At 65.6% G+C, this 45,997-nt stretch carries 47 protein-coding genes, 2 tRNA genes and 1 pseudogene; 22 read left to right on the top strand and 28 right to left on the bottom strand.

Translation table 11 applies throughout. From position 1 onward, the window contains the following. The coding region (locus ACLQ62_RS05875) for a DUF3027 domain-containing protein (RefSeq protein ID WP_411720724.1) at window positions 1–839 on the bottom strand (839 nt) is incomplete at its 3' end. A 47-nt stretch (window positions 840–886) separates the two neighbouring features. After that, window positions 887–1,270, bottom strand: a complete 384-nt coding sequence (locus tag ACLQ62_RS05870; protein ID WP_121672606.1) for a cold-shock protein — start codon at window positions 1,268–1,270, stop codon at window positions 887–889. A gap of 180 nt (window positions 1,271–1,450) precedes the next feature. Between ACLQ62_RS05870 and ACLQ62_RS05865 the strand changes: the two genes are divergently transcribed. Then, a complete protein-coding gene (locus tag ACLQ62_RS05865) occupies window positions 1,451–1,729 on the top strand; it encodes a multidrug ABC transporter ATPase (protein ID WP_411720723.1) in 279 nt (92 codons plus the stop codon). A 19-nt stretch (window positions 1,730–1,748) separates the two neighbouring features. Further along, window positions 1,749–3,629, top strand: coding sequence for a helicase-associated domain-containing protein (locus tag ACLQ62_RS05860; protein ID WP_411720722.1), 1,881 nt, complete (start codon window positions 1,749–1,751; stop codon window positions 3,627–3,629). A 24-nt stretch (window positions 3,630–3,653) separates the two neighbouring features. Here the strand turns inward: ACLQ62_RS05860 and ACLQ62_RS05855 are convergent, their stop codons facing one another. Further along, a complete protein-coding gene (locus ACLQ62_RS05855; RefSeq protein WP_411720721.1) occupies window positions 3,654–4,421 on the bottom strand; it encodes a pyrimidine reductase family protein in 768 nt (255 codons plus the stop codon). Further along, window positions 4,414–5,337, bottom strand: a complete 924-nt coding sequence (gene folP, locus ACLQ62_RS05850) for a dihydropteroate synthase (RefSeq protein ID WP_411720720.1) — start codon at window positions 5,335–5,337, stop codon at window positions 4,414–4,416. The genes ACLQ62_RS05855 and folP overlap by 8 nt, the downstream gene beginning before the upstream one ends. 81 nt (window positions 5,338–5,418) lie before the next feature. Here folP and ACLQ62_RS05845 point away from each other — a divergent pair, with 81 nt between their 5' ends. From ACLQ62_RS05845 to ACLQ62_RS05835, 3 genes are all read left to right on the top strand, one after another. Next, window positions 5,419–6,108, top strand: coding sequence for a response regulator transcription factor (locus ACLQ62_RS05845; RefSeq protein WP_108391630.1), 690 nt, complete (start codon window positions 5,419–5,421; stop codon window positions 6,106–6,108). A 15-nt stretch (window positions 6,109–6,123) separates the two neighbouring features. Further along, window positions 6,124–7,842 carry a sensor histidine kinase gene (locus ACLQ62_RS05840; protein ID WP_411720719.1) on the top strand — a complete coding sequence of 573 codons (1,719 nt, stop codon included), beginning with the start codon at window positions 6,124–6,126 and terminating at the stop codon, window positions 7,840–7,842. 160 nt (window positions 7,843–8,002) lie between these two features. Further along, window positions 8,003–8,293, top strand: a complete 291-nt coding sequence (locus ACLQ62_RS05835) for a WXG100 family type VII secretion target (RefSeq protein WP_411720718.1) — start codon at window positions 8,003–8,005, stop codon at window positions 8,291–8,293. 84 nt (window positions 8,294–8,377) lie between these two features. On the opposite strand, the gene groL is transcribed toward ACLQ62_RS05835, so the two are convergent. The 4 genes from groL to ACLQ62_RS05815 all read right to left on the bottom strand — a co-directional run bounded on the left by groL (window position 8,378) and on the right by ACLQ62_RS05815 (window position 11,577). Beyond that, on the bottom strand, window positions 8,378–9,997 hold the full coding sequence (gene groL / locus ACLQ62_RS05830) for a chaperonin GroEL (RefSeq protein WP_411720717.1): 1,620 nt from the start codon (window positions 9,995–9,997) through the stop codon (window positions 8,378–8,380). 193 nt (window positions 9,998–10,190) lie between these two features. Further along, entirely contained in the window at window positions 10,191–10,391 is a 201-nt protein-coding gene (locus tag ACLQ62_RS05825) for a cold-shock protein (protein WP_411720716.1), read from the bottom strand. A gap of 248 nt (window positions 10,392–10,639) precedes the next feature. Next, a complete protein-coding gene (locus ACLQ62_RS05820) occupies window positions 10,640–11,209 on the bottom strand; it encodes a LytR C-terminal domain-containing protein (protein WP_411720715.1) in 570 nt (189 codons plus the stop codon). A gap of 80 nt (window positions 11,210–11,289) precedes the next feature. Further along, on the bottom strand, window positions 11,290–11,577 hold the full coding sequence (locus ACLQ62_RS05815; protein WP_411720714.1) for a DUF3263 domain-containing protein: 288 nt from the start codon (window positions 11,575–11,577) through the stop codon (window positions 11,290–11,292). A 208-nt stretch (window positions 11,578–11,785) separates the two neighbouring features. Between ACLQ62_RS05815 and msrB the strand changes: the two genes are divergently transcribed. After that, window positions 11,786–12,187: a peptide-methionine (R)-S-oxide reductase MsrB gene (msrB, locus tag ACLQ62_RS05810; RefSeq protein ID WP_411720713.1), complete on the top strand. Its 402-nt coding sequence runs from the start codon at window positions 11,786–11,788 to the stop codon at window positions 12,185–12,187. A gap of 1 nt (window position 12,188) precedes the next feature. Further along, a complete protein-coding gene (locus tag ACLQ62_RS05805) occupies window positions 12,189–12,722 on the top strand; it encodes a nitroreductase family protein (protein ID WP_411720712.1) in 534 nt (177 codons plus the stop codon). On the opposite strand, the gene ACLQ62_RS05800 is transcribed toward ACLQ62_RS05805, so the two are convergent. Then, on the bottom strand, window positions 12,706–13,716 hold the full coding sequence (locus ACLQ62_RS05800; protein ID WP_411720711.1) for a DMT family transporter: 1,011 nt from the start codon (window positions 13,714–13,716) through the stop codon (window positions 12,706–12,708). The two genes, ACLQ62_RS05805 and ACLQ62_RS05800, sit on opposite strands and share 17 nt — an antisense overlap. Before the next feature lie 312 nt (window positions 13,717–14,028). Then, window positions 14,029–14,102: transfer RNA gene (locus tag ACLQ62_RS05795), tRNA-Thr, on the bottom strand. Window positions 14,103–14,185: 83 nt separating this feature from the next. On the opposite strand from ACLQ62_RS05795, the gene ACLQ62_RS05790 reads away from it, so the two are divergent. Beyond that, window positions 14,186–15,526: a threonine/serine exporter ThrE family protein gene (locus ACLQ62_RS05790; protein WP_411720710.1), complete on the top strand. Its 1,341-nt coding sequence runs from the start codon at window positions 14,186–14,188 to the stop codon at window positions 15,524–15,526. Between the two features lie 7 nt (window positions 15,527–15,533). Here the strand turns inward: ACLQ62_RS05790 and ACLQ62_RS05785 are convergent, their stop codons facing one another. Beyond that, entirely contained in the window at window positions 15,534–16,496 is a 963-nt protein-coding gene (locus ACLQ62_RS05785) for a DsbA family protein (protein WP_411720709.1), read from the bottom strand. 278 nt (window positions 16,497–16,774) lie between these two features. Here ACLQ62_RS05785 and ACLQ62_RS05780 point away from each other — a divergent pair, with 278 nt between their 5' ends. Then, window positions 16,775–17,878: an ABC transporter ATP-binding protein gene (locus ACLQ62_RS05780; RefSeq protein ID WP_411720708.1), complete on the top strand. Its 1,104-nt coding sequence runs from the start codon at window positions 16,775–16,777 to the stop codon at window positions 17,876–17,878. A gap of 61 nt (window positions 17,879–17,939) precedes the next feature. After that, entirely contained in the window at window positions 17,940–19,226 is a 1,287-nt protein-coding gene (locus ACLQ62_RS05775) for a DUF4032 domain-containing protein (RefSeq protein ID WP_411720707.1), read from the top strand. Between the two features lie 63 nt (window positions 19,227–19,289). Here ACLQ62_RS05775 and rlmB read toward each other — a convergent pair whose 3' ends face one another. The 4 genes from rlmB to ACLQ62_RS05755 form a co-directional block, all read right to left on the bottom strand. After that, window positions 19,290–20,303: a 23S rRNA (guanosine(2251)-2'-O)-methyltransferase RlmB gene (rlmB, locus tag ACLQ62_RS05770; protein WP_411720706.1), complete on the bottom strand. Its 1,014-nt coding sequence runs from the start codon at window positions 20,301–20,303 to the stop codon at window positions 19,290–19,292. Next, a complete protein-coding gene (gene cysS, locus ACLQ62_RS05765; RefSeq protein ID WP_411720726.1) occupies window positions 20,293–21,705 on the bottom strand; it encodes a cysteine--tRNA ligase in 1,413 nt (470 codons plus the stop codon). The genes rlmB and cysS overlap by 11 nt, the downstream gene beginning before the upstream one ends. Window positions 21,706–21,714: 9 nt before the next feature. Beyond that, window positions 21,715–22,896 (bottom strand): 2-C-methyl-D-erythritol 4-phosphate cytidylyltransferase, encoded by a 1,182-nt coding sequence (ispD, locus tag ACLQ62_RS05760; protein WP_411720705.1) that lies wholly within the window; start codon window positions 22,894–22,896, stop codon window positions 21,715–21,717. Window positions 22,897–22,971: 75 nt separating this feature from the next. Next, a complete protein-coding gene (locus ACLQ62_RS05755; protein WP_090713134.1) occupies window positions 22,972–23,454 on the bottom strand; it encodes a CarD family transcriptional regulator in 483 nt (160 codons plus the stop codon). 154 nt (window positions 23,455–23,608) lie between these two features. On the opposite strand from ACLQ62_RS05755, the gene ACLQ62_RS05750 reads away from it, so the two are divergent. Then, complete coding sequence (locus tag ACLQ62_RS05750; protein WP_411720704.1) at window positions 23,609–24,088, top strand: DNA modification methylase; 480 nt, start codon at window positions 23,609–23,611, stop codon at window positions 24,086–24,088. A gap of 51 nt (window positions 24,089–24,139) precedes the next feature. Here the strand turns inward: ACLQ62_RS05750 and ACLQ62_RS05745 are convergent, their stop codons facing one another. Continuing rightward, entirely contained in the window at window positions 24,140–24,820 is a 681-nt protein-coding gene (locus ACLQ62_RS05745; protein ID WP_411720703.1) for a response regulator, read from the bottom strand. Between the two features lie 10 nt (window positions 24,821–24,830). Further along, the gene (locus ACLQ62_RS05740; protein ID WP_411720702.1) at window positions 24,831–26,024 is read right to left on the bottom strand and encodes a sensor histidine kinase; all 1,194 of its coding nucleotides are present in this window, start codon (window positions 26,022–26,024) and stop codon (window positions 24,831–24,833) included. Between the two features lie 182 nt (window positions 26,025–26,206). Here ACLQ62_RS05740 and phoU point away from each other — a divergent pair, with 182 nt between their 5' ends. Continuing rightward, the gene (phoU, locus tag ACLQ62_RS05735) at window positions 26,207–26,863 is read left to right on the top strand and encodes a phosphate signaling complex protein PhoU (protein WP_411720701.1); all 657 of its coding nucleotides are present in this window, start codon (window positions 26,207–26,209) and stop codon (window positions 26,861–26,863) included. A 96-nt stretch (window positions 26,864–26,959) separates the two neighbouring features. Here the strand turns inward: phoU and ACLQ62_RS05730 are convergent, their stop codons facing one another. From ACLQ62_RS05730 to ACLQ62_RS05715, 4 genes are all read right to left on the bottom strand, one after another. Then, window positions 26,960–27,709 carry a phosphoglyceromutase gene (locus tag ACLQ62_RS05730; RefSeq protein ID WP_411720700.1) on the bottom strand — a complete coding sequence of 250 codons (750 nt, stop codon included), beginning with the start codon at window positions 27,707–27,709 and terminating at the stop codon, window positions 26,960–26,962. 121 nt (window positions 27,710–27,830) lie between these two features. After that, a complete protein-coding gene (locus tag ACLQ62_RS05725; protein WP_411720699.1) occupies window positions 27,831–28,958 on the bottom strand; it encodes a YgfZ/GcvT domain-containing protein in 1,128 nt (375 codons plus the stop codon). Continuing rightward, window positions 28,958–29,554, bottom strand: a complete 597-nt coding sequence (locus tag ACLQ62_RS05720) for an FABP family protein (RefSeq protein WP_411720698.1) — start codon at window positions 29,552–29,554, stop codon at window positions 28,958–28,960. The genes ACLQ62_RS05725 and ACLQ62_RS05720 overlap by 1 nt, the downstream gene beginning before the upstream one ends. Before the next feature lie 137 nt (window positions 29,555–29,691). Further along, window positions 29,692–29,982: a hypothetical protein gene (locus tag ACLQ62_RS05715; RefSeq protein WP_411720697.1), complete on the bottom strand. Its 291-nt coding sequence runs from the start codon at window positions 29,980–29,982 to the stop codon at window positions 29,692–29,694. 110 nt (window positions 29,983–30,092) lie between these two features. Here ACLQ62_RS05715 and ACLQ62_RS05710 point away from each other — a divergent pair, with 110 nt between their 5' ends. From ACLQ62_RS05710 to pstB, 8 genes are all read left to right on the top strand, one after another. Further along, window positions 30,093–30,782, top strand: a complete 690-nt coding sequence (locus tag ACLQ62_RS05710) for a DNA-binding response regulator (protein ID WP_411720696.1) — start codon at window positions 30,093–30,095, stop codon at window positions 30,780–30,782. After that, window positions 30,748–31,635 carry a mycothiol synthase gene (gene mshD, locus ACLQ62_RS05705; protein ID WP_411720695.1) on the top strand — a complete coding sequence of 296 codons (888 nt, stop codon included), beginning with the start codon at window positions 30,748–30,750 and terminating at the stop codon, window positions 31,633–31,635. Before ACLQ62_RS05710 ends, mshD begins: the two co-directional genes overlap by 35 nt. A 94-nt stretch (window positions 31,636–31,729) precedes the next feature. After that, window positions 31,730–33,904: an RNA degradosome polyphosphate kinase gene (locus tag ACLQ62_RS05700; RefSeq protein WP_411720694.1), complete on the top strand. Its 2,175-nt coding sequence runs from the start codon at window positions 31,730–31,732 to the stop codon at window positions 33,902–33,904. Continuing rightward, window positions 33,901–34,836 carry an NUDIX hydrolase gene (locus ACLQ62_RS05695; protein ID WP_411720693.1) on the top strand — a complete coding sequence of 312 codons (936 nt, stop codon included), beginning with the start codon at window positions 33,901–33,903 and terminating at the stop codon, window positions 34,834–34,836. Before ACLQ62_RS05700 ends, ACLQ62_RS05695 begins: the two co-directional genes overlap by 4 nt. Before the next feature lie 139 nt (window positions 34,837–34,975). Next, a complete protein-coding gene (locus ACLQ62_RS05690; RefSeq protein ID WP_411720692.1) occupies window positions 34,976–36,079 on the top strand; it encodes a phosphate ABC transporter substrate-binding protein PstS in 1,104 nt (367 codons plus the stop codon). Window positions 36,080–36,198: 119 nt separating this feature from the next. Then, a complete protein-coding gene (pstC, locus tag ACLQ62_RS05685) occupies window positions 36,199–37,164 on the top strand; it encodes a phosphate ABC transporter permease subunit PstC (protein WP_411720691.1) in 966 nt (321 codons plus the stop codon). A 92-nt stretch (window positions 37,165–37,256) separates the two neighbouring features. After that, complete coding sequence (gene pstA / locus ACLQ62_RS05680; RefSeq protein ID WP_411720725.1) at window positions 37,257–38,309, top strand: phosphate ABC transporter permease PstA; 1,053 nt, start codon at window positions 37,257–37,259, stop codon at window positions 38,307–38,309. Between the two features lie 14 nt (window positions 38,310–38,323). Next, window positions 38,324–39,103: a phosphate ABC transporter ATP-binding protein PstB gene (gene pstB, locus ACLQ62_RS05675; protein ID WP_411720690.1), complete on the top strand. Its 780-nt coding sequence runs from the start codon at window positions 38,324–38,326 to the stop codon at window positions 39,101–39,103. An 81-nt stretch (window positions 39,104–39,184) separates the two neighbouring features. Here pstB and ACLQ62_RS05670 read toward each other — a convergent pair whose 3' ends face one another. The 6 genes from ACLQ62_RS05670 to ACLQ62_RS05645 all read right to left on the bottom strand — a co-directional run bounded on the left by ACLQ62_RS05670 (window position 39,185) and on the right by ACLQ62_RS05645 (window position 44,472). After that, a complete protein-coding gene (locus ACLQ62_RS05670; protein WP_411720689.1) occupies window positions 39,185–40,078 on the bottom strand; it encodes an anti-sigma factor domain-containing protein in 894 nt (297 codons plus the stop codon). Next, window positions 40,075–40,674, bottom strand: coding sequence for an ECF RNA polymerase sigma factor SigK (gene sigK / locus ACLQ62_RS05665; RefSeq protein WP_411720688.1), 600 nt, complete (start codon window positions 40,672–40,674; stop codon window positions 40,075–40,077). The genes ACLQ62_RS05670 and sigK overlap by 4 nt, the downstream gene beginning before the upstream one ends. Before the next feature lie 82 nt (window positions 40,675–40,756). Continuing rightward, window positions 40,757–41,440 (bottom strand): hypothetical protein, encoded by a 684-nt coding sequence (locus tag ACLQ62_RS05660; RefSeq protein WP_411720687.1) that lies wholly within the window; start codon window positions 41,438–41,440, stop codon window positions 40,757–40,759. Window positions 41,441–41,514: 74 nt separating this feature from the next. Continuing rightward, the gene (locus ACLQ62_RS05655) at window positions 41,515–41,958 is read right to left on the bottom strand and encodes a plastocyanin/azurin family copper-binding protein (RefSeq protein WP_411720686.1); all 444 of its coding nucleotides are present in this window, start codon (window positions 41,956–41,958) and stop codon (window positions 41,515–41,517) included. Window positions 41,959–42,222: 264 nt separating this feature from the next. Further along, the gene (locus tag ACLQ62_RS05650; RefSeq protein WP_411720685.1) at window positions 42,223–43,803 is read right to left on the bottom strand and encodes a bifunctional phosphatase PAP2/diacylglycerol kinase family protein; all 1,581 of its coding nucleotides are present in this window, start codon (window positions 43,801–43,803) and stop codon (window positions 42,223–42,225) included. 39 nt (window positions 43,804–43,842) lie between these two features. Further along, entirely contained in the window at window positions 43,843–44,472 is a 630-nt protein-coding gene (locus ACLQ62_RS05645) for a DNA-directed RNA polymerase subunit beta (protein ID WP_411720684.1), read from the bottom strand. Between the two features lie 102 nt (window positions 44,473–44,574). Here ACLQ62_RS05645 and ACLQ62_RS05640 point away from each other — a divergent pair. Beyond that, window positions 44,575–44,647: transfer RNA gene (locus tag ACLQ62_RS05640), tRNA-Lys, on the top strand. Between the two features lie 46 nt (window positions 44,648–44,693). Then, window positions 44,694–45,443, top strand: coding sequence for a DUF429 domain-containing protein (locus tag ACLQ62_RS05635; protein ID WP_411720683.1), 750 nt, complete (start codon window positions 44,694–44,696; stop codon window positions 45,441–45,443). Between the two features lie 79 nt (window positions 45,444–45,522). Here the strand turns inward: ACLQ62_RS05635 and ACLQ62_RS05630 are convergent. Further along, a pseudogene (locus ACLQ62_RS05630) lies at window positions 45,523–45,997 on the bottom strand (transcriptional regulator); the annotation flags it as partial.

The following is a 45,997-nucleotide window of genomic DNA, read 5'->3' as shown; positions in this document are numbered from 1 at the left end:
TTGTCGGAGTCGTCGTCGTCGTCTTCTTCGTCGTCATCGTCCTCGTCATCGTCCTCTTCCTCTTCGTCTTCGGCGTCGTCGTCGTCGTCATCGGAATCGTCGGCGATCTCATCGACATCCACGCCGTCGACATCACCGGCATGGAGGATACTGAACACGTCTTCGTCGTCGTCATCGTCGTCGCTGTCGTCGAGAACCGCGGCTGCCTCAGCGAGGGCACGCGCCTCGTTCTCCGCGACCTCCTGGCCAGCCTGATAATCGGCGAGGCGTTCGGACCACGGCACCCATTCCGGGGCGAGCAGGGCGTTGTCGCCCGGCATCAGTTCCGTCTCGAGCACCGTCACGGTTTCTTCATCGCCGACGCGAGAGAGGGTGACGGTCCAGTGCCACCCCGGGTAGCCGCGGAGCTTGCTGTCAAAGAAGAGCGAGAGAACGTGATCGTCCTCAGCGACATGGCCGACGGGGTCGCCGATGGTCTCGGCCGGGGTGACCTCGAGCAGCGCGGCGCGCGCCAGATCGGCCGACGCGAGCAGGACTTCGTCGGCGACCGGCGCCGGGCGGGGAACAGCGGGTTCCTCGACAAGGCTCGATACGTCGCCGGCGTCCTCTGTCGCACCGACCGATACAGGCCCATCCGTCACAGAAACGGCCGGAATGGCCGGTGCGTCGACAACGTCTGTCTCTGCAGCTTCCTGGGCCACAGGGCCGCCCTCGAAACCGCGGTTCCGCGATTCGCTCCCGGCATCCGTTTCGGGCGCCGCAGCAGCCTCCGACGGGTTCTCGCCGGAGTCGCGTGGCTCGTGCGTCGGATCGATGGTGGAGTTCTCAGTGGTTGTCATCGGAGTGCTCCTCTGGAAAAGACGGCGGGCCCAGCCTGGCGCGGCGATCACGCGTCCAGTTCGTCGGCCACGCGTCGCAGCAACAATGCGACCTTGCGACTGTGGGCGTTGTCGGGGTAACGGCCCCTGCGGAGGTCCCCTCCGAGGCCGTCGAGCAGTTTTACGAGGTCCTCGACGATGATTGCCATGTCGTCAGCTGGCTTGCGCTTCATCTTCACAAGACTCGGCGGTGCGTCGAGCACCCGAACCGAGAGAGCCTGTACTCCGCGCTTGCCGTCGGCGATACCGAACTCGAGGCGGGTACCCGCTTTGACTGAGGTCACGCCTGCGGGCAGAGCCGAGGCATGCAGGAACACTTCCTGGCCGTCGTCGCTCGAGATGAAGCCGAAGCCCTTCTCGTCGTCGTAGAACTTAACCTTGCCGGTGGGCATGGACGAACCTCGCTGTGAACTGGACACGCCGGTGTGAAGCCGACGTGCGGTGCTGTCGCCTCGGCAGGAGCCGCAAACGAACGGGACATTCCCCGCCCTCCCAGCTTAGAGCGTCAGCGGAATCCCCGGCACCTTCCCCGCCGTTGGGGATGGGAGCCCTATGCCGATACCCTGAGAACTGTGACCGATCCTCAAAAGCACAACATCAGCCGCTTCGAACGGGTCCTGGCATTCATGCTGCTCGCGCTCGTGCTGCTCTCCGTTGGCACGTTCGTCGCAATCATGATCGGCACGATGCAGGGAATGGGATCCGACGACTTCGCGAGCGGGCTCTGGCCTGTCGTCGTGATGGTTCCGTACATCGGTCTTCCGCTCGCCATCGTCCTCCTGATCGTCCTCATGATCTCCAGCGCCGTTCGGCGCGCGCGGGACTCCCGCCGAGACCAGCCGGAGCGCTGACCGTGGAACCGGCTACCTGATGACTGACATCCTGACCCTCGCCGACAACCTCCGTGCGCTCCCGGACGCCGCGCTCGAGACGCTCCTCACCGAACGCCGGGTGGCACCTTCTGCGCGCGCGCAGGATTTCTTCGACCTGGCCGAACTGCTCCTCGACCCCTCGAGTATCCGCGGCGCGCTCCAAAGACTCGACCGCCGGACCCTCAGCGTGCTTGCCGCAGCCACGACGACACCGCTCCCGGCCGCAGAGATCGCCGACCGGCTCAGCGCGTTCGGCGCCGCCGACGTGAATGGTGGTGACGTGGAGGAACGCGCAGCATTCGCCGCGGACCGCGCCCTGCTCTCCCGCGCCGAGGGCGGCTACGCCGCGATCGACGCGGTCGAGGCAGTGCTGGCAACCTGGCCGACGCCCGGGATTCCGATCGCGGTGCACCTGGTTTCAGCACCCGCTCCCGCCCTCCCCGCCGCAGCGTCTGAGGCTTCACACGCCCTGACCGACCTGAGCGCGGCGGAGCATGCCTTCCAAACAACCTCGGCGAGCGGTGAGCTGCTTCTGGAGCTTCTCGCCAATCCGGCACGTGAACTGGGCAAGGGTGGTCCGGCGCTGCCCGAGCGCAAGCGACTGGCGACGGTCATGCAGGTTCACGGACACACGATCGACGCCTACCTCGATCTGACGGTCCGCGCCGGCCTCGTCAGCCACATACCCGGTCTCTGGCTCACCGCACCCGCAGGCGAGGACTGGCTCGCCCTCACGGCAGGTGAACGGTGGCGAACGCTCGCTGCCGCCTGGCTCAACGCCCTCCCCTCACAGGTACGCACCGTTCTCAGCGGACGCACCCGCTCCACCTGGGGTTCTGCGCTGCACGACTACGCGCAGTGGCTTTACCCGGCGGGCGGCGACTGGATCAGGGGCCAGGTGGCCCGCGTCACCGACCAGGCCATCATGCTGGGGATCACCAGCGGGCCAACCCCCGACGCCCAGGTACCCAGCACGGCGGGGCGGATCCTTCTCGAAACGGATGCCGCGGCGGCGGCGACCGCGATGGCCTCCAATTTCCCCACCCATGTCAGCCACGTGTACCTCCAGCACGATCTCACCGTCATCGCGCCCGGTCCGCTTGAACCCGGGCTCGACGTCCGGCTTCGGACGTTCGCCGACCTCGAGGGACGTGCCCAGGCCTTCAGCTACCGACTGTCAGCCGAAAGCGTCAACCGGGCACTCTCCGCCGGTGAGACGTCAGCAGGAATGCTGGAGTTCCTTTCCTCTCTCTCGCTGACCGGCATCCCACAGCCCGTCGATCACCTCATCTCGCAGGCGGCGTCCCGGTTCGGCGCCATCCGGGTCGGTTCGATCCCTGACGACCACCCGGATGCGCTCCGCGACGCGAAGACCTATGTCCGCGCCGCGGACAGCGCCCTGATCGGCCTGCTCGACGTCGACCAATCGTTGGCCTCACTCGGACTGCGCCGGACGGATTCGGACCGGATGCTCAGCCGATTCGACCTGGAGGTCGTGTTCTGGGCCATCAGCGACGCACGGTATCCCGTCGCCGCTGAGACGGCAACCGGTGAGCTGATCGGTTTGCGCCGCCGCCGCGTTGCGCCGCCAGTCGACGCTCCTCCTCCCCTCCCCGACCACGGCATCCTGATCGGTCGGCTGCGCGAGGTCGAGAGCGACACCTCAACCGGCACGGATCTGGCCTGGATCGCCCGCCAGCTCGACGCGGCGATCCGCGCGAAGCAGACCGTCACGATCACCGTTGAGGTGCCGCGTTCCGGCCCCATGGATTTCGTGCTCGAGCCCACCGGAGTGTCCGGCGGCCGACTTCGCGGGCGGGACAAGAAGGCGGACATCGAGCGAACCCTCCCGCTGTCGAGCATCATCGCTTTGAAGTAGGCGCCGTCCTTCCACGCCCGACGCTCACGCCATCGCCGCCTGGACGGGCGGGCGAACGTAGCGCAGCAAAACCGTTCCATCCGAACTCAGCGCATGTGCGAGCGCCATCGGGCGTTGGACGCCCGCCGGCGTCCCCGCGGTGATCCGCCCGGCCCCTGGGCCTTCCGCGAATGGGCTGAGGGTGAGACACACCTCGTCGACGGTGTCCTCCCTCAGGAAGTCGCCGAAGAGATGCGGCCCGCCTTCGGAGTGCACCTGCGTAAGCCCGCGCTCGGTGAGGAGCAATCGCATCCGCGCCGTGTCGACGTGCTCGGCGCCGGCGACGAGCACGTCCGCGACCTCGGCGAGCGCTCTGCGTCGCTCCCCCGGCGCCTGCTCGACGGTGACGACGATCGGCCGCACCGGGGCTTCAGCGAAGATCCGGTGCGCAGGGTCCAGCTCAAGCCCGGCCGACACGATCGCGAAAACGGGCTGGTCGGGAAGCCCGTGCTCTCGGCGCCAGCGCACCGCCGGCTCGTCGAGTCGCATCGGGCCGTAACCTTCAGCGCGCACGGTGCCTGCGCCGACGAGAACGACGTCGCACAGACGCCTGAGAATGTCGAAGACCCGCTTGTCGGAAGGAGTGCCAAGTCCGGCGGTCAGAGCGTCGTGGGTTCCCGCCCCGTCGATACTCGACACGAAGTTCACTCTGAGCCACGGCACGGCACGGTCGTCGACCGCGTACAGGTCTGTGATCTCGTCATCGCTGAGCGTCGCGCCGCCCTGGAGCAGCGAAATACCGGGTTCAGTCATTGGTTTCCCCCATGTTGTGACGCAGACGCGCCGGTTGCCGGAAACCGAGGATCGCCTCCGTCATGCGTGCGGCCTCGACGGCCGGACCGACGTTGTGCATCCGGAGAATTCTGGCGCCGTTGACGATCGCGACAACGGCGGCGGCGAGCGAACCGTGCATCCGGCCACCGCGCTCACGGTCGAGCGTCTCACCGATGAAGTCCTTGTTCGACACAGCAGCGAGGGCCGGATAGCCCAGATCCGCGATCTCGGCGAACCGTCGGGTGAGTTCGAGAGAGTGCAAAGTGTTCTTGTTCAGGTCATGCCCCGGATCGATGAGGATTCTCTCGGCGGACACGCCGGCGGCCAGGGCGACATCGATGCGCTCGGTCAGGAACGCCGCAACCTCGGCGACGACGTCGGAGTATTGGGGGCGGGCGAATGGCCTGCGGGGTTCAGCGAGGCTGTGCGTGATGACGACTCCCGCAGAGCTGTTCGCGAGAACGTCGACCATGTCCGGGTTTCGAAGGCCGGTGGTGTCGTTGATCAGGTCGGCACCGGCATGGATGCTCGCGAAGGCCACCTCCGGCTGGAAAGTGTCCACAGAGATCACGACGTCGGATGCCGCCCGCACCGCCTCGATGACGGGTACGACGCGGTCGATCTCGGCCCGGACGGATATTTCCGGGCCGGGCGCGAACGGTGCTCCCCCGATGTCGACCATCTCGGCACCGTCGGCTATCGCTGCCAGTGCCGCGGCAACGGCAGCGTCGAGGCCGAATGTGCTGCCGCGGTCGTAGAACGAATCCGGCGTCCTGTTGACGATCGCCATCACCGCGACCTGCCGGGAGAAATCGAAAGTGCGGTGCCCGATCGTCCGCACAGGCGAGATGAGTTCCGGCGTCCGCGCGGCGTCTGCCGGTCGAGGGTTCGTCATGAGTCCATCGTGCCGCACCAACGACCATCGCGCACCGGCGACGTTCAGGAAGGACCCAGCTGACACGCAGATAATGGTGGCATGACTGGACCACGCATTCTCATCGTCGATGACGAACCGAACATCCGCGACCTGCTCACCACAAGTCTCCGCTTCGCCGGCTTCGCCGTACGCGCGGTCGGAAACGGTGCCCAGGCCATCTCAGCGGTCCTGGAAGAAGAGCCGGACCTCATCATCCTGGACGTCATGTTGCCCGACATGAACGGCTTCGGCGTCACCAAACGTCTGCGCTCAGCCGGGTACACAGCGCCGATCCTCTTCCTCACGGCGAAGGACGACACCGAGGACAAGATCATGGGCCTCACGGTCGGCGGCGATGACTACGTCACCAAGCCATTCAGCCTCGACGAAATCGTCGCCCGCATCAAGGCAATCCTCAGACGAACGATGCATGCTGATGAGGATGCCGTCATCCGCGCAGGCGAACTCACCATGGATCAGGACACCCATGAGGTTCTCGTCGGCGAAACGCCCATCGAGTTGAGCCCGACCGAATTCAAGCTTCTGCGATACCTCATGCTCAACCCCAACCGGGTGCTGAGCAAGGCGCAGATTCTCGACCATGTCTGGGAGTACGACTTCAATGGTGATGCCGGCATCGTCGAGAGCTACATTTCCTACCTGCGACGCAAGCTGGACCAGTTCTCAACTGAACCGCTCATCCAGACCAAACGCGGATTCGGCTACATGCTGAAGACAGCGAAGGCGTAAACCGAATACAGGTACATGCACGATCCAATAGCCGAGTGGTGGAACGCGATTTCACTGCGCACGAAGATCACCGGCGTGACCGTGCTCGTCCTGACTTTCGGTCTGCTCATCGCCGGGGTCGGCACGGTTGTGATGTTGCGTCCGGCCCTCGTCGACAAGGTCGACACCGACCTGATCTCTGCAGCGCAGTCCCCCGTTCCTCCCGGGTTCCTCGACCTGGAGGACACCGAGGCCGACAACGCCGGTGACATGGTCAAGGACGCGATGTCGTCGGACTACTTCACCGCGATCTATGACGCTGACGGACGGTTGCGTGCAGCCACCTGGCAGGACCGGCCGGAAGAATCGCTGCCGAAGATCAGCACGACGTTCGAGTTGTCGGATGCCGTCAGGAGCGACGGCGTGTTCGAACTGCAAAGCCTCGACCGCAAGACGACGTACCATGCCGTCGTCGTGCCGTACCAGTGGGACCACCAGGGCAATATCGGCGTCGTCCTCGTCGCGATCTCGATGCGCGAGACCGAGACGATCATCGCCACCTACCTGACGATCTTCTTCGGTCTTGGGTTGGGCGTGATCATCATCGGCGCCCTCCTCACCCGGCTTCTGGTGACGAGCACGTTCCACCCCCTGCGCGAGGTCGAGCACACGGCAGCGGCGATCGCCGACGGCGACTTCAGCCAGCGCCTCGCGGTCGCGACGCCGAACACCGAGGTCGGCCGGCTCAACCGCTCGCTCAACACCATGCTCGCCCGCATCGACCAGGCCTTCGCCGACCGGGCGCGCACCATCGAGCAGATGCGCCGTTTCGTCGGCGATGCCAGCCATGAACTGCGCACCCCGCTGGTGACGGTGCGCGGCTACGCCGAGCTGTACCGGATGGGTGCACTCCAGAACACCGAGGACCTCACCCAGGCGATGGAGCGCATCGAGAAAGAAGCGATCCGGATGGGGGGTCTGGTCGAAGACCTGCTGGAACTGGCCCGGCTCGACGAGACGAAGCCCAGGGTGCTGACCCCGGTTGACCTCTCCCCCATCGCCCGGGATGCCGCCCTGGACGCGAACGCGTCGTCTCCGCGGCGCACGGTGAGCGTCGTCGTCGACCACCCGCCGGCATTCGACACCGCACCAGAGCAGCCCCAGCCGGAACCGGTGGCCACGGCTTCAACGGTCACCCGTTCACCTCGGGCCGATGATGAGTCCACTTCGACGCGCCCGATCGCGTTCGCCGGTGCGACGCTCGCCCGGCTGCGACAGCGCCGGCCCCGCAAATCAGCCGACACCGGTGCCGTGATGACGTTCGACCCGACACTGACTCTTTCGGCGGAGCCGACTCCCGAAGTGCCCGCCATCGTGCTTGCCGAAGAGAACAAGCTGCGCCAGGTGGTGACCAACCTGGTCGGCAATGCGCTTCGGTTCACACCGGAGGACAGCCCGCTCGAGATCGGAGTGTCGGCGAATCCACAGAACCGAACCGCCACGATCGCGGTCATCGACCACGGCCCCGGCGTCCCGCCGCAGATCAGGGAGAAGATTTTCCAGCGCTTCTGGCGTGCCGACACATCCCGCACCCGCGAGACGGGTGGTTCCGGTCTGGGGCTCGCCATCGTCTCGTCGATCGTGGCTGCCCATCACGGCACGGTCTCGGTCTCCGATACGCCCGGTGGCGGGGCGACGTTCCGCATCGAACTGCCGCTCGCCGACGCTGCTTCTGGAGCACCGACGGCCGGTTGACCGGTCGTCGACCGTCGCCTTCGGGGTTCCTCCCCAGCCGCCCGACGGCGCCCATGTCGTCCACCGCTGGTTCGGCCGAAGGAATACCCGCCTGCTCGACGCCTACCGTCGACGAGACGGATGCCGTAACGCGCGCACCCGCATCCCGAAGGAGGACGACATGACCAGGTATCAGGTGGACAGCGACATCGTGATGGGCACGACGGCTTCCGTCCGTGCACGGATCGAAACGATCCAGCAAGAAGTCGGCGCGATGATGCAGCAGCTGACAGAGCTGCAGTCGACGTGGACGGGCGAGGCCTCGAACGCGTTCCAGGGCGTCGTCGCCGACTGGCGCGGCACCCAGCGCAGGGTCGAGGAAAGCGCCGTTCACATCAACACAGCGCTGGCGAAGGCCGGAACCCAGTATTCAGAGATCGAGAGGTCGAACGCCGGGCTGTTCCGGATCTGACAGTGCAGGACGGCACCGGCGACGAAACACAGCAGGGCGCCTCCCGAAGGAGACGCCCCGCTGGTGTTGCCTGGTTGCTCGGACTTAGAAGTCCATGCCACCGGTCGGGTCGCCGGCCGGAGCAGAGTTCTTCTCCGGCTTATCGGCCACGACGGCCTCGGTGGTGAGGAACAGGCCCGCGATCGACGAAGCGTTGAGCAGCGCGGAACGGGTGACCTTCACCGGGTCGTTGATGCCGGCGGCCAGCATGTCAACGTACTCACCGGTCGCGGCGTTCAGGCCGTGCCCGACGGGCAGGTTGCGGACCTTGTCGGCCACGACGCCGGGCTCGAGGCCCGCGTTGAGGGCGATCTGCTTGAGCGGCGCGTCGATGGCGACCCGGACGATGTTCGCCCCGGTTGCCTCGTCGCCCGAGAGCGACAGCTTCTCGAACGCCGTCTTACCGGCCTGGATCAGCGCAACGCCACCACCGGCGACGATGCCCTCTTCGACGGCAGCCTTCGCGTTGCGGACGGCGTCCTCGATGCGGTGCTTGCGCTCCTTGAGCTCAACCTCGGTTGCAGCTCCGGCCTTGATGACTGCAACGCCACCGGCCAGCTTGGCCAGGCGCTCCTGCAGCTTCTCGCGGTCGTAGTCGCTGTCGGTGTTCTCGATCTCCTTGCGGATCTGGGCAACGCGGCCCGCGATCTGCTCGGCGTCGCCGGCACCTTCGACGATGGTGGTCTCGTCCTTGGTGATGACGACCTTGCGCGCACGGCCAAGCAGGTCGAGCGTAACGTTCTCGAGCTTGAGGCCGACCTCTTCCGAGATGACCTGTCCGCCCGTGAGGATCGCGATGTCCTGCAGCTGAGCCTTGCGGCGGTCGCCGAAGCCGGGTGCCTTGACGGCGACAGACTTGAAGATGCCGGGGATCTTGTTCACGACGAGGGTCGCGAGAGCTTCGCCGTCGACGTCCTCGGCGATGATGAGGAGCTGCTTGCCCGACTGGATGACCTGGTCAACGATCGGGAGCAGGTCCTTGATGTTGGAGATCTTCGAGTTGGCGATGAGGACGTAAGGGTCCTCGAACACGGCTTCCTGGCGGTCGGGGTCGGTGACGAAATACGCCGACAGGAATCCCTTGTCGAAGCGCATTCCCTCGGTCAGCTCCAGCTCGGTGCCGAACGTGTTCGACTCCTCGACGGTGACAACGCCTTCCTTGCCGACCTTGTCGATGGCCTCGGCGATGATGGCGCCGATTTCAGCGTCACCGGCGGAGATGGAGGCTGTTGCCGCGATCTCTTCCTTGGTCTCGACCTCTTTCGCGTTGGCGATGAGCTCTTCGATGACGGCAGCAGTTGCCTTCTCGATGCCCCGCTTCAGCGAGATCGGGTCAGCGCCGGCAGCGACGTTGCGCAGACCTTCGCGAACGAGCGCCTGGGCCAGGACGGTGGCGGTGGTGGTGCCGTCGCCTGCGACGTCATCGGTCTTCTTGGCGACCTCCTTGACGAGCTCCGCACCGATCTTCTCGTACGGGTCGTCGAGTTCGATCTCCTTGGCGATGGACACACCATCGTTGGTGATCGTGGGGGCGCCCCACTTCTTCTCAAGGACAACGTTGCGACCGCGTGGGCCGAGCGTTACCTTGACGGTGTCGGCCAGAATGTTCAGGCCGCGTTCGAGGCCGCGGCGGGCTTCCTCGTCAAAAGCAATGATTTTTGCCATGTGGTTTTTCGTCCCTCCCGGACGTGATGAACGTAGTTAGCACTCTACGAATGCGAGTGCTAACCCGATTCTGGCACTCTCCACCGGTGAGTGCAAGCTCGTCCGAATCGAGGCATCCGCTCCCGGTACGCTTCCCACCACGCGACGACGCCGCCCACGCGGTGTGGACGGCGTCGTTGCGGAAACGCGGAACTCAGACGGGTCTTACGGCTTCCGCCTGAGGACCCTTCGCACCCGTACCGATTTCGAAGCTCACCTTCTGGCCCTCTTCGAGCGACCTGTACCCGGTGCTGTCGATAGCCGAGTAGTGGACGAAAACATCCTCCCCGTCTCCGTCGACGGTGATGAAGCCGAAGCCCTTCTCAGCGTTGAACCACTTCACGGTTCCGTTCATCGTGTGTTACTCCCATTGCTGTGTTCTCTCCGTGCAGGCAGGCGCCAGCCCGGGTCTGCCGCACCAAGGCCCGGCAATCGTACTGACGTGGCTGCCTGGGCTGTCCCGCCCGAGCACGATGATGACCAGTTCCAGATACTAGCGAGGAGAACTCACGCCCCAACAGGGGTTTGGCTCGGCACGTGCGGAATTTCTCGCCGTCCCAGCGAGGCAGAACGAGTAGAACGCGGCGTCACTCCGAGCGGACACTACAGGTCGGCGTAGTCAGCGCCCAGGACGACGGTGAGCTGAAGAACAGGTTCCTCGCCCTCCTCCACCGGGATCTGGAACTGGGTCGACAACTGAATGCTTCCTACACCGAGACCTTCGGCGAGGCCGCGTGCGGCGCCTTCCTGGGACGGATCCTCGTAGTACACGGTCGTCGTTTCGACATCCGTGACCGAGGCGTTTCCCGGCGTGATGCTCTGTGTCCAACCTGCCGCGTTGAGCTTCTCGATGGCTTCTGTGGCGAGCCCCCGCCTCCCGGTCCCGTTCAGCACCGTGACCATGGAGTCCGGGTCGATCGTGGCCACCGGAGTCGGCGCTTCGGTCGACTGGGGAGCCGAAGCAGCAGGAGTCGAGTTTTCGACGAAGTTCACTCGGTCACCGAGCAGTGTCAACCCGACGATGCCAGCAGCGACAAGGACGACAGTCGCCAGCGCAGCCCAGAGGAACAACAACCAGCCTCGACCAGGCGGGACCGGGGCTCGATGCGCTCCGACGCGCTTGAGGTCAGCGGGGACTTCGTCGAACCTGTCCTTGGCGAAGTTGTGTGCCATGTCGGTGGTGTGAGGTCCTCTGTGTCGCAGTCAGGCGGTGTACGGGCGGCGATCCGGAACCCGGGTCACAGAGCGCTGGGCTAATCTGCGTTGCGGGCTCGCGCTCGGCGTGCGGCCTGCCGGGTGTCGCGAAGCCTTTGCAGGCGCTTGACCAGGAGGGGATCGTGCACAAGAGCGGCGGGCGAGTCGATGAGCACGCCCAACAATTGATAGTACCGGGTAGGCGAGAAGCCGAACGCGGCGCGCACAGCCTCCTCCTTCTGCCCGGCATGCTGCCACCACCGGTTCTCGAAATCGAGGATCGCGAGGTCGCGCTCGCCGAGCGGTTCCGCGTGTCCGTGTGCCGATTTGCCCGTGTTGTCGTTCATCGCCCACCGCCACTCGGATTGCTGATTTCCCGACCTTCGCCGTGCCGCAATCCTAAACGGTGCAGCTTTCTCGATGACCGACACACCGCCACCAATTCAAGATCCCGCCGCCGATGCTCAGCTATCGCTCAGCCTGAACGCCACCCGGGAACACGTCCCGCCCGGAAGCGGTTAGATAAGAAGCAAGGACTATCCCGTGAGGAGCACAATGACCCAGCCGGTGAACAAGAGCAACGAAGAGTGGCGCGAGGAACTGACGAGTGAGCAGTACGCGGTGCTGCGTGAGGCGGCAACCGAGCGACCGTGGACCGGTGAGCTGCTCGACGAAAGTCGGTCGGGTCTGTACACCTGTGCCGCATGCGGCGCCGAGCTGTTCAAGAGCGGCACGAAGTTCGACTCCGGTTGCGGCTGGCCGAGCTTCTACGAGTCCGTCCGTCCGGAGGCCGTGAAGCTGATCGAAGACAACACGCTGGGTATGGTGCGCACCGAGGTGCGTTGCGCCTCATGCGACTCACACCTGGGCCATGTCTTCGACGACGGCTTCGGCACCCCGACCGGTGATCGGTATTGCATGAACTCGCTCGCTCTGAACTTCGCCCCAGTCGAGTAGCGTGACCAGACTCATCGACGTCGTCGCTGGCCGACGGTCCTGGTCGCGCGTGACCGCGGATGCCCCGACGCACGAAGAACTGCTTCCCCTCGTCGCAGCATCCGCCCGGGTGGCCGATCACAGTGCCCTTCGGCCCTGGCGACTGATCGAGTTGCGCGGGCGGGCGCGCGAGAAGCTGGGGGCGGCCATCGCAAAGGCGGAAGGTGACAAACATCCCTCAACCAAGCCGATGCGCGCGTCGCTTCTGATCGCCATTGTGGTGACGGTGAAGAAAAGCTCGAAGGTGCCGGCGTGGGAGCAGGAAACCGTTGCCTCCGGCGTGGCCCACATGCTCAGCCTTTTGCTCCACGACGCCGGGTGGGGCGTCTTCTGGCGATCCGGCCCATACACCCGCTCGAAACCCGTTCGCAAAATGCACCAGCTTGCGAAGAACGAGCAACTGCTGGGCTGGCTCTATGTCGGCGGAGTGCCGGCGGACGCCAAACCCGGTTCACGGAAGCCCGTCGACGCGGAGTCGCTCATCTCCGAGCTGTAGGGCGCATCCGAACGGTTGCGACACACACGGCGACGAGCGCGAGCGCGGCCCCGCACACGGTGGTCACGTCGAGCCCTGCTCCGCCCGGCACGACGACGTCGATGAAAACCGATCCGATCAGCTGTCCGGCGACAGTGCCCAGCCCGAGGACGAGAACGCCGGTGTGGGAGACGAGGAAGGCGTTGACGCCGATGAAGACGCACCCGAGCGCGCCACCGAGGTAAAGCAGCGGTTCCGCAGGCAGTCGCTCAGGCCAGCCAACGAACACGGCTCGGCCAAGCATGATGGCGACAAGCGCGAGCGTTCCGGCGAGGAAGTTGATGAAGGTCGCGGCGAGCGCGCTCTGCGCCCGGGCACGGACCCGACCGTTGACCGCTGACTGCCAGCCGGTGCCGAACCCTGCGACCAGAGGCATGGCGAGCATCCAGAGCGGCAGGTCCCCACCGATCTGCCCGGAAACCGACCACAGTACCGCGATCACGGCGAGCGCCGCCCCGAGGAGCCGGGGCCAGCTCGTCGACACGCTTCCATGCGGCCCGAATCCGAGCCGGTCAAGGATGAGGCCCGAAACCGTCTGACCACCGACCAGCGCGACGCTGAACAGCGCGACGCCGACGACCGCCCCGGTGACCCCCTGGGAAAGAACGAGGAACGCGCCGCAAAGACCGCCGAGAACCGTCCACCACGGCATGCTGCGATTTCGGAGCGCTTCGGCGACAGTGCCCAGACCGCGTCGTCCCCTACGAGCGAAGATCAGGCACACCAGGAGCAGAATCAGGCCCGATCCGAAAGAGATGGCCGCTGCGACGAGTCCGTCGCCGAGCGCCAGGCCGAGTGCACCGTTGAGGCGCGTCTGCACAGCTGTGAGCGCACCACAGATCGCGGCGAGGCTGACCGCCAGCGATGCCGGAACACGAGCGGGCGATCCCGTCGCACGAGCGGGCGTGCCTGAGCGTGGGTCGTGACGAGAGCCGACGGCCTTCCGAATGGCCATACCCCTCCCGGGCTTCCGCGGGTGAGCCCCGGCGGCATCCCCAGCTACTATCTTGGACGATCCGAACCCGACCGGTTCGCAATTTTCATGAGACTCATGGCCACCGGGTGGCGCAACGCCTCGTCCGGCGCGTTCCGGGCACATATCCGTGATGCGCAGGGGCAGTGGGCTCTGACGCAGGCGAGCATGCTGATCGGAGGAAAGCAGGAAGACCACGTGGCTGTGTCCATCCCCGGCGATCGCAGGCCATCCGACATCCGTCATGGTCTCGCACCTTTTCGTCACAGCGAATACCGTGCAGAACCGGAAGAGAGCCGCCTGTCGGATTCGAACCGACGACCTGCGCATTACAAGTGCGCTGCTCTGGCCAACTGAGCTAAGGCGGCGTGTGCTCATCAATCATAACGAACCCCTGCCGTTCATCCGGCCATGAGATCCTTGAAGGACACCACCACAACAAGGAACACGTATGCCCGAGCAGTCCGCCGTCCCGTCCCTCACCGAAAGCACGGGGCGCGGTGTTCTTGACCTCGCGATACGGTGCGGCGAGGTCATCTTCGCGTCAGGCGCCAGCGCGGAGGACGCCACGGCGACGATGCTCGCCGTGACGCGGGCATACGGGCTGAAGGGCTGCGAAGCGGATGTGACACACACTGTGATCACGCTGACCTGGGATGATCCCACGTCCAGCGACACCATCGTCCGCTCCCGGAATGTGAAGTACCGAACCATCGACTACACCCGGCTGACGAACACGTCGACTCTGATCGGTGAGCTCCTGCACGACCCGCTGCCCCTCGCCGAAGCTCGGAACCGGGTCAATGCCATCATCACCGCCCGACCGATCTACCCCTGGCCGGTGCGCCGGGTCGGGTGGAGCCTCGTCGGTGCCGGGGCAGCGTTCCTGCTCGGCGGCGGGCCGCTTGTCGTCGTGGCCGCCTTTGTGGCCACCTTCTTCGTCGACATGCTCACCCGCAGGCTCGCGAAGACGCGGATGTCCGTCTTCTACCAGAACCTGGCCGGCGGCGCTGTCGGCCCGCTTGTCGCCGCGGTCGTTCACTTCATCGACCCCGCAGCAAACTCATCCCTGGTCGTCGTCGCGACGATCATCATGCTGCTGGCCGGGGTGACCTCCTTCGGCGCCGTCCAGGACCTCCTATCCGGGTTTTATGTGACCGGAACAGCGCGGGTCCTCGAAGCCCTGCTGATCACCGGCGGGCTTGTCGCCGGCGTGGCCGGAACGACCATGCTGCTCGCTCGATTCGGCCTTGCGCTCGACATCGCACCATATTTGGCACCGTCGTTCTCCGACCTTCCGCTGCTTCTGGTGGCGACCGTGGTCATCATCCTGGGTTTCGCGCTCGCGGTCGAGGTGCCGCCGCGCGCGATCTGGGCCGTCAGTGTGCTCGGCATCCTGGGGTACCTGGTCTACACAGCTGGTCTGGCGGCGAACATCGGCGTCAACTGGTCCGCCGGATCCGCCGCCTTTGTCGTCGGCGTCTTGTCCGCCGTGGCTTCCCTCATCGTGCGCACTCCCCCGCTGCCGCTCGTCGTCTCGGCGCTGATTCCGCTGGTGCCCGGCTTGATCCTGTTCCGCGGCCTGCTGGAACTCAGTGTGGGGTCGATCGACGGGCTGCTCAGCATGCTGGAGGCGGCGTCCGTCGCCGTGGCCCTCGCCGCGGGCGCCATTCTCGGCCAGTACCTGGTCCAGAACGCGCTCGGACCCGCGCGGCGGATCCAGCGTCGCTTCGTGGGCCCGCTGATGGGCGTTCAGGTGCGGCTGGGCCGCAAACGGGACGAGAAGATCTAGCGCGTTGCTACTGGGCCGGAGCCGGGGCCGAGGGTGACGGGCTCGAGCTCGGGCTCGGGCTCGGGCTCGGGCTCGACTTCGCGTAGGTCTCGCTCGCGACGGAGAGCACGAAGGCCTGGAACTCCTTCTCGTCGGTGATCGAACCGGTGTACTGCTTGTCGTTGACGAGAACGGTCGGGGTCGCCTTGACCTTGTCGAGCGACGAGTGCGGCACTGCCTGAGTGGTTGCCCGGTCGGTGGCCGACTGCACCCAGGACTTGTAGCTGGCGTCGTCGATGCAGGACTCGACCTTGCTCTGGACGGGGCCGGCCGGGGCGGTGCCTGCGTCGGTTTCAATGGCTTGGGCGACGATCTTCTTGAGATCCTCGTCGGAGTGGCCTTCCGTTCCCTCTTCCGGCTGGCTCTCGAACATGAGGGTGTTGAAGGCGAAGAAGTTGTTCGGCGAGTAGTTGGCCACGCAGGCAGCCGCGTTGGCGGCCCTGAGGGAGTATTGCGAGCCGGCAGATCGTCCGGTGAGAATGGCGATCGGGTGGTACTCGACGGTGGCCGTGCCGTTCTCGGCCCACGTGGCGAGCTGCTCAGCGTTGGCGTTTTCGAACTGACCGCACACCGGGCAGAGGTAGTCGACGTAGATGCGGATGTTGGGCACCTTCGGGTCGACGGAGGTTGCGACTGGCGCTGCACCGGCGGCGAGAGCTGGTGTCTCAACGGCTTCGAGCTCTGATCCGATGACGATGCCGTCGCTCGCCATGTTCATCGGCCCCGGTGCCGGAGGGCGGATCGCGCTCGTGAGGATGAAAGCGACGCCGGCGATGACCGCCAGAACAACGACCACGATGCCGCCCTGCACGAAAACGCGCTTGCGCTTCTCCTGCTTGCGCTGCGCATCCCGAAGTTCTTTCGCCTTCTCACGGGTCGCCTGACGACGCTGGTTCTTCGTTGGAAGAACTTCCGGTGCGTCGTTGTCCATGAATCCTCGCTTCGGTCGGTGGGCAGTCGGCTTCAGCTCGTCTCTGCCGAACTCAACCCCACCGATCGTAGTTGCGCTCTCTGGGAAATGCCCAAACGGATGCTGGAAGCGGCATGCGGGTGAACCCCGGGAACCCGCGCCTTCCCGGGTGCTTTCTGCCATACTGATGATCTCGCGACCGAGCACCCGCCCGGTCGCGCGCATGCAACGCAGCACGCAACGCATGGTTCCATTCACTCGGATCGTCCGGCACGTACCTGCCGGTGAAGGAGAAAAACATGTCATCCGTAACGTTCGACAACGCGACACGCCTGTACCCGGGCGGTACCCGCGCCGCCGTTGACAAGCTGAACCTCGAGGTCGCCGATGGCGAGTTCCTCGTGCTGGTCGGCCCGTCCGGTTGTGGTAAGTCCACCTCGCTCCGCATGCTCGCCGGCCTTGAAGAGGTCAACGACGGCCGCATCCTCATCGGTGATCGAGACGTCACCGACGTGCCGCCGAAGGACCGCGACATCGCGATGGTGTTCCAGAACTACGCGCTGTACCCGCACATGACGGTCGCCGAGAACATGGGCTTCGCCCTCAAGATCGCCGGTATCAACAAGGACGAGCGCGCTGCGCGTGTTCTCGAAGCTGCCAAGCTCCTCGACCTGGAGGAGTACCTCACCCGCAAGCCGAAGGCGCTCTCCGGTGGACAGCGTCAACGTGTAGCCATGGGTCGCGCCATCGTCCGTCAGCCGCAGGTGTTCCTCATGGACGAACCGCTGTCGAACCTCGACGCCAAGCTCCGCGTGCAGACCCGCACCCAGATCGCGTCGCTTCAGCGTCGCCTGGGGGTCACCACCGTCTACGTCACGCACGACCAGACCGAGGCCCTCACCATGGGCGACCGGATCGCCGTGCTGAAGGACGGAATCCTGCAGCAGGTGGGAACGCCGCGTGACCTGTACGAGAAGCCGCAGAATGTGTTTGTTGCCGGGTTCATCGGCTCCCCGGCGATGAACCTGCTCACGGCTGACGTGGCAGACGGAGGCATCCAGTTCGGAGCCCGCGTCGTCCCTGTCGACCGCGACGTCATCGGCGAGACCAGCGCCAGGCAGGTCACCGTCGGTGTCCGCCCCGAAGACATCCAGGTGTCGACGGAGCCCGGCAACGGCCTCGAGGTGCAGGTCGACCTCGTCGAGGAACTCGGCGCTGACGGCTACCTCTACGGTCACGCGGATGTCGACGGCAAGCGCACCGACCTCGTAGCCCGAGTCGACGGCCGCATTCACGCCCACGCCGGCGAGAAGGTGTTCCTCATCCCGACGCCGCGCCACGTGCATGTGTTTGATGTCGAGTCCGGCCTTCGCCTCGGCAACAAGGCTGTCGTTCCCGACTAAACAGTTCTCGCGCCGGCTGAGAGGGTCCTGCCCTGTCAGCGGGCGCTACTGTTTAACCACCATGAGCGCATCACTCAACATCACCGCGGCCACCGTCGATCCCGCGCTTCTCGATCTCCCCTGGAATCTCCCCCTCGAGGATTGGCCGAGTGAGACCATCGCGTCCCTGCCCAAGGGCATCTCGCGGCACCTGGTGCGGTTCGCGAACCTGTCCGGCTATGTCGTCGCGGTCAAGGAGACGACCGCTGAGATGGCACGTGGAGAGTACGACATGCTGCGGACGCTGCAGCGCATGGACATCCCCTGCGTCGATCCGGTCGCTGTCATCACCGGGCGGTCAGACGACTCGAACGACCCCCTGCCGAGCGTTCTCGTCACCAGGCACCTGAAGTTCTCGCTGCCTTACCGTGCCCTGTTCTCGCAGCAGCTGCGCCCGGACACCGCAGGCCGCCTCGTCGACGCCCTCGCGGTGCTCCTCGTCCGCCTGCACATCGCCGGCTTCTTCTGGGGTGATGTGTCGCTCTCCAACACTCTGTTCCGCCGGGATGCCGGGGCTTTCGCCGCGTACCTCGTCGATGCCGAGACCGGCAAGCTCTATCACGGCGGCCTGTCGAACGGCCAGCGTGAGAACGACCTCGAGATCGCCCGCGTCAACATCGCCGGTGAACTGATGGACCTCGAGGCTGGCGGCCGGGTCGACGACGACCTCGATCCGATCAAACTGTCCGACGGGATCGTTGCCGCCTACCGGTCGCTGTGGAAAGAACTCACCGGGTCCGAGATCTTCTCGTCCAGTGAACGCTGGAGAATCAACGAACGGGTAGCTCGCCTGAACGCCCTGGGCTTCGACATCGAGGAACTGGCGATCAAGACCGACGAGACCGGGTCTCGAGTTCGGATCCAGCCGAAGGTCGTCGACGCGGGGCACCACCAGCGTCGCCTGCTGCGCCTCACCGGGCTCGACGCCGGTGAGAACCAGGCCCGCCGGCTGATCAACGACCTCGACTCCTACGGCGCCACCTTCGCGAAGGCCAACATGGACGAGGAGATGATGGCGCATGAATGGCTCATCCGCGTCTTCGAGCCGGTGGTGAAGTCGATCCCGCGTGACCTCAAGGGGAAGCTGGAGCCGGCTGAGGTGTTCCACCAGCTGCTCGAGCACCGCTGGTTCCTTTCGCAGAATGAGGGCAGGGACATCCCACTGTCCGAGGCACTGACGAAATACATCAATGACATCCTGCGCCACCGCCGCGACGAAGCCACAGTGATCGCTCCCCCAACGGGATCCGTCACCCTGCCGATCGACGTCGTCGACGCCGCAGAGGTGAATTGGCGCGATCGGGTCTGACAAAGTGAACTGGCGCGACCGGGACCGAGACCCGACCGCGCCAGAGGAGCGATTGCTTCGTCGCTACTTCTTCGACTTCCTGGCTGACCGCAGCTTTGAGATCTCGTAGAGAGTGACGGATGCCGCGATGCCCGCGTTCAAGGATTCGGTCGCCGAGGAGATCGGGATCGAGACGATCGCGTCGCAGGTCTCGGTGACGAGGCGGGACAAACCCTTGCCCTCGCTTCCGACGACAATGACGACGGGACGGTCGGCAAGCTCCAGACCCGGGAGGTCGGTGGTTCCGCCGCCGTCCAGGCCGATCACGAAGACGCCGGCGGCTTTGAAGGCCTTGAGGGTCTGGGTCAGGTTCGGCGCCATGGCGACCGGGGTGCGTGCTGCGGCACCCGCGCTCGTCTTCCAGGCGGATGCCGTCAGCCCGACGGAGCGACGTTGAGGAACGATGACGCCCTGTCCTCCGAATGCCGCCGTCGAGCGGATGATCGCTCCGAGGTTCCTCGGATCGGTGATGCCGTCGAGCGCGACGAAGAGCGGCTTCTGGCCTCGGGAGATCACTGTCTCGAGCAGGTCGTTGGGGTGCGCGTACTCGTACGGCGGCACCTTGAGCGCGAGTCCCTGGTGAACCGAGTCGAACCCGGCGAGCCTGTCGAGCTCCGGACGCATGACCTCGAGGATGGGAAGTCCGCGTGCTGTGGCGAGGGCAAGGACTTCCTTCACCCGGTCGTCGAACTCGATGCGGGTGGCCATGTACAGCGCCGATGCCGGGATCTTGGCGCGCAGCGCCTCCAGCACCGAGTTGCGGCCGGTGACGATCTCGCTGTCGTCGGCCTGCTTCTGCTTGGGTTTGCGGCCGGCGACCGGGGCGGTGCTCGGACGAGCGCCGCCCGTCTTCGCCTGGGCCTGATTCAGGCGGTCCTTGGCGATCTTGCGCTTGCCGGCGGCGTGGTAGGTGCGGTCCTCCGCTTTCGGGGTCGGCCCCTTGCCCTCGAGCGAGCGACGGCCGAGGCCGCCTGTGCCCTTCGCGGGGCCCTTCTTGGTCTTTCGAACCGCCCCTGGGCGGCCTGCCTTACTGGCCATCAATACTCCAATGTGCACCTGTCGAGGTGTCTTCAATCGTGATACCCGCCGTCGTGAGAACGTCGCGGATTCTGTCGGCGGCTGCGAAGTCGCGTGCCGCCCTGGATTTCTGGCGTTCGTCGAGAAGCTGGTCGACGAGGGTGTTGAGAACCCCGGAAACTGCCTTGTCCTGACCGCGGGACCATTCAGCCGAGAACGGGTTGATGCCCAGAATCTCAGTCATGGCCATCACCTGCCCTTGCGCGGCGGCGGCCAGGGCGAGGTCTTCGCCGTCAATGCTCGCGTTGCCTTGCCTTATTGTGTCATGCAATACGGCAAGTGCCTGCGGAACGGACAGATCGTCGTCCATGGCGGCGGCGAAGGCATCCGGAATCTGCTCCGTGCCTGTTCCGGCGAACCGGGTGCCGGTGAGCCTGCGAGCGACCCGCTCGAGGAAGCTTTCGATCCGGTCGAGGGCCGCCTCCGCCTCGGCAAGGGCTCCGTCGTGATAGTCGATCGTGGAGCGGTAATGGGCCTGACCCAGGTAGTAGCGCACCACGATCGGTCGTGCGGCGCCGAGCAGGTCGGCGGCGTACACCGAGTTGCCGAGCGATTTGGACATTTTCTGGCCGTTCACGTTCACGAGACCGTTGTGCACCCAGTACCCGGCGAACCCGTCGCCGGCGGCGGTCGACTGGGCCAGTTCATTCTCGTGGTGCGGGAAGCGCAGGTCGAGGCCGCCACCGTGGATGTCGAACGCCGCGCCGAGGTACCGGCTCGCCATCGCTGAGCATTCGATGTGCCAGCCCGGCCGACCGTCGCCCCACGGGCTCGGCCACGAGGCTGAGACGGGCTCGTCGGATTTGTGGCCCTTCCACAGGGCGAAGTCGCGGGGGTCCCGCTTGCCGCGCGGATCGGCATCCGTCGCGGCATCCATGCTGTCGATGTTCTGACGGGTCAGCGCGCCGTACTCCGGCCAGCTGCGGACGTCGAAGTACACGTCACCCGACCCGTCCTCAGCGGCGTAGGCGTGAGAGTTCTCGATCAGCCGTTCGATGATGGTGTGCATCTGCTGGATGCTCGCGGTCGCTCGCGGCTCATAGGTGGGGGGAAGGATGCCGAGTGCCCGGTATCCCTCCGAGAACTCCAGTTCGGTGCGGTACGCGAGCGCCCACCACTGTTCGGTTTCTGTGGCGTTCACCAGGACTTTGTCATCGATGTCGGTGACATTGCGCACCAGGGTGACGTCGAAGCCCTTGTAATTGAGCCAGCGGCGCATCTGGTCGTAGACCAGCGCTGAACGCAGGTGCCCGATGTGCGGCGATGACTGCACGGTGGGTCCGCAGACATACATCCCGACCTGCCCCGGGACGAGAGGTGTGAAGTCGCGGAGGGCCTGTGCCCGGGAGTCATAGAGTTGCATTGCCACCCGTCAAGAGTACTGGCGCGAAACCGTCGCCGTCGCGATGGCGCACACGCCTTCGCCTCTCCCCGTGAATCCGAGACCGTCGGTGGTCGTCGCCGAGACGCTGACCGGAGCGCCGAGCAGGCCGGTCAGAAGGGCTTCGGCCTCCTGGCGTCGAGGGGAGAACCGGGGGCTGTTGCCGATCAGCTGGACGGCGACGTTGCCGATGAGGAAGCCTTCTGCTTCGAGCCGGGAGCGGGCGGCGGTGAGGAAAACCTCGCCGTGGGCGTTGACGAATGTGGGGTCGCTCGTGCCGAACATGCTGCCGATGTCGCCGAGGCCTGCCGCAGACAGCAGAGCATCGGTGATGGCGTGGCTCACGGGGTCGCCGTCGCTGTGCCCGGAGAGGCCGCGCTCCCCCGGCCAATGCAGCCCGGCGAGCCAGAGTTCGGAGTCGTCGTCGAACGCGTGGACGTCGGTGCCGATTCCGGTGCGGATGCCTGCGGCAGCGGGTTGCGCGGTGAGCAGCCCTTCAGCGCGGCGAAGGTCCCACGGTGTCGTGATCTTGAACGATGCCTGGTCTCCATCGATCACGGAGACGGTGTGGCCGGCCGCGGCGAACAGGGCGGCGTCGTCGGTGTGCTCGACAGTTGCTTCCGCATAGGCGGCGTCGAGTGCCGCGCGGGGGAAACCCTGCGGTGTCTGGATCGAGCGAAGTTCTGAGCGGTCGACCGTCTCGACGACCATGTCGTCGTCGTCGACGCGCTTGACGGTGTCCTGCACGGCGACGCCGGGAACGATACCGGACGCTGTCTGGGCGACGGCCGCCACCACGGCGTCGAACACTGCGGCCGGCGTCAGCGCGCGGGCGGCGTCATGCACGAGGACGATGCGCACCGATTCGCCGAGGGCGGCGAGCCCGAGGGCGACGGACTGCTGTCGGGTCGGGCCGCCGGCGACGACGGAGATGGAGGATGCGGCGGCGCCGCCGGCGTGCCCGGCAATCGCCTGAGCCTCGGGAACGAGGTCGGCCGGGACGACGACGACGACCTGCGCTTCGCGCTGCATGCCGAAGACGGAGGACAGCGACCGTTCAAGTACGGTGCGCCCTGCGAGGTCGACGAAGGCTTTGGGGCGGTCGGCACCGAGGCGGGTTCCGCTGCCTGCGGCGACGACGATGACGCCGACGATCGGAGCGCGACTATTCATGGGAGGAGCCTATCTGTCACCGGACACGACAAAAGCTCGACCCCCGCTGCGCGGTGGTCGAGCTTGTCGAGACCCCTAGGACGCGAGGACCTCGTCCAAAACGTTCGAAGCCTTCTCCTCGTCGGTCTTCTCCGCGAGGGCGAGTTCCGAGATAAGGATCTGGCGCGCCTTGGCCAGCATGCGCTTCTCGCCGGCCGAGAGACCGCGGTCCTGGTCGCGGCGCCAGAGGTCGCGCACGACCTCGCTCACCTTGATGACGTCGCCGGAGGCGAGCTTTTCAAGGTTTGCCTTGTACCGGCGTGACCAGTTCGTGGGCTCTTCAGTGAACGGCGCACGAAGCACGTCGAAGACGCGTTCAAGACCTTCTTTACCAATGACATCACGAACGCCGACCAGATCGACGTTCTCAGCGGGCACCTCGATAACGAGGTCACCCTGGGTGACGCGGAGCTTCAGATAAAGCTTCTCTTCCCCCTTGATGACCCGAGTTTTCACTTCCGCAATAGTTGCGGCTCCGTGGTGGGGGTATACGACGGTTTCGCCAACCTCAAAAAGCATGGATGTGTATCCCTTCAGCATCTACCAGAATACCACAGCGGGCATGCACTACAGTTCGCTCTGCGGCGGGCGGCGGCGAGACATGGCTAGGCTAAACTCGGACTCGTTCCGCATGCCGTTTCCGGTCGTGCATCCCTGTGTTTTTGGAGGACCTGTGAAGGCGCGTTTGATCGCATCCGTCGTGCTGGCGGCATCCGTCGTATTAGGCACCAGCGCGTGCAACCTGGTCGCCCCGCAGGCCACAACGAACAACTACGACCCCAGCGACGGCGTCAGCGGGCGCACCGGCGATCTGAAGATCCGGAATGCGATGATCATCGTCGGCGAGAACGGCACCGACGGGAATCTCGTGGCAGCCGTGACCAACGGCGGCGACGCCCAGTCGTTGTCGATCCAGTTCGGCGAGGGCGAGGACGAGACCGTCACCGCTGCCATCCCTGAGCAGTCGACCGTGTCGTTCGGCACTGCCGAGGACGACCCGATCCTCCTCGAAGGAATCGACGCTGAAGCGGGATCGCTCGTCGAGGTGTTCTTCCAGTACGGCAACGAAACCGGCGTGGAGATCCTCGTCCCGGTACTCGACGGCGCGCTCGAGGAATACAGCGACCTCGTCCCGGAGACGGCCACCCGATAGACCACGGACAAAGCGCGACGTCCCCTCGGGGACGTCGCGCTTTTTTGCCGGTCAGGCCACGAAACGGTAGCCGAGGCCGCGGACGGTGACGAGCATCCGTGGCTCCGAAGGGTTGGCTTCGATGCGGGACCGAATCCGTTTGATGTGCACGTCGAGCGTCTTGGTGTCGCCGAAGTAGTCACTTCCCCAGACCCGGTCGATCAGCTGGCCGCGGGTCAGCACCCGCCCGGCGTTACGCAGGAGCAGTTCGAGGAGCTCGAATTCCTTCAACGGCATGGGTGTCTCCGTTCCGCTGACCTCGACCGTGTGCCGTTCCAGGTCCATCCGTACGGTGCCGGCCTCGAGCACGGAGTCATCGATTTCCTCGTCGGTCCCGCGACGCCGGAGAACGGCTCGGATGCGAGCCAGCAACTCGCGGCTGGAGTACGGCTTCGTCACGTAGTCGTCAGCGCCGAGCTCCAACCCGACGACGATGTCCACTTCGGAGTCCTTGGCCGTCAGCATGATGATCGGAACGCTCGACACCGCACGCATCTGGCGGCACACCTCGGTGCCGGGGATACCCGGCAGCATGAGGTCAAGGAGAACCAGGTCGGGTTCATCGACCTGGAACGCCGCGACGGCACTCGGGCCGTCCTGGACGACGTCGATCTCGTATCCTTCTCGTCCCAGCAGGTAGGCGAGCGGCTCGCTGAGAGCTGCTTCGTCTTCAACGAGGAGAATGCGTGTCATGGGATGAGTCCTAACGTGCGTTGTCGTGTGCCGGGATGTCGGCGGAGGCTGCGGTGATCGGAATCTGGGCCGTCGTCGGTTTCTCCGGCGCCTCAGGGATCCGGATGGTGAACGTCGATCCCTTGCCAACGAGTGACCAGACCTTGACCTCGCCGCCATGGTTCTGCACCGTGTGTTTGACGATCGACAGACCGAGACCGGTACCACCGGTGTTCCTCGACCTGGCCTGGTCCACCCGGAAGAAGCGTTCGAAGACCCGGTCGCGGTCATCCTCGGGGATGCCGACCCCCTGGTCGGTGACGGCGATCTCAACGAGTCCGTCCTTGCGGGAGACCCCGACGCCCACCCGGCTGCGGGGCGGCGAATAGGTGATCGCGTTCGCGATGAGGTTGTGCACGGCGACGACAAGGAGGGCCTCGTCGCCGTACACCTTCGCTCCGCGGTCACCGGCGAAGATGAGCGAGACGCCGTTGGCTTCAGCGGCGACCCGGTTCTGGTCGAGCGCTGCTGCGACCACCTGGTCGATGGCGACAAGTTCCGGCTGGTGCAGGGCGTCAGCAGCCTGCAGCCTGGACAGGTCGATGATCTCGCCCGTCAGCCGAGCGAGCCGCGAAGCCTCGGTGCGGAGCCGGGCGGCGAACTTCCGCACCTGCACCGGGTCGTCGGCGGCAGGCTCGAGTGCTTCGGCCAGGAGGCCGACGGCTCCAATCGGAGTCTTCAGTTCGTGGCTGATGTTCGCGATGAAGTCCCGACGCACCTCGTCGAGCCTGCGGGACTCGGTGTGGTCCTGGGCGAGGACGAGCACGTATCGAGTGCCGAGGCGTGCAGCGCGGACCCCGAGGTGCAGAGTCGCGTCACTGAAGCGGCCACGGGAGATGTCGATGTCTGCGCTGATGGCCTCGCCAGTGTCCCTGACCTGGTCGGCGAGGCGGCCGATCTCCGTGTGCGCGATCCTGTTGTCACGAACCAGGCCGAGGGCGAGTGCGCCTGGGGAGACCTTGACGACGTTGCCGGACGGGTCGACGACGATGCCGGCGGTCTCAAGGGCGTCGAGCACCTGGCTGACGCCGTCCGGCACCGACGGTGTCACCACGCCGGCGACGCGTTCGCCCTTGCGGGCCGCATAGAACAGTGCCGCTGCAAATCCGCCGCCGACGATCAGTCCGAGCAGCGAGGCCGCAACCAGCAGCCAGGGAGAGTCCATACGACTAGGTTAGATGCATAGCGGTGGCGTGCTAGCCGGAGGACGGCTCTCATCAGGGCATCTGAGACGTTGTTCAGGCGTACGCCACCAAACGTTAACCTGCGCACAGCAGAGTGAAAGCGGGCTTGTTGCCTGGAGCCCGAATGCGGTGCGTCAGGTCCCGACATCCGAATGGAGATCAGATGCGTGAAGTATTCCAGCAGGAGCTGGCCGAGGTGCAGGAGCGGCTCGTCGCTATTTCCGAGCTAGTGGCGATCTCCATCACCAACGCCGTCCAGGCGTTCACCCAGTCCGACGTCACCATCGCCGACGAGGTGATCGAGAACGACGTTCGAATCGATGAGCTCACCGTCGCCCTCGACGAACTGGCCATCAACATCCTCGCTCGGCAGCAGCCGGTCGCCCGAGACCTGCGCATCGTCGTCAGCGCGCTGCGGATCAGCTCCTCCCTCGAGCGGATGGGAGACATGGCCGAGCACATCGCGCAACTCGCGCGATACCGCTTCCCCGAGCGGGCCGTTCCCAAGGGCCTGCGTTCGACGTTCGTCGAGATGGGTCGCCTCGACGTCGAGATCGCCCACAAGCTGACCCAGCTCCTGCGCACACAGGATGTGCGCCTGGCTGAGGAGATCCGGAACCAGGACGACAAGGTCGACGAGCTGCACGTCAGCGTGTTCGACAAGGTCCTCGGCGAGACCTGGAAAGGCAAGCCAGTCGCGACCGTCGACGCCACGCTCGCCTCGCGCTACCACGAGCGCTTCGCCGACCACGCGGTGTCCATCTCGAAGAAGGTTCAGTACCTCTCAACGGGTGACTGGATCGCTGACACCGACGACTGACTCTGCGTAATGAGAGAAGGGGCGTGAACCGATCGGTTCACGCCCCTTTTGTCGATTGAGTCTGGAGCTCTCGGGAAGATTTCGACTGCTTCGGTGCTAGCCCTTACCCTGTGAGGCGACCGCGGCCGCACCGGCAGCCGCTGCTTCCGGGTCGAGGTACTCGGCCGGCTCGATCGGGACGAAGTTCTCGTCGAGCTTGTAGACGAGCGGGATACCGGTCGGAATGTTGAGTGACGCGATCTCGTCATCCGAGATGCCGTCGAGGTGCTTCACGAGCGCCCGAAGCGAGTTGCCGTGCGCAGTGACGAGCACGGTCTTCCCTGCGGCGAGGTCGATGGTGATGTCGGAGTGCCAGTAGGGAAGCATCCGGTCGATGACGTCCTTCAGGCACTCGGTTCTGGGAACGTCGCCGTCGATTCCGACGTAGCGGGGGTCGTGTGCCTGCGAGTACTCGTTGTCGTCGGCGATGGGAGGAGGCGGAACGTCGAACGAACGGCGCCAGGTCTGGAACTGTTCGGCACCGTACTCGGCGAGTGTCTGGGCCTTGTCCTTGCCCTGCAGGTCGCCGTAGTGACGCTCGTTGAGCCGCCAGGTGCGCTTCACCGGAATCCAGGCCCGGTCGGCGACATCGAGGGCGATGTTCGCGGTCTGGATGGCGCGCGTGAGAACGGAGGTGTACTGGATGTCGGGAGTGAGACCCGACTCGTTGAGCAGTTCACCCGCCCGGTTCGCTTCGGTGACGCCTTGGTCGCTCAGGCGGACGTCGACCCAGCCGGTGAACAGGTTTTTCTGGTTCCAGTCGCTGTTGCCGTGGCGCAGCAGGATGAGTGTGTATGGCGAAGACATGCCTCCACTCTATCGACCGGCTCCCTCGCAGCTGAACTCACCTGCTCCGGACGGGTACACGCGGCGCACCGCCTGATCCGGTCCGGAACGAATGAAATGGGCGCCGGCCGCGAGCGGAGTCCTACGAGGTGCGGCGCACCGCCCCGAGCCTCGGCAGCCGGGGCACGTCGGCGACGGCTCCCGCATCAGCCGGCACGATGACCTGCTGTGCGGCGGCGATGGAGATGCCGTCTTCGTCGACAGTCAGCCGGGCGGCAGGGTCGACGTTCCTGCGGATGACGGCGAGGGCGATGGGGCCGAGTTCATGGTGCATCACGGCTGTCGTCACGACACCGACGGATGCAGGTTCGCCGTTCCGATCGGCGAGTACTGCCGCGTTGCGCTTCGGGAGCACCGAATCGGACCCGTCGAGATGAAGCAGGACCAGTCGCCGGGGCGGATGGCCGAGGTTGTGGACCTTGGCGATGGTCTCCTGGCCCCGGTAGCAGCCCTTGGTGAGGTGAACGGCGCTGCGCAGCCAGTCGAGTTCGTGCGGAATGGTCTTCTCGTCGGCCTCCGTAGCCTTCCTCGGCCGCCAGGCGGCAACGCGAAGCGCCTCGGCCGCGAGCGATCCAGCCACAGGAAGGAGCCCGGCGGCAAGAACAGGAAGCTCTTCGCGTGGCACGAGGACCTCGGTCCAGCGCCAGTCGACTGACGGATGCTCTCCGCGCGCGTACTGATGGCCCCCGGCGACGACCTCACGCCACGGGTCGATCCAGACCAGGGGCACGCCGTTCGGAGAAGCGACGGCGAGGTCGAGGGGCGAATCGGCTGGCATCAGCCCGATGCGCGCGAATTCATCCGACCGGTCCGCGACCTCAACCCGGAGCATGAACTTCATCCGGTTCAACCACGCGACCAGCGGTTCGACCTCGTCCGCCTCGACCAGCAGCCAGGCCGTGTCGCCGTCGTCAAGAATCCCTGCGGCGTATTCGAGGCGCCCGTTCGGGTCGAGGAACAGGGTCTCGCTTGACGCTCCGACGGGAAGATTCGTCAGTTCCGCGGACGTCATCGAGTTGAGCCAGCTGAGCCGGTCGGGGCCGGCAACGGAGACGACGCCGCGATTGGACAGGTCAACGATCGCCTCGCCGGCGGCTAGCATCCGCTGTTCGATATTGGGGCTGCCGTAGTGGGAGGGCACACCCGCGTCGACCGCCTCAGGGAGCGCGACGGCGCCCGGACGGTTCAGGAACGGAGAGGGAACAGTCATCAGTCAACCTTTGCGAGTCGCCCGGAGGCGTGGGTGCGGAGATCCTGGCCGAGCGCGGCGATGTCCCACGCCCAGAGCAGGTGGCTCTCGACGAGTCCGTACATTCGAGTAGCTGCGGCATATTCCTTTGCCCCGGCTGTGCGCATGACGGCGTCGGTGGCGAGATCGATGCGGGGCCCGCGCACCTGGCCGAGGTACAGTTCGCTCACCCCGCCGGGGTGCACAAGCGAAACCTCGAGGTCGAAGCCGCCGTCACGATTGCGGAGGGACTCGACGTCCTCCGCCGTCTGGAACGGTCGCTTCCCGACCGCTGGCAACAGCGCCGGACCGGGGTCGCCGTCGCGCTGCGAGCGGTGCAGCCGCCAGTAGCCGGTCTCAGCGGTGAGGCCGGTGCCCTCCTCATCGAGGAGCCAGGTGTGGGAGGTGTAATTGAGGTAGGGCATCCCGTCGTGGCTGAAGCTCACGCGCTGCCCGAATTCGGAGCTGACGTCACCCTGGGCTGCGGCATAGTCGATGACCCCTGTGCCCTCCCAGACACCGAGGAGCCAGGACAACGGCACAAGTTCGGCGGGCAGGCCGGTCGGAATCTCGATCATCGGCGCCCCAGAGGTCAGCGCTGTCCGCGGAAGAGGTTGAGGAGCACGACGACGGAGATGCCGGCGATCGCAAGGCTGGCAAGCCCCAGAAGACCGACAAAGAAGAGTTCAAGAGCGACGAGGTCCATGGCAGCAGTCTATCCCTGGAAGAGTGTCGCGAGGCCGAGCAGGGCCGCAGCGACGGCGAGAACGCCCACAACGCCGACGATGCTGATCGACAACCGGTCGATGAACCCGATCTTCTGGTGCGTGAGCAGCTGCACAATGAAGGCGAGCAGTGCGCAGGCCGCGAGGGTGAGCGACAACCAGGTGAACCGCAAACCGACCGGTGCGAAGATCGCTACGAGGATCGCCCCAGCGACGGCGACGCCCCAGACACCGAAGATGCCGCGCCAGGTGCGCGACGGGGTCATCGGAGCGTCGGTCATCCCTCTATCTTGCCTGAATACTGTGCGCCCCGTGGTCAGATCGTCGCCCCGGTCCGGGCGGTAGCCGAGCGAAAGCTAGTATGAGTCCACGTAATCACTGGAGGTCACACGTGGCGCAACTGTTGATTCTGACCTCACAGGTCGACAATGACGTGCTGCCGTCACTCGGCCTGCTCAGTCACCGTGTGCGTCAGATCCCTGCTCAGCCTGCCCAGCTCGTGAACGCGCCCTCGAGCGATCTGATCATGATCGACGCCAGGACGGACCTCGCCGGCGCCAAGTCGTTGTGCAAGATTCTGCGGACCACAGGACTCGCAGTTCCGCTCCTCGTCATCCTGACCGAAGGCGGACTCAGCGCTGTGAGCGCAGACTGGGGCGTCGACGACGTCCTCGTCGACATGGCCGGGCCGGCGGAGATCGACGCCAGGATCCGACTTGCCATCGGGCGGCAGGCGCTCGAACAGACGAGCACCAAGATCCAGACATCAGGCGTCGTCATCGACGAAGCGAGCTATTCGGCGAAAGTCCAGGGCAGGCCGCTCGACCTCACCTACAAGGAATTCGAACTGCTCCGCTTTCTCGCCGCCCACCCCTCGCGCGTCTTCACCCGGGAACAGCTGCTCAGTGAGGTGTGGGGTTACGACTACTTCGGCGGCACTCGAACGGTGGACGTGCATGTGCGGAGGCTGCGCGCGAAACTCGGCGAACTCGAGCAACTCATCGGTACCGTCCGCAACGTCGGCTACCGCTTCAACGTCTACGAGGATGACAGTGCCCCGGCCGATTCTGCGCGTTCGTGACATCACGGATGCCGCGCCTCGCGCCGCATTCGACCGACTCGTTCACCGCGCCGTCGCCGTTGACGGGGCAGCCCCGTTCAACGACCAGGCGCTCATCGATGTGGAAGCCGGCTCCCGGTCACTGCTCTTCGCCATTGCTCCGCCGGAGTCGCCTAGCGCTGTGGAGCTCCTCGTCGGGGCCGCCCTGATCGGAAACGGCGAACTCGAATTCGTCGTCGACCCGGAATGGCGGGGCACCGGGGTCGGCTCGTCGATGCTCAGCGAGATCCTCGCGAACGCTCCCCCAAAGCTGCTCGCCTGGGCCCACGGCGATCACCCCGCCTCCCGTTCGCTCGCCGTCCGCTTCGGCTTCGACCGGGTGCGGACGCTCCTTCAGCTGCGGATGTCGCTCTCGCCTTCCCCAGGAACATCGTCCCTCCCACCGGGCATCACCGCGTTCAGGCCAGGAATCGACGACGTCGAATGGGTGGAACTCAACGCCCGGGTGTTCGCCAGCCACCCGGAACAGGGTCGCATCACCGTCGACGATCTGCGCGCCCGTCAGTCGGAGCCGTGGTTCGACGCCGGAGACTTCCTGCTCGCCCGAGACGAGTCCGGCCGGCTGCTCGGCTACAACTGGCTCAAAGTCGATGCCGACCACGGCGAGGTCTACGTTCTCGGTGTCGGGGAACCCGGCCGGGGCCTCGGTCGCGCCCTCATGCTTGCCGGCCTGGATCGGTTGAGGGAGCGCGGGGTTCGCACGGCCTCCCTCTATGTGGAGGGGGACAACGAGCCGGCCGTTCGCCTGTACCGCTCGCTCGGTTTCACGGATTACGCCGTCGACGTCCAGTACCGCAGGAGAGACACGGACTGATTCCCGCTGCCTACCGGCCGAGCCCCGATCACGAGTCCCCGATTGTTCACCGGCGCCTGACACGCATCCCTGCCCATCGTGACAAGATATTGGGATGGCAACACAGAGCATCGCGCACGACTCGGGACTCCTCGGCGACGACGACGATTTCGATCCGGTATTCGAACGGGACGATCCCGCACTCCCCGAAGGCCGTTACCTTGACCGGGAGGTGAGCTGGCTCGCCTTCAACCAGCGCGTCCTGGAGCTCGCCGAAGACCCGACGGTGCCCACGCTCGAACGGGCCAACTTCCTCGCCATCTTCGCGTCGAACCTCGACGAATTCTTCATGGTTCGCGTTGCCGGCCTCAAACGACGGGTTTTGACGGGGCTCGCCGTGCCGACGAACGTCGGGCGTGCGCCCGCCGATGTGCTCAGCGACATCTCTGACAAGGCGCACGAGCTGCAGTCCCGTCACGCGCGCGCATGGTCCGAACTGGTGAAACCCGACCTCACCGCCGCTGGCGTGAGTGTCGTCACCTGGGAATCGCTCACCGACGACGACCGTGAGAGCCTTCGCGACTACTTCGGACAGCAGATCTTCCCGGTCCTCATGCCGCTGGCTGTCGACCCGGCGCATCCCTTCCCCTACATCTCCGGGCTCTCCCTCAACCTCGCGGTCCGGGTTCGCAACTCGAAAACCGGCCGGCAGGAGTTCGCCAGGCTCAAAGTTCCGCAGATGCTGCCCCGCTTCGTGCCGGTCGACCCGTCTGCCTCCCTCGACCAGGTGCGGTACATCCCGCTCGAGGACCTCATCGCCAACCACCTCGGTGACCTGTTTCCCGGAATGGAGATCATCGAACACCACGTTTTCCGCGTCACGCGGAACGAGGATGTCGAGATCGAAGAGGACGAAACCGAGAACCTCATCCAGGCCCTCGAGAAAGAACTTCTCCGACGCCGGTTCGGCCCGCCGATCCGGCTGGAGATCACCGAGGACATGGATGATGTGACCCTCGACCTTCTGGTGCGAGAGCTCGACGTCACCGACCAGGAGGTGTACCGCCTTCCTGCGCCACTCGACCTCGGCGGCTTGTTCAGCCTCTCCGGAATCGATCGCCCTGACCTGCGCTACCCGCCGCGGGTGCCGACCACCGTCATGCAGTTCCAGCCGGTCGAATCAAACGCCACGGCCGATATCTTCCGCGCGATCAGCCAGCAGGACGTCCTCGTCCACCACCCGTACGAGTCCTTCGCGACGAGCGTGCAGGCGTTCCTCGAGCAGGCCGCCGCCGACCCGCAGGTCCTCGCCATCAAGCAGACCCTGTATCGAACCTCCGGTGATTCCCCCATCGTCGAGGCGCTCATCGATGCGGCCGAAGCCGGCAAGCAGGTCCTCGCGCTCGTCGAGATCAAGGCCCGGTTCGACGAACAGGCGAACATCACCTGGGCTCGAAAGCTCGAGAAGGCGGGCGTTCACGTCGTGTACGGGCTCGTCGGGTTGAAGACGCACTGCAAGCTTGCTCTCGTCATCCGCGAGGAAAAGGGAACGCTCAAGCACTACAGCCACATCGGTACGGGCAACTACAACCCGAAAACCAGCCGGATCTATGAAGACCTCGGCCTGTTCACCGCGGACGCCCAGGTCGGCAAGGACCTCACCAGGCTGTTCAACGAACTCTCCGGGTACGCCATCGAGAAGAAGTTCAAGCGGCTTCTTGTCGCGCCGCTCCACCTGCGCAAAGGGCTGCTCAAGCACATCGACCAGGAACGCCGGAACGCCGAGGCAGGCAAGCCGAGCGGCATCCGGATCAAGGTCAACTCGATGGTCGATGAAGCGATCATCGACGGCCTGTACCGCGCCAGCCAGGCCGGTGTGCCCATCGACATCTGGGTGCGCGGGATCTGCGGCCTCAAACCGGGCCAGGAAGGCATGAGCGAGACAATCCGTGTGCGGTCCATTCTCGGTCGGTTCCTTGAACACTCCCGGATCTTCTCGTTCGTCAACGACGGGGACCCGCACGTCTTCATCGGCAGCGCCGACATGATGCACCGCAACCTCGACCGTCGGGTTGAGGCTCTCGTCCGACTGGTTTCCCCAGCACACCTCACCGAAATCGCGAGCCTTTTCGATGTGGCCATGGACGAGAACACGTCGACCTGGCACCTCGATGCGGACGGCGTGTGGGAACGTCACTCAACCGATGAATCCGGTGTGCCCCTCGTCGACATCCAGGATCGACTGATGCTCAAGACGAGTCTCCGGCGCCGGCCGAGGGCTCGACGGTGACCACGGCGGTTTACGCAGCGGGCGCCGTGTGCTGGCGTCGAATCGACGGCAAGGTCCACGTTCTCGTCATTCACCGCACGAAATACGCTGACGTGTCCCTGCCCAAGGGGAAGGTCGACCCGGGGGAATCGCTGCCGCAGACCGCTGTGCGCGAGATCCTCGAGGAGACCGGCCTGGCCGTCGTGCTCGGGGTGCCGCTCGGAGTCTCCCGCTACCCGCTGATCTCCGGTCGGGAGAAGATCGTGCACTACTGGGCGGCCGAGGTCAGGGACGGGGCGGTTCGGGAGTCGACTTTCGTGCCGAACGGCGAAGTGGCCGCCCTCGAGTGGGTGACCCCGCGCAAGGCCCGCACCTACCTGAGCCATGCCCCCGACCTCGAAATCCTCGACACCTTCACGAAGCTGCTGGAGGAGGGCGTCAGCTCCACCTTTGCGATCGTCGCGCTTCGACACGGTAAAGCGCTTGCGGCATCCGCGTGGGCCGGAACGGATGCCTCGCGTCCGCTGACCGCGCGCGGCGTCGAACAGGCGACGAGTATCGTGCCCACCTTGCAGGCGTTCGGCGTCCGGCGGGTCGTCTCGAGCACGGCCGTGCGATGCGCGACGACCGCAGCACCCCTTGCGGCGGCATCCGGGCTGGAATTGCGCCGAACCGATCTGATCAGCCAGGACGCCTGGGAACGCGGCGAAGCAGACGTCCGCAAGGTCGTCGGCAAGCGGGTGAAGTCACGCAAGACCGCGGTGCTGTGCAGCCACGGGCCCGTTCTCCCCGAGATTCTGCGAGAAATCGCCCTGGCCACCGGCAGTCTCTCCGGTTCGTACCTGTCCAGCGCCGCCGACCTGCCGACCGGCGCATTCAGCATCGTGCACCTCTCGGCAACGAACCCGAGCTCGGGTATCATCTCGATTGAAACTCATGTACCCCGGGCCTGAGCCCTTCTCCCGATGGATGGTCGGGTGTCGTTAACCTCCCGTTCACCATTGTGAGGGACTCTCGTTAAGCCGGTTGCCTATCGTTCTTCGTGGGCCTGCACCGGTCCGTCCCGAAATCACAATGAATGGACACAATTCCGTGAAGTTCACCAAGTTCGGCCGCGTCGCGGCCGTCGCGGCACTCGCCGCTCTCACCCTGACCTCCTGTGCCGCTAACGAAGGCACAGCAGCCGGAGACAGCACCGATGTCGAGAGCAAGCTCACCGGCACCCTCGTCGGCGGCGGCGCATCGTCGCAGCAGTCTGCCCAGGAAGCCTGGGTTGCAGCATTCCAGGGAATGCACCCCGATGTCACCGTCGAGTACGACCCCGCCGGTTCCGGTGCTGGGCGCGACACCTTCATCGCCGGCGGCAGCGCCTTCGCCGGTTCGGACCGTGCGTTCAAGGACGAGGAACTCGCCGAAGACAACTTCGCAGCCTGCGTCCCGGGCACCGGACTTGTCGAACTGCCCGCGTACATCTCGCCGATCGCGGTTGTCTTCAACCTCGAGGGTGTCGACAGCCTCAACCTCGACCCCGCAACCATTGCAGGCATCTTCGCCGGCACCATCACCAACTGGAACGACGAAGCCATCGTCTCCCAGAACCCGGACGCCGAGCTGCCTGACCAGGCAATCACCCCCGTCCACCGTGCGGACGACTCGGGCACCACCGAGAACTTCACCGATTACCTCAACGTCACCGCACCTGACGTGTGGACCTGGGAAGCCGACGGCGTGTGGCCGGATGCCGTCACGGGCGGCGAAGCTGCACAGCAGACCTCTGGCGTCATCGACGCAGTCACCTCGGGCACCGGCACCATCGGTTACGCCGACGCCTCGCGCGCCGGTGACCTCGGCACCATCTCGGTGAAGGTCGGCGAAGAGTACGTGCCGTACTCCGCTGAAGCTGCCGCCGCAATCGTCGACGCTTCGCCTGCCGCTGAAGGTCGTGGCGAAGGAGACCTCGCGATCGAACTCGACCGCGCGTCGACCGAAGCCGGCGTCTACCCGATCGTCCTGATCAGCTACCTGATCGGCTGCACCGAGTACGAAGACGCTGACTCTGCCAAGCTCGTCAAGGAGTACTTCAGCTATATTGTGAGCGAGGATGGCCAGAAGGTCAGCGCGGAAGCCGCCGGTTCCGCACCGATCTCATCCGACATTGCCGAGAAGTCTGCGGCAGCGATCGAACTCATCAAGTAAACACTCCCCCGTTGACCCCGGTTGCCGCCTGAAAAGGCAGCAACCGGGGTTGCACCGGTTGCGGTCCGTCCGCCCCCTCCCCGTCCATCTCCACCCGAACCCCAGGGGGAACCCAGCAGATGTCGTCGCCAGCGGTTGTTCGCACCGAAAGCGCTCCGCCTCCCAAACCCGTTCAGCGCCTCGGCGACCGGATCTTCTCAGGATCGACGCTCACAGCGGGCGCGCTCATCCTCGCCACCCTCGCCGCCGTCGCCGCCTTCCTCGTGGTACAGAGCGCACCCGCCCTCACCGAGAACCCTGAAGACATCTCGATCTTCACCTCAGGTGAAACCTTCTGGACGTATGTCTGGCCGCTGATCTTCGGCACCCTCTGGTCATCCGCACTCGCACTCCTCATGGCCGTGCCCCTCGCTATCGGCATCGCCCTCTTCATCTCGCACTACGCGCCGCGCCGCCTCGCCCAGGGCCTCGGGTACATCATCGACCTGCTCGCGGCTGTTCCCTCCGTCGTTTTCGGCCTGTGGGGAGCGAACACCCTTGCCCCCATGGTTCAGCCGTTCTACCTCTGGCTCACCGAGAACCTCGGCTGGATTCCACTCTTCGCCCCGCCGGCATCCGGCACCGGTCGCACCATCCTGACGGCGTCGGTCGTCCTTGCCGTGATGATTCTTCCGATCATCACGGCGCTCTGCCGTGAGGTCTTCCTGCAGACTCCTGTGCTCCACGAAGAGGCGGCTCTCGCCCTCGGTGCGACGCGCTGGGAAATGATCCGCATGACCGTCCTGCCGTTCGGCCGCGCCGGCATCGTGTCCGCGTCCATGCTCGGCCTCGGCCGTGCACTGGGCGAAACGATGGCCGTCGCCATGGTGCTGTCGTCCTCCGGGGCCATCAGCTTCGCCCTTCTCACCTCGTCGAACCCGAGCACCATCGCCGCGAACATCGCGCTCAGCTTCCCCGAGGCGTACGGGCTCAACGTCAACGTCCTCATTGCCACCGGCCTGATGTTGTTCGCGATCACCCTCGTGGTGAATGCGATAGCGCGCTACATCATCAACCGCCGCAAGGAATTTTCGGGAGCGAACTAATGGCACAGACAGCAACTGCCCCGCCCCGGCTCTCCGGCTCGGGTTCCGGCTCGAGTAACGGTGTGAACGGTTCGAACGGCGGCCCGGGTGCCATGCCGAACGTCTACGCGAGTGGTCGCCTCGGCAAGTCGGTGCCATGGATCGTGCTCGGCGGCTCGCTGCTTGTCAGCATTGCGATCTTCGCGCTGCTTCAGGCGGCATCCGGGGGCGGCTTCAACGTCGCCGGCGCGGTCGTCCTCACCGGTGTCCTCAACGGGTTGGCCATCTACCTGACCGCACTTCTGGTCGAGGGTTCACGCCAGGCCAAGGACCGCCTCGTCACCACCCTCGTGTCCAGCGCCTTCATCGTCGCTCTGGCCCCCCTGATCTCATTGTTCATCACCGTGCTTTCGCGCGGAACGGCTCGATTCGACCTGCAGTTGTTCTCCGAATCGATGCGGAACGTCGTGGGTGAGGGCGGCGGCGTGCTCCACGCCATTGTCGGAACGCTCATCATGACGGGCATCGCGACGATCATCTCCGTTCCGATCGGTCTGCTGACGTCGATCTACCTCGTGGAGTACGGCCGTGGGGCGCTCGCCCGCGCGATCACGTTCTTCGTCGACGTCATGACCGGCATCCCCTCCATCGTCGCCGGACTGTTCGCCTATGCCCTCTTCGCCATTTTCTTCGGCCCGGGCATCCGGCTCGGAGTCGCCGGCGCCGTCGCGCTGAGCGTGCTGATGATCCCTGTCGTGGTCCGTTCGAGTGAAGAGATGCTGCGCCTCGTGCCCAACGAACTCCGCGAAGCAGCCTTCGCGCTCGGAGTACCGAAGTGGCTGACCATCCTCAAGGTGGTTCTGCCCACGTCGATCGCGGGAATCACAACCGGTGTCATGCTGGCCATCGCCCGAGTGATCGGTGAGACCGCTCCACTGCTGATCGCTGCCGGCTTCACATCCAACATGAATTACAACGCCTTCGAAGGACGCATGCAGAGCCTGCCCGTCTTCGTCTACAGCTCCTACGTGAGCCAGGGCACCGACGCACAGGCGTACCTCGACCGCGCCTGGGCTGCCGCCCTCACTCTCATCCTCATCGTGATGGCACTCAACCTCATCGCGAGACTCGTCGCCCGGGCCTTCTCCCCCAAGCTCGGCCGTTAGCACCAAAGGAAACCATGTCCAAGCGCATCGAAGTCAAAGACCTCAACGTCTACTACAGCAAGTTCCTCGCGGTGGAAGATGTCTCCCTCACGATCGAACCGCGAAGCGTCACCGCCTTCATCGGCCCGTCCGGCTGCGGCAAGTCCACCTTCATCCGCACGCTCAACCGCATGCACGAGGTCATCCCAGGCGCCCGCGTCGAGGGAGAAGTTCTCGTCGACGGCGACAACCTTTACGGACCGGGCGTCGATCCTGTCCTCGTTCGCCGGAACATCGGCATGGTGTTCCAGCGGCCGAACCCGTTCCCCACTATGTCGATCCGCGAAAACGTGCTCGCCGGTGTGACACTCAACAACCGCCGCATGGCGAAGTCGACCGCAGACGACCTGGTCGAAAAATCCCTTCAGGGAGCCAACCTGTGGAAAGAGGTCAAGGACCGGCTCGACAAGCCCGGCTCCAGCCTCTCCGGCGGTCAGCAGCAGCGCCTGTGCATCGCCCGCGCCATTGCCGTTGAACCGGACGTTCTGTTGATGGACGCGCCGTGCTCGGCCCTCGACCCCATCTCGACGCTCGCGATCGAGGACCTCATCGAGGAACTCAAGAACGAGTACACGATCGTGATCGTCACCCACAACATGCAGCAGGCGTCGCGTGTGTCGGACCGCACTGCGTTCTTCAACATCGCCGGTACCGGCAAGCCGGGCAAGCTCATCGAGTACGACGACACCAACACGATTTTCACTCAGCCGAGCGTGCAGGCGACGGAGGATTACGTCTCGGGGCGCTTCGGATAACGTCCGCGGTCCGAGTTCGGCCGGGGGGCACACGAAAAGCAGGAGATCCGATCGCATCTCCTGCTTTCGTCGTTTCCTCGGCTACGCCGTGTGGATGACGATGAGGGGGTCGGTGGTGGGCTGCTCCGAGCCGCCCGCCGGTTCCACGGTCACTCCGACGGCGTCGCCGGCTGCCATGGTTCCTTCGAGGATGCGCCAGCTGTCGCCGGAGCCCGTTGTGTTGAACGTTCCCGCCGAGATCGGTCCGTCCTCGCCGATGTACCAGAGTTCGTAGGTCTGTTCGTCGCTGAGCGAAGCGAGACCGTCGACGACGAGCACAGACTGGCCCAGTTCGCCCGACCAGACCAGGGTGGCGACGACACGCTTGTCGTCGCGGATGTTCGTCAGCTTGACCGTCTCACGCTGGGCGTCTGGCTGCGCATTGATGTGCGCGAGCTGCAGAGCCTCCGGAAGCCCGTTGCCGTTGTTGAGCGCGCTGGTGAGGCCGTTCACGCCGAGGAGCACGGCGACGAGGGCGGCTGCCGCAACCGCCGCTGAGAGCGGCTGGGTGTACCAGCGACGGCTGGCCTTGCGTTGGGCGCTGCCCTCAGGCCTGGCGGTGGCCGCTTTGGTGGTCGCGGCGGCTTGAACCGATGTCGGCCGAACGGGCTGCGCGTCAGGGGTGCCTTCCTGGGTCGACGCCACCGGGCCCGGTGTCACCGCGTGGTTCGAGGCATCCGTCAGAGAATTCCTGACGCGAGGAAGCTGCGGGGTCGAAGCAATCGCAGCGAGCACGCTTACCCGAAGGGCAGCGGACGGCTCGACCGGTTCAGCGTCGAAGCCGAGCAGCGCGGCAGCCTCACCGAGGCTTTCCGCCTCGCGACGAGCGTCGGTGGATGCGGCGAGGTGGCGTTCGTATTCGGCCTTTTCGTCTGCATCGAGTGCGTCGAGGGCGTACGCTCCTGCAAGTTGTGCCGGATCCCGGTTCTCGGTCATGATGCCACCCCCATCTCGTCTCGTAGTCTCATCATTCCGTCACGGAGACGGGTCTTCACGGTTCCGAGGGGCACGGCAAGGATGTCGGCGACCTCGCTTTGGCTGTATCCGCCGTAGTAGGCCAACGACACAGCCTGTCGCTGGATTTCGGTGAGCTTCGCCATGGCCTGGCTCACTCTCTCGTGTTCGATGGAGATTTCCGCAGCCTCTGCTACCTGATCGAAAGCCGCCGGGAAATCTCGGATGCCGATCCTCACGTCACGGTCCCGGCCCGCCTGCGATGCGCGAACCCGGTCGATCGCCCGGCGGTGGGCGATGGTCAGGATCCAGGAGGCGGCAGCTCCCCTGCCCGGTTCGAAACGGGTGGCGTTCTGCCAGATCTCCAGGAAAACTTCCTGGGCGACTTCCTCGGATTGGGCGTGGTCGAGGAGAACCTTGCGGATCAATCCGAGGACGCGAGGAGCGAGGAGGTCGTACAAGGAGGCGAAAGCCTGCTGGTCGCCGGCGGCAACGCGGCCGAGCAGCGCCTCGAGTGCCAACGGGACAGCGGCCACGTCGCTCTCGGTACCTGGTGCATTTTCCACAAGAACTAGCATGTCAGGTTCCTCGCCGTCGCGCTGACGCCGCTCGGGCGGGCGTCGATATGGTACCGGCGCCCGCCCTCGCGTTGAAGAGGTGTTACTCGATGTCCTGGTCTTCAGCGATGGCTCCGGCGATGGCCGTTGCGGTCATCGGCATGTGGCCGGCTGCTTCCTTCAGGAGGGTGTAGTACTGGGGGTCACCGGCGATGTTGGCGTCGATGGCGGCGATCAGCGTTGTGGCGTGCATTCCGAGCGCCTCTTCGACAGCGTCAGCCGGGAGGGTCGGGACGACCGAGTTCAGCAATTCGCCGAAGCTTGCCGCGTACGCGGTGAGGTCAGCAACTGCTTTGTCCGACATCGCCTGGTCGCCGGTCGCTTCGCCCAGGGTGTAGTCGACGAAGAACCCGATGTGCTCGCGCCAGGACTCGAGGAACGGCTCCTCGGCCTCGGGGTAGACGGATCCTACGGCTGCGGCGATCTCCACCGAGTTCGCATCGAGGGCTGCGACCGCGCCGGCCGTCTTGGCTTCGGTCAGGTCGCCGCCCGCGGCGAGTGCAGCGTTGATCGCTCCGCCTGCGAGGTAAACGTGATCGCTGAACAGGGCGGTCAGCCCGGCACGCAGTCCGGCGCCGTCACTGTTGACAGTGTCGACCATCTCCGTGCTCGCGGCGGGCTTGTCCTCGCTCTTGGACGTGGAGTCACTTGCGGCACCCATGCTGCAGCCGGAAAGGAGCAGTGCTGCGGCGAGTGCTGCGCCGACGAGTGGTGTTGCCTTTTTCATGACGTTCTCCTTGGAATGTGCCCTGGTGGGCGGGTATGACGGGGGTGGTTGGTTTCGATCGCCAGCGTCGGCGGTCATCCCTCTTCGACAACCACGGTGGCGTTCATGCCGTCGTGGATGTCGCAGAAGTAGTGGTACGTCCCGGCAGTCTCGAAGGTGTACGAAAACGTGCCACCTTCCTCGCCGAGCTTTTCGTCGAAGAGCCCGTCGGCGGCTTCGCTCGCGCGAAGGCCGGTGGTCTCGTCGACGTCAGAGAACGTCCCACTCGTGATGGTGTGGGTTATCGATTCTCCGTTGACCCAGGTGACCATGTCCCCGGCCGAGACCGTGAGGGTCTCCGGCATGAAGTTGAGGCTCACCAGGGTGACGTCGCTGTCAACAGCCTTTTGGGTGCTGGTTGATGCGTTTGACTCCGTCGCTGCCGGAACACTCGGTGTGCAGCCGGTGAGGCTGAGCGCACCGAGAACCAGCATCGCCGGGAGGGCGAGGCGGGTGCGGAACCGAAGCTGCGAAGTCATGCAAGCGATTCGGCACGGGGCGCGAACTGGTTTGCCCGGGACGCTCGATCCCAGCGAACTGCCAGACTTCGCGAAGCCGGGCCGCGCCACGTCGTCACATAAGCGCGTTAACTGAAGGTGCCGGGCCGCAAAACGCCTCTCGGCGGAAGGCCGCTCGCGGCGGCAAAAATTGGAGCCCGGGGTTATGCGGCCCGGCTCGACCAAGTGTAGCAAGCGCAAAGCGGCGATGAGGGGTGTTCACCAGCCGCGAACAATTGCGCGGATTCAGCGGTGCAGCGCGTAGATGCGGAGCCCGCCCTCCACGATGCGTACCGTCGACAGGTAGCCGCCCTGTGGCATCCCGCCGTCTCCCACTTCGCGCTGAACCTCGCCGTCGTGCGCGAAGCCGGGTGCCTGGCCCTCCCTCGGAAGCACGGCGGTGACGAGGTTCTGCGCGGTGAACGATTCCACGGTCGAGCCGACGGGCATCAGCCGCAACCGGGCGAGGACCGCACTGGTTCGCCGACCGAACGACAGCGCGGCTACCGCGTGGGCACGGCTCCGAGCGTGCAGGATGCGGATGTCGAGCACTCCGTCGTCCAGTCGGCGACGTTGTAGCGGGGCGGGGATGTTGGCATGGTTGCGGTTGATGCCCACGAACAACGACCAGGCCCGGATCGGCCGACCGTCCAGGACGAGCTCAACGGCTTCCGCTCGCCTCAGGACCCGGACCGCGGATACGATCCCTGCCACCCACTTACCGAGGAGAACCTCGTGTTCCTCCCGTTCAGCGACGAAGTCGGGGTAGATCCCCACGGATGCGGCGTTGAGCACCGTTTCGGGTTCCCCGGTGCCCAGCTGCAACTCGCCGACGTCGACGAGGAGTCCTTCGCCTGCAGCGAGCGCTGCGACGGCGTCCTCGATCGATCCAACGCCAGCGGTTCGGGCGAAATGGTTGAAAGTCCCGCCAGGCACGACGAGGAGCGGCAGCCCGGTTTCCCGAGCCAGGTGGGCGACCGACGCCGCCGTACCGTCGCCGCCGCAGACGCCGAGGATGCGCGGCCGCGGTTCGGCCTCGAGCGCCCCCTGGACGACCGCTGAGACGTCTTCGCCTTCGGCGAGGAGATGAATGTGCGCATCGGGGAGCAGGCGAGCGAGGATCGGTGCCGGGTCGGGCCGGGTGACGACCGCACGACCGGATGACGGGTTCCGCACCAGGAACACCCCGTCGCCTGTGGGGGCCGCCGGGAGCGGGATCGGAGTTCCGCCGTGCCGCTCGGGCGTGCGCCGCGGCACCGGGAGGAGCAGCCTGCCGAGAACGGCGACGCTTGCGCCGATGGCGATGCCGCCGAGGACATCGGAGAGCCAGTGCGCTCCGGTGTGTAGCCGGGAGTACGCCACGGCACCGGCGACGGGAGCCGTCACCGCTCCGATCTGCGGTGACTCCAGCGCGACACCGGTGGCGAACGCGGCAGCGCTGGCGGAATGCCCGGAGGGGAACGACCCGGATTCCGGGTGCTTCGCCAGGCGGCGCCCGACGGGGATGTCCTTGAGCAACGGCCGGTCGCCGCCGAAGATCTGTTTGCCGACGAGGTTGGCGAGCGCACTGGCGACCGTGAGGGATGCCACCCCACGCAGCGCGGCGCGGTAGCGGGTCAGCAGGATGAGGACGGTGGCAGCGGTGAACCAGAGAACGCCGCGATCGGCGGAGTGCGACAGCCGGACGAAACCGCGATCCAGCGACGGATGCACCCGGCGACCGTTGATCCGCCGGCCGGCCGCCGCATCAAGGCGGCGAACCCACGCGGGCAGAACCCTTACACGCCGAAGCACAACGAATGGGTGTGCCAAACGGCTCGGGCTCATGACGCAACAGTAGTGAGCGACGCCGTCGCGCGGGAGGGGTCAGTCGAGCGACTCGTGCCGCCAGAGCTTCGCACAGCTCGAGAGCTCGTCGGCCACGGTCGACAGCCGCAACGCTCGGGTCGTGAGGGTCGCGGATCTGGCGGGTTCTGCAGCATCCGAATCGTCGGCGACGCTGGCGCTGCCGGCCGCTGACACCCGGCAGAACGCTGCGGCCCTCTCGAGGGCGACGGCGAAATCACCGTCGAAGATGCCGCGGAGGATTTGGTCGGCCAGCGTGATGATCTCGTCGGGTCCGGTCGGCATTGACGCGCCGGCCACCACCGGGTCGATGGTGCCGATGATCTCGCTCCCCCGCTGGAACAGGAAGCTCGACTCGTGCGGGTCTTCACGGATCATCAACCGGAGCAGGTAGATCCGCCACAGAGCGCCGGGAAGGCTGCGCGGCGTCGCCCGCGACCAGAGTTCAGCGATGGTGTCGATGCCGTGTTCATCGGTATAGACGACCAACCGCTCGACCACATCCGGGTCCGGGTCGACGCGAACCCGCGCCAGGAGCGCCATCGCGGTTTCGTGCGCAATGCGGCTCGACTCCGCCGGGTCGATCCCGCCGACGAACGATTCGAAGATCTTGCCAGGAAATTTGGTGGGCTTGTGGAAGTCCTCAGCCATAAGCTTCCCCCTCTCGCAATGGGCAACGCTTAACGGTACTCCGCGCCCACGCCGTGTGGGTGGTCACATCGGTCAGCTGGAACCGGTAGATTAAGTGTGTTGGGGCCTCTAGCTCAGTTGGTAGAGCATCGGACTTTTAATCCGCGGGTCGCCGGTTCGAGCCCGGCGGGGCCCACCCTCCGTATCCGCATCACCGCCTCCTCAGGGCATAGTCTTGGCGGATGCTGACTGCAGGTGTTGATCTCGCCGCCGGAAGTAAGGGCACAGCCCTGGCCGTTCTCGACTGGCGGGACTCTCGAGCCACCCTGATCGAACTCCATCTGGGTGTCGAGGATGCTCAGATAGCCCGCACTGCCGGTAGCGTTGACAAGCTGGGTATCGATTGCGCACTCGGCTGGCCCGACGAGTTCGTCCACTTCGTCGTCGCGCACGCCGGCCACGATTCGCGTTCCCCTCGAGTCGACGGCGGCCTGGACTGGCGTCGCACCCTCGCCTATCGGGAGACCGACCGGGAAGTACGCCGCCACACGGGGCGGTGGCCGCTCAGTGTGTCCACGGACCGGCTGGGGCTCACTGCCATGCGGTGCGCCGGCCTTCTCGCTCGCATCGTCGAGGCCGGCATCGACGTGGACCGCGCGGGCGCGGGAGTCGTCGTCGAGGTCTACCCGGGCGCCTCCCTCCGCCGGTGGGGCTTCGAGACGAGGGGCTACCGTGCGTCGACGGAGAGCCGGGCGGCCCTTCTGCGGGGGATACAGCAGACGGCGCCGGAGCTGGACGTCGGGAGCTTCGCGGACCTGATGATCGCTTCAGCGGATGCATTCGACGCCGTCGTCGCGTCTCTTGCTGCGCGGAACGCGTTCCTCGGTACCTATTGGCCGCCGCCGCCAGAGCTCCTGGCGCGGGCACGCCGAGAAGGCTGGATCGCATTGCCCACCGGAGCGCTCGGCGATCTCTTCCCCGAGCGCCAGTAAGCCGGCACCACCTCCGCGAGTTGCCGGGGATGAGGGGTTGCCCCCGCTGTGGACCCCTCGAACCCAGCAATTCGCGGGGTCATTTCAGGTTCACCGGCACCACATGGACACAGCAGTAGCCATCCGTTCGCGGCTCGAAGTCGACCCGTCGGTTGCACTCCCCCGCTCCCTCGGCTGCTCCCTCCAGCATGGCCGCGTTGGCGCTGCAGATCGTCTGGGTATGGCTTCTCGCCAGCCGATGGAATGGGCAGTTGCTCAGAAGCAACCCACCGGCAGCGTCATCCACCGGTTCGTAGCCGGTCGACTCGAGGACGGCATCGAGGCTCCCTTCCGAGGCACCGAGGGCACGGCCGAACTCGGCGGAAACGCGGTCGAGGGTCTCGCGGATCGGGTTCCCGGTGCGATCCGACTCCTCGACGGCTGAGCTCAGGAGTTCGGCCGCGAGATCGTAATGGCGTTCGGGAACGGAAGCGGAAACCTCGGCCGCCGCCCCGCGGGTCAGTTTGGCCGGGCGGCCCCCGCCGGGCCCCCCCATACCGCGGGGCCCGGGGGAT

It is taken from the genome of Mycetocola sp., from assembly GCF_046716805.1.
GTDB lineage: Bacteria > Actinomycetota > Actinomycetes > Actinomycetales > Microbacteriaceae > Mycetocola_A.
Note: the sequence above shows the minus strand (reverse complement) of the source record. Positions and strands in the feature narration are given on the sequence as shown.

What these genes read in the sequence shown, in the direction of transcription:
- ACLQ62_RS05870 (WP_121672606.1), bottom strand. Translation starts at nt 1,270, where the DNA reads ATGCCCACCGGCAAGGTTAAGTTCTACGACGACGAGAAGGGCTTCGGC.
- ACLQ62_RS05860 (WP_411720722.1), top strand. Translation starts at nt 1,749, where the DNA reads ATGACTGACATCCTGACCCTCGCCGACAACCTCCGTGCGCTCCCGGAC.
- ACLQ62_RS05855 (WP_411720721.1), bottom strand. Translation starts at nt 4,421, where the DNA reads ATGACTGAACCCGGTATTTCGCTGCTCCAGGGCGGCGCGACGCTCAGC.
- folP (WP_411720720.1), bottom strand. Translation starts at nt 5,337, where the DNA reads ATGACGAACCCTCGACCGGCAGACGCCGCGCGGACGCCGGAACTCATC.
- ACLQ62_RS05845 (WP_108391630.1), top strand. Translation starts at nt 5,419, where the DNA reads ATGACTGGACCACGCATTCTCATCGTCGATGACGAACCGAACATCCGC.
- ACLQ62_RS05840 (WP_411720719.1), top strand. Translation starts at nt 6,124, where the DNA reads ATGCACGATCCAATAGCCGAGTGGTGGAACGCGATTTCACTGCGCACG.
- ACLQ62_RS05835 (WP_411720718.1), top strand. Translation starts at nt 8,003, where the DNA reads ATGACCAGGTATCAGGTGGACAGCGACATCGTGATGGGCACGACGGCT.
- groL (WP_411720717.1), bottom strand. Translation starts at nt 9,997, where the DNA reads ATGGCAAAAATCATTGCTTTTGACGAGGAAGCCCGCCGCGGCCTCGAA.
- ACLQ62_RS05825 (WP_411720716.1), bottom strand. Translation starts at nt 10,391, where the DNA reads ATGAACGGAACCGTGAAGTGGTTCAACGCTGAGAAGGGCTTCGGCTTC.
- ACLQ62_RS05820 (WP_411720715.1), bottom strand. Translation starts at nt 11,209, where the DNA reads ATGGCACACAACTTCGCCAAGGACAGGTTCGACGAAGTCCCCGCTGAC.
- ACLQ62_RS05815 (WP_411720714.1), bottom strand. Translation starts at nt 11,577, where the DNA reads ATGAACGACAACACGGGCAAATCGGCACACGGACACGCGGAACCGCTC.
- msrB (WP_411720713.1), top strand. Translation starts at nt 11,786, where the DNA reads ATGACCCAGCCGGTGAACAAGAGCAACGAAGAGTGGCGCGAGGAACTG.
- ACLQ62_RS05800 (WP_411720711.1), bottom strand. Translation starts at nt 13,716, where the DNA reads ATGGCCATTCGGAAGGCCGTCGGCTCTCGTCACGACCCACGCTCAGGC.
- ACLQ62_RS05790 (WP_411720710.1), top strand. Translation starts at nt 14,186, where the DNA reads ATGCCCGAGCAGTCCGCCGTCCCGTCCCTCACCGAAAGCACGGGGCGC.
- ACLQ62_RS05785 (WP_411720709.1), bottom strand. Translation starts at nt 16,496, where the DNA reads ATGGACAACGACGCACCGGAAGTTCTTCCAACGAAGAACCAGCGTCGT.
- ACLQ62_RS05780 (WP_411720708.1), top strand. Translation starts at nt 16,775, where the DNA reads ATGTCATCCGTAACGTTCGACAACGCGACACGCCTGTACCCGGGCGGT.
- ACLQ62_RS05775 (WP_411720707.1), top strand. Translation starts at nt 17,940, where the DNA reads ATGAGCGCATCACTCAACATCACCGCGGCCACCGTCGATCCCGCGCTT.
- rlmB (WP_411720706.1), bottom strand. Translation starts at nt 20,303, where the DNA reads ATGGCCAGTAAGGCAGGCCGCCCAGGGGCGGTTCGAAAGACCAAGAAG.
- cysS (WP_411720726.1), bottom strand. Translation starts at nt 21,705, where the DNA reads ATGCAACTCTATGACTCCCGGGCACAGGCCCTCCGCGACTTCACACCT.
- ispD (WP_411720705.1), bottom strand. Translation starts at nt 22,896, where the DNA reads ATGAATAGTCGCGCTCCGATCGTCGGCGTCATCGTCGTCGCCGCAGGC.
- ACLQ62_RS05755 (WP_090713134.1), bottom strand. Translation starts at nt 23,454, where the DNA reads ATGCTTTTTGAGGTTGGCGAAACCGTCGTATACCCCCACCACGGAGCC.
- ACLQ62_RS05745 (WP_411720703.1), bottom strand. Translation starts at nt 24,820, where the DNA reads ATGACACGCATTCTCCTCGTTGAAGACGAAGCAGCTCTCAGCGAGCCG.
- ACLQ62_RS05740 (WP_411720702.1), bottom strand. Translation starts at nt 26,024, where the DNA reads ATGGACTCTCCCTGGCTGCTGGTTGCGGCCTCGCTGCTCGGACTGATC.
- phoU (WP_411720701.1), top strand. Translation starts at nt 26,207, where the DNA reads ATGCGTGAAGTATTCCAGCAGGAGCTGGCCGAGGTGCAGGAGCGGCTC.
- ACLQ62_RS05730 (WP_411720700.1), bottom strand. Translation starts at nt 27,709, where the DNA reads ATGTCTTCGCCATACACACTCATCCTGCTGCGCCACGGCAACAGCGAC.
- ACLQ62_RS05725 (WP_411720699.1), bottom strand. Translation starts at nt 28,958, where the DNA reads ATGACTGTTCCCTCTCCGTTCCTGAACCGTCCGGGCGCCGTCGCGCTC.
- ACLQ62_RS05720 (WP_411720698.1), bottom strand. Translation starts at nt 29,554, where the DNA reads ATGATCGAGATTCCGACCGGCCTGCCCGCCGAACTTGTGCCGTTGTCC.
- ACLQ62_RS05715 (WP_411720697.1), bottom strand. Translation starts at nt 29,982, where the DNA reads ATGACCGACGCTCCGATGACCCCGTCGCGCACCTGGCGCGGCATCTTC.
- mshD (WP_411720695.1), top strand. Translation starts at nt 30,748, where the DNA reads ATGACAGTGCCCCGGCCGATTCTGCGCGTTCGTGACATCACGGATGCC.
- ACLQ62_RS05700 (WP_411720694.1), top strand. Translation starts at nt 31,730, where the DNA reads ATGGCAACACAGAGCATCGCGCACGACTCGGGACTCCTCGGCGACGAC.
- pstC (WP_411720691.1), top strand. Translation starts at nt 36,199, where the DNA reads ATGTCGTCGCCAGCGGTTGTTCGCACCGAAAGCGCTCCGCCTCCCAAA.
- pstA (WP_411720725.1), top strand. Translation starts at nt 37,257, where the DNA reads ATGCCGAACGTCTACGCGAGTGGTCGCCTCGGCAAGTCGGTGCCATGG.
- pstB (WP_411720690.1), top strand. Translation starts at nt 38,324, where the DNA reads ATGTCCAAGCGCATCGAAGTCAAAGACCTCAACGTCTACTACAGCAAG.
- ACLQ62_RS05670 (WP_411720689.1), bottom strand. Translation starts at nt 40,078, where the DNA reads ATGACCGAGAACCGGGATCCGGCACAACTTGCAGGAGCGTACGCCCTC.
- sigK (WP_411720688.1), bottom strand. Translation starts at nt 40,674, where the DNA reads ATGCTAGTTCTTGTGGAAAATGCACCAGGTACCGAGAGCGACGTGGCC.
- ACLQ62_RS05660 (WP_411720687.1), bottom strand. Translation starts at nt 41,440, where the DNA reads ATGAAAAAGGCAACACCACTCGTCGGCGCAGCACTCGCCGCAGCACTG.
- ACLQ62_RS05655 (WP_411720686.1), bottom strand. Translation starts at nt 41,958, where the DNA reads ATGACTTCGCAGCTTCGGTTCCGCACCCGCCTCGCCCTCCCGGCGATG.
- ACLQ62_RS05650 (WP_411720685.1), bottom strand. Translation starts at nt 43,803, where the DNA reads ATGAGCCCGAGCCGTTTGGCACACCCATTCGTTGTGCTTCGGCGTGTA.
- ACLQ62_RS05645 (WP_411720684.1), bottom strand. Translation starts at nt 44,472, where the DNA reads ATGGCTGAGGACTTCCACAAGCCCACCAAATTTCCTGGCAAGATCTTC.
- ACLQ62_RS05635 (WP_411720683.1), top strand. Translation starts at nt 44,694, where the DNA reads ATGCTGACTGCAGGTGTTGATCTCGCCGCCGGAAGTAAGGGCACAGCC.